55 protein-coding genes (2 of these 55 running past the window's edge) are annotated in these 56745 nt (G+C 72.0%); 36 read left to right on the forward strand and 19 right to left on the reverse strand.

The features are described 5' to 3' along the window. The 4 genes in view from AB0F56_RS15990 to AB0F56_RS16005 are tightly spaced (at most 1 nt apart) and all read right to left on the reverse strand, a layout consistent with a single transcriptional unit that may run on beyond the window. Nucleotides 1-14, reverse strand: partial view of an acetate--CoA ligase family protein gene (locus AB0F56_RS15990; RefSeq protein WP_362009206.1) — the 5' end (the start) only. Its footprint begins 2056 nt before the window's first position; the window shows 14 of its 2070 coding nt (coding positions 1-14); it begins with the start codon at nt 12-14; its stop codon lies off the left edge, out of view. Nucleotide 15: 1 nt separating this feature from the next. Further along, on the reverse strand, nt 16-207 hold the full coding sequence (locus tag AB0F56_RS15995) for a ferredoxin (RefSeq protein ID WP_362009209.1): 192 nt from the start codon (nt 205-207) through the stop codon (nt 16-18). Then, on the reverse strand, nt 204-1631 hold the full coding sequence (locus AB0F56_RS16000; RefSeq protein ID WP_362009212.1) for an NADH-ubiquinone oxidoreductase-F iron-sulfur binding region domain-containing protein: 1428 nt from the start codon (nt 1629-1631) through the stop codon (nt 204-206). Before AB0F56_RS16000 ends, AB0F56_RS15995 begins: the two co-directional genes overlap by 4 nt. Next, on the reverse strand, nt 1628-2137 hold the full coding sequence (locus tag AB0F56_RS16005) for a hypothetical protein (RefSeq protein ID WP_362009214.1): 510 nt from the start codon (nt 2135-2137) through the stop codon (nt 1628-1630). Before AB0F56_RS16005 ends, AB0F56_RS16000 begins: the two co-directional genes overlap by 4 nt. A gap of 470 nt (nt 2138-2607) precedes the next feature. Here AB0F56_RS16005 and AB0F56_RS16010 point away from each other — a divergent pair, with 470 nt between their 5' ends. The 7 genes from AB0F56_RS16010 (at nt 2608) to AB0F56_RS16040 (ending at nt 10820) form a co-directional block, all read left to right on the forward strand. Beyond that, the gene (locus AB0F56_RS16010; RefSeq protein WP_362009216.1) at nt 2608-3867 is read left to right on the forward strand and encodes an aromatic ring-hydroxylating dioxygenase subunit alpha; all 1260 of its coding nucleotides are present in this window, start codon (nt 2608-2610) and stop codon (nt 3865-3867) included. 196 nt (nt 3868-4063) lie between these two features. Next, entirely contained in the window at nt 4064-5194 is a 1131-nt protein-coding gene (locus AB0F56_RS16015) for a spermidine/putrescine ABC transporter substrate-binding protein (RefSeq protein ID WP_362009219.1), read from the forward strand. Between the two features lies 1 nt (nt 5195). Beyond that, nucleotides 5196-6086, forward strand: coding sequence for an ABC transporter permease (locus AB0F56_RS16020; protein WP_362009221.1), 891 nt, complete (start codon nt 5196-5198; stop codon nt 6084-6086). After that, nucleotides 6083-6919, forward strand: a complete 837-nt coding sequence (locus tag AB0F56_RS16025; protein ID WP_362009223.1) for an ABC transporter permease — start codon at nt 6083-6085, stop codon at nt 6917-6919. Before AB0F56_RS16020 ends, AB0F56_RS16025 begins: the two co-directional genes overlap by 4 nt. Nucleotides 6920-6924: 5 nt before the next feature. Then, the gene (locus tag AB0F56_RS16030) at nt 6925-8085 is read left to right on the forward strand and encodes an ABC transporter ATP-binding protein (RefSeq protein WP_362009226.1); all 1161 of its coding nucleotides are present in this window, start codon (nt 6925-6927) and stop codon (nt 8083-8085) included. 25 nt (nt 8086-8110) lie between these two features. After that, nucleotides 8111-9427 (forward strand): NAD(P)/FAD-dependent oxidoreductase, encoded by a 1317-nt coding sequence (locus AB0F56_RS16035; RefSeq protein WP_362009229.1) that lies wholly within the window; start codon nt 8111-8113, stop codon nt 9425-9427. Further along, nucleotides 9420-10820 carry an aminobutyraldehyde dehydrogenase gene (locus AB0F56_RS16040; protein WP_362009232.1) on the forward strand — a complete coding sequence of 467 codons (1401 nt, stop codon included), beginning with the start codon at nt 9420-9422 and terminating at the stop codon, nt 10818-10820. The genes AB0F56_RS16035 and AB0F56_RS16040 overlap by 8 nt, the downstream gene beginning before the upstream one ends. 364 nt (nt 10821-11184) lie before the next feature. On the opposite strand, the gene AB0F56_RS16045 is transcribed toward AB0F56_RS16040, so the two are convergent. Next, a complete protein-coding gene (locus AB0F56_RS16045; RefSeq protein WP_362009235.1) occupies nt 11185-13311 on the reverse strand; it encodes a SpoIIE family protein phosphatase in 2127 nt (708 codons plus the stop codon). 198 nt (nt 13312-13509) lie between these two features. On the opposite strand from AB0F56_RS16045, the gene AB0F56_RS16050 reads away from it, so the two are divergent. After that, the gene (locus AB0F56_RS16050) at nt 13510-14754 is read left to right on the forward strand and encodes a SpoIIE family protein phosphatase (RefSeq protein ID WP_362009238.1); all 1245 of its coding nucleotides are present in this window, start codon (nt 13510-13512) and stop codon (nt 14752-14754) included. Between the two features lie 47 nt (nt 14755-14801). On the opposite strand, the gene AB0F56_RS16055 is transcribed toward AB0F56_RS16050, so the two are convergent. After that, on the reverse strand, nt 14802-16049 hold the full coding sequence (locus AB0F56_RS16055) for a geranylgeranyl reductase family protein (RefSeq protein WP_362009528.1): 1248 nt from the start codon (nt 16047-16049) through the stop codon (nt 14802-14804). 156 nt (nt 16050-16205) lie between these two features. Next, nucleotides 16206-17342: a PQQ-dependent sugar dehydrogenase gene (locus tag AB0F56_RS16060; protein ID WP_362009241.1), complete on the reverse strand. Its 1137-nt coding sequence runs from the start codon at nt 17340-17342 to the stop codon at nt 16206-16208. A 228-nt stretch (nt 17343-17570) separates the two neighbouring features. Between AB0F56_RS16060 and AB0F56_RS16065 the strand changes: the two genes are divergently transcribed. Then, nucleotides 17571-18140, forward strand: a complete 570-nt coding sequence (locus AB0F56_RS16065) for a HutD family protein (RefSeq protein ID WP_362009244.1) — start codon at nt 17571-17573, stop codon at nt 18138-18140. Nucleotides 18141-18195: 55 nt separating this feature from the next. Here the strand turns inward: AB0F56_RS16065 and AB0F56_RS16070 are convergent, their stop codons facing one another. From AB0F56_RS16070 to AB0F56_RS16090, 5 genes are all read right to left on the reverse strand, one after another. Continuing rightward, nucleotides 18196-19434 carry a cytochrome P450 gene (locus tag AB0F56_RS16070; RefSeq protein WP_362009247.1) on the reverse strand — a complete coding sequence of 413 codons (1239 nt, stop codon included), beginning with the start codon at nt 19432-19434 and terminating at the stop codon, nt 18196-18198. A gap of 24 nt (nt 19435-19458) precedes the next feature. Further along, nucleotides 19459-20883, reverse strand: a complete 1425-nt coding sequence (locus tag AB0F56_RS16075; protein WP_362009249.1) for an FAD-dependent oxidoreductase — start codon at nt 20881-20883, stop codon at nt 19459-19461. After that, nucleotides 20840-21064, reverse strand: coding sequence for a ferredoxin (locus AB0F56_RS16080; RefSeq protein ID WP_362009530.1), 225 nt, complete (start codon nt 21062-21064; stop codon nt 20840-20842). Before AB0F56_RS16080 ends, AB0F56_RS16075 begins: the two co-directional genes overlap by 44 nt. 109 nt (nt 21065-21173) lie before the next feature. Then, entirely contained in the window at nt 21174-21812 is a 639-nt protein-coding gene (locus AB0F56_RS16085; RefSeq protein ID WP_362009251.1) for a hypothetical protein, read from the reverse strand. A 120-nt stretch (nt 21813-21932) separates the two neighbouring features. Continuing rightward, complete coding sequence (locus AB0F56_RS16090; RefSeq protein WP_362009254.1) at nt 21933-23036, reverse strand: PP2C family protein-serine/threonine phosphatase; 1104 nt, start codon at nt 23034-23036, stop codon at nt 21933-21935. Between the two features lie 225 nt (nt 23037-23261). Between AB0F56_RS16090 and AB0F56_RS16095 the strand changes: the two genes are divergently transcribed. Next, nucleotides 23262-23666, forward strand: a complete 405-nt coding sequence (locus AB0F56_RS16095) for an FKBP-type peptidyl-prolyl cis-trans isomerase (protein WP_362009256.1) — start codon at nt 23262-23264, stop codon at nt 23664-23666. 89 nt (nt 23667-23755) lie between these two features. On the opposite strand, the gene AB0F56_RS16100 is transcribed toward AB0F56_RS16095, so the two are convergent. The 3 genes from AB0F56_RS16100 to AB0F56_RS16110 form a co-directional block, all read right to left on the reverse strand. After that, nucleotides 23756-24559: a phosphatidate cytidylyltransferase gene (locus AB0F56_RS16100; RefSeq protein WP_362009258.1), complete on the reverse strand. Its 804-nt coding sequence runs from the start codon at nt 24557-24559 to the stop codon at nt 23756-23758. Continuing rightward, nucleotides 24556-26325 (reverse strand): histidinol-phosphate transaminase, encoded by a 1770-nt coding sequence (locus AB0F56_RS16105; RefSeq protein ID WP_362009261.1) that lies wholly within the window; start codon nt 26323-26325, stop codon nt 24556-24558. The genes AB0F56_RS16100 and AB0F56_RS16105 overlap by 4 nt, the downstream gene beginning before the upstream one ends. A 195-nt stretch (nt 26326-26520) precedes the next feature. Beyond that, nucleotides 26521-29586, reverse strand: a complete 3066-nt coding sequence (locus tag AB0F56_RS16110; RefSeq protein WP_362009263.1) for a BTAD domain-containing putative transcriptional regulator — start codon at nt 29584-29586, stop codon at nt 26521-26523. Between the two features lie 236 nt (nt 29587-29822). On the opposite strand from AB0F56_RS16110, the gene AB0F56_RS16115 reads away from it, so the two are divergent. Beyond that, entirely contained in the window at nt 29823-30194 is a 372-nt protein-coding gene (locus AB0F56_RS16115) for an SH3 domain-containing protein (RefSeq protein ID WP_362009266.1), read from the forward strand. Between the two features lie 269 nt (nt 30195-30463). After that, the gene (locus AB0F56_RS16120; RefSeq protein ID WP_362009269.1) at nt 30464-31099 is read left to right on the forward strand and encodes a lysophospholipid acyltransferase family protein; all 636 of its coding nucleotides are present in this window, start codon (nt 30464-30466) and stop codon (nt 31097-31099) included. Nucleotides 31100-31122: 23 nt separating this feature from the next. Here the strand turns inward: AB0F56_RS16120 and AB0F56_RS16125 are convergent, their stop codons facing one another. Continuing rightward, nucleotides 31123-31653 carry a MarR family transcriptional regulator gene (locus AB0F56_RS16125; protein WP_362009272.1) on the reverse strand — a complete coding sequence of 177 codons (531 nt, stop codon included), beginning with the start codon at nt 31651-31653 and terminating at the stop codon, nt 31123-31125. Between the two features lie 120 nt (nt 31654-31773). Then, nucleotides 31774-33141: an MFS transporter gene (locus AB0F56_RS16130; protein WP_362009274.1), complete on the reverse strand. Its 1368-nt coding sequence runs from the start codon at nt 33139-33141 to the stop codon at nt 31774-31776. Between the two features lie 271 nt (nt 33142-33412). On the opposite strand from AB0F56_RS16130, the gene AB0F56_RS16135 reads away from it, so the two are divergent. The 13 genes from AB0F56_RS16135 (at nt 33413) to AB0F56_RS16195 (ending at nt 45570) form a co-directional block, all read left to right on the forward strand. After that, entirely contained in the window at nt 33413-34897 is a 1485-nt protein-coding gene (locus AB0F56_RS16135) for an aldehyde dehydrogenase (protein ID WP_362009276.1), read from the forward strand. Nucleotides 34898-34951: 54 nt separating this feature from the next. Further along, entirely contained in the window at nt 34952-35908 is a 957-nt protein-coding gene (locus tag AB0F56_RS16140) for a VOC family protein (RefSeq protein ID WP_362009278.1), read from the forward strand. Continuing rightward, nucleotides 35905-36702, forward strand: coding sequence for an aspartate dehydrogenase domain-containing protein (locus tag AB0F56_RS16145; RefSeq protein ID WP_362009281.1), 798 nt, complete (start codon nt 35905-35907; stop codon nt 36700-36702). Before AB0F56_RS16140 ends, AB0F56_RS16145 begins: the two co-directional genes overlap by 4 nt. Further along, the gene (locus tag AB0F56_RS16150) at nt 36699-37517 is read left to right on the forward strand and encodes an alpha/beta fold hydrolase (protein ID WP_362009284.1); all 819 of its coding nucleotides are present in this window, start codon (nt 36699-36701) and stop codon (nt 37515-37517) included. Before AB0F56_RS16145 ends, AB0F56_RS16150 begins: the two co-directional genes overlap by 4 nt. Beyond that, nucleotides 37508-38029 carry a cupin domain-containing protein gene (locus tag AB0F56_RS16155; RefSeq protein ID WP_362009287.1) on the forward strand — a complete coding sequence of 174 codons (522 nt, stop codon included), beginning with the start codon at nt 37508-37510 and terminating at the stop codon, nt 38027-38029. Before AB0F56_RS16150 ends, AB0F56_RS16155 begins: the two co-directional genes overlap by 10 nt. Further along, complete coding sequence (locus AB0F56_RS16160) at nt 38022-38762, forward strand: SDR family oxidoreductase (protein ID WP_362009289.1); 741 nt, start codon at nt 38022-38024, stop codon at nt 38760-38762. Before AB0F56_RS16155 ends, AB0F56_RS16160 begins: the two co-directional genes overlap by 8 nt. 19 nt (nt 38763-38781) lie before the next feature. Next, nucleotides 38782-39570, forward strand: coding sequence for an SDR family oxidoreductase (locus tag AB0F56_RS16165; RefSeq protein ID WP_362009292.1), 789 nt, complete (start codon nt 38782-38784; stop codon nt 39568-39570). Between the two features lie 9 nt (nt 39571-39579). Further along, entirely contained in the window at nt 39580-41205 is a 1626-nt protein-coding gene (locus AB0F56_RS16170; protein ID WP_362009295.1) for a thiamine pyrophosphate-binding protein, read from the forward strand. 43 nt (nt 41206-41248) lie between these two features. Continuing rightward, nucleotides 41249-42199: a PDR/VanB family oxidoreductase gene (locus AB0F56_RS16175; RefSeq protein ID WP_362009298.1), complete on the forward strand. Its 951-nt coding sequence runs from the start codon at nt 41249-41251 to the stop codon at nt 42197-42199. Nucleotides 42200-42286: 87 nt separating this feature from the next. Then, nucleotides 42287-42526, forward strand: coding sequence for a recombinase-like helix-turn-helix domain-containing protein (locus tag AB0F56_RS16180; RefSeq protein WP_362009301.1), 240 nt, complete (start codon nt 42287-42289; stop codon nt 42524-42526). Between the two features lies 1 nt (nt 42527). Beyond that, nucleotides 42528-43556, forward strand: a complete 1029-nt coding sequence (locus tag AB0F56_RS16185; RefSeq protein WP_362009304.1) for an aromatic ring-hydroxylating dioxygenase subunit alpha — start codon at nt 42528-42530, stop codon at nt 43554-43556. 420 nt (nt 43557-43976) lie between these two features. Further along, complete coding sequence (locus AB0F56_RS16190) at nt 43977-44843, forward strand: DUF1684 domain-containing protein (protein WP_362009307.1); 867 nt, start codon at nt 43977-43979, stop codon at nt 44841-44843. 166 nt (nt 44844-45009) lie between these two features. Continuing rightward, nucleotides 45010-45570: a rhodanese-like domain-containing protein gene (locus tag AB0F56_RS16195; RefSeq protein WP_362009310.1), complete on the forward strand. Its 561-nt coding sequence runs from the start codon at nt 45010-45012 to the stop codon at nt 45568-45570. 11 nt (nt 45571-45581) lie between these two features. Here AB0F56_RS16195 and AB0F56_RS16200 read toward each other — a convergent pair whose 3' ends face one another. Next, entirely contained in the window at nt 45582-46109 is a 528-nt protein-coding gene (locus tag AB0F56_RS16200; protein ID WP_362009313.1) for a GNAT family N-acetyltransferase, read from the reverse strand. Between the two features lie 187 nt (nt 46110-46296). Between AB0F56_RS16200 and AB0F56_RS16205 the strand changes: the two genes are divergently transcribed. The 11 genes from AB0F56_RS16205 (at nt 46297) to AB0F56_RS16255 (ending at nt 56211) form a co-directional block, all read left to right on the forward strand. Then, the gene (locus AB0F56_RS16205; protein WP_361956324.1) at nt 46297-46380 is read left to right on the forward strand and encodes a putative leader peptide; all 84 of its coding nucleotides are present in this window, start codon (nt 46297-46299) and stop codon (nt 46378-46380) included. A gap of 162 nt (nt 46381-46542) precedes the next feature. Beyond that, entirely contained in the window at nt 46543-47595 is a 1053-nt protein-coding gene (locus tag AB0F56_RS16210; protein WP_362009316.1) for an ABC transporter substrate-binding protein, read from the forward strand. A 4-nt stretch (nt 47596-47599) separates the two neighbouring features. Further along, nucleotides 47600-48463 (forward strand): ABC transporter ATP-binding protein, encoded by an 864-nt coding sequence (locus tag AB0F56_RS16215; RefSeq protein WP_362009318.1) that lies wholly within the window; start codon nt 47600-47602, stop codon nt 48461-48463. Then, nucleotides 48460-49383, forward strand: a complete 924-nt coding sequence (locus AB0F56_RS16220) for an ABC transporter permease (RefSeq protein ID WP_362009321.1) — start codon at nt 48460-48462, stop codon at nt 49381-49383. Before AB0F56_RS16215 ends, AB0F56_RS16220 begins: the two co-directional genes overlap by 4 nt. Before the next feature lie 55 nt (nt 49384-49438). Further along, nucleotides 49439-50794, forward strand: coding sequence for an LLM class flavin-dependent oxidoreductase (locus AB0F56_RS16225; RefSeq protein WP_362009324.1), 1356 nt, complete (start codon nt 49439-49441; stop codon nt 50792-50794). Then, entirely contained in the window at nt 50791-52410 is a 1620-nt protein-coding gene (locus AB0F56_RS16230; RefSeq protein WP_362009327.1) for an FAD-binding protein, read from the forward strand. Before AB0F56_RS16225 ends, AB0F56_RS16230 begins: the two co-directional genes overlap by 4 nt. Continuing rightward, nucleotides 52407-52778, forward strand: coding sequence for a ferredoxin family protein (locus AB0F56_RS16235; protein WP_362009330.1), 372 nt, complete (start codon nt 52407-52409; stop codon nt 52776-52778). Before AB0F56_RS16230 ends, AB0F56_RS16235 begins: the two co-directional genes overlap by 4 nt. A 36-nt stretch (nt 52779-52814) precedes the next feature. Then, nucleotides 52815-53723, forward strand: coding sequence for a TauD/TfdA family dioxygenase (locus AB0F56_RS16240; protein ID WP_362009333.1), 909 nt, complete (start codon nt 52815-52817; stop codon nt 53721-53723). Between the two features lie 220 nt (nt 53724-53943). Then, nucleotides 53944-54501 (forward strand): SigE family RNA polymerase sigma factor, encoded by a 558-nt coding sequence (locus tag AB0F56_RS16245; RefSeq protein WP_362009336.1) that lies wholly within the window; start codon nt 53944-53946, stop codon nt 54499-54501. Continuing rightward, nucleotides 54494-54898, forward strand: a complete 405-nt coding sequence (locus tag AB0F56_RS16250; RefSeq protein ID WP_362009338.1) for a hypothetical protein — start codon at nt 54494-54496, stop codon at nt 54896-54898. Before AB0F56_RS16245 ends, AB0F56_RS16250 begins: the two co-directional genes overlap by 8 nt. Before the next feature lie 92 nt (nt 54899-54990). After that, a complete protein-coding gene (locus tag AB0F56_RS16255) occupies nt 54991-56211 on the forward strand; it encodes a mannosyltransferase family protein (RefSeq protein ID WP_362009341.1) in 1221 nt (406 codons plus the stop codon). 49 nt (nt 56212-56260) lie between these two features. Here the strand turns inward: AB0F56_RS16255 and AB0F56_RS16260 are convergent, their stop codons facing one another. Next, nucleotides 56261-56745, reverse strand: the 3' end of a protein-coding gene (locus AB0F56_RS16260; RefSeq protein WP_362009344.1) for a helix-turn-helix domain-containing protein. 547 nt of this gene lie beyond the right edge of the window; 485 of the gene's 1032 nt are visible here — the last part of the coding sequence; its start codon lies off the right edge, out of view — the gene reads right to left on this strand; it ends in the stop codon at nt 56261-56263.

Below are 56745 nucleotides of genomic sequence, written 5' to 3' on the forward strand. Positions count from 1 at the left end.
AGGTCACGCGTCATCTCATCCCTCCACGCGCAGGGCAGAGTTGGGGCAGCTCTCCGCGCAGGCGCGGGCGCGGTCCTCGGCAGCGGGCGGCACGTCGACGGCGACGACCTTCGCGTAGCCCCATTCGTCGAGCTCGACGAGTTCGGGGGTGTTCTCCTGGCAGAGGCCGTAGCCGTTGCACAGCGTGGCGTCCAGCAGCAGTTTCATGACGTTCCTTCCAGTACGGCGGCCATGGGCTCGGCGGAGGTGGGGCCGGATCCGGTCGGCGCGGGTGGTCCCACGGCCGGTACCGGCACCCTTAGGCGGGTCAGGCGGTGCGGGTCCCGCCCGGGGGCGTCGGCGCGGCATACCGGGCAGGGCCCGTCGAGATGGGCCCGGACCTGTGCCGGGAAGACGCGCAGCAGGCTTCCGGCGAGGCCGGCGGCGGCGTCAAGGAGCCCGCACGCACCCCGCCCGGGCAATCCTCGCGCCCATCGGTGCAGCCGCTCGGCAGTGTCGGGTTCGGCGGATCCGGAGGCGAGGCGGTCCAGAGCGTCACTGATCGCGGCCGAGCCCGACACGCAGACGCCACACTGGCGTGCGCTCTCGACCGCGAGGTAACCGACCGCGTCGGCGGCGGCGCCCACCGGGCAGACGTCGGTGGTGAGGAAGCGGATGGCTCCGCAGCCGAGCGCCGTGCCCGCGGCAGCGAGAGCGCCGGGTTCGAGGGGCAGGTCCAGGGCGCAGGCGTCGACGAGCCCGCCGAAGAGACCGCCCATCAGGGCGCCGGTCGAGGCCGGGGTGCCGTGGGCGGCGGCAAGGGTACTCAGGGGGACCCCGTACGGCGCCTCGGTGAGCACAGGTGCGACGCTGCCGCCCGAGAGGGTGACCAGGGTGGAGCGCGCGATCGGCTCGCGCAGGTCGGGCCGGGCGGCGACGAGCGCGATCCGGGCGAGTGTCTCGACGTTGGCGACCAGCGTCGGCGCGCCCCGGACTCCCCGCTCGAAGGGGCGGGGCGGTTTGGCGGTCGGCAGGGCCGGCCCGCCGTCGATCCGGCGGACGACCGCGGTCTCCTCGCCGGCGACATAGGCGGCGGCGGTCTCGACGACCTCGACGGGCAGCGACGGTACGCGTTCGGCGAGGGCCCGGCGGACGCTGCGGGCCGCCTCCGGGTCGGAGAGGTAGACGTAGCCGTGTTCGGCGCCGGTCACCGCGGCGGCGTGGACGAGGCCGTCGAGGAGCAGGTGCGGGCGGGCCCGCAGCAGCCAGCGGTCCTTGACCGAACCGGGCTCGCCCTCTTCCCCGTTGGCCACCACGACCGGGGTGCCGGCACCTGCCGCGCGCTCGCCGCGCGTCCCGCTCCCCCGGCCGCGTCGCCCGTGCTCGCGGACGGTACGGAGCTTGACGGCGGCCGGGAATCCGGCGCCGCCGCGGCCGCGCAGGTCGCAGGCGTCCAGGTGATGCAGCAGCTCGTCGGGGGTGACGGCGGCGGCGTAGCCACCGGTGGCCTCGTACGCCTCGGCGTTCTCCGTCGCGTGCGGCGTCGCGCCCAGCACAGAACCCGGCGCGGGGGCGGTCGGGTGACGGATGACGGTCGAGGGGCGGCTGATGGCCGGGGGGTGACTCGGGGGCGAGGGGAGGCTGTGGGTCATCTGCCGTCTCCTGTACGGGCGGTGGGGGCGGGTCCGGCGGTACGGGACCGGGTGCGCAGGAGTCGCAGCGCGCCTTCGAGCGCGGCGCGGTCCCCTGCGGTGCGGCCGTATCCCGCTCCTGGCAGGCCGATGAGCATGCGGTGGTGGTCGAGGATCACCTCGGCGGCCAGCAGCGCGGCCGCGGTCGAGGCGTCCGGGTCCGCGTCGGCTCTCGTGTCCGCGTTCATGCCCGCGTGGCTGTCTCCGCCGCCCTGCTCTTCGAGCCGGAGGGCCACGGCGGTCACGAGCGCGGTGGCTTCGGCGAGGTAGCGCAACCAGCTGTGCCGGCTGCCCCTCAGAACCAGGCGTTCCACCCGGCGCCGCTCGACGGCCGCGAGTTCGGCCCGGCCCGGCGGCGGGTGGTGCGCCGTGCCGAGGGAGGCGCGCAGCGTGGCGACGGCTGCGGGCAGCTCCCGCTCCGGTTCGGGGGTGAGCCCGAGCCAGTCCAGATGCCGACGACCACTCATACGTGCCTCCGGAAGGGAAGGGGTGCGGGTGCCGTGACCGTCGGCCGCCGGCCCGGCAGCCGAGTGGGGCGTTCGAGCCACAGGCTCGTCAGCGGTCTCGGCCGAGGGGGAATCGGAGGAGGAAAGCGAGGGAGGTGCGTGTCGGGGCAGGTGCCAGGGCACGCCGGGCTGCTTCCGGCGCGAGGCCGTGGGCCGCACCCACCAGATGACGAGAAATACGCAGGTCAGAGGCAGTGCGGCGGAAGTGCAGCAACAGGAACACGTTTGCTGACCGATCGGTCAGGCAATAACCAAGCTAGCTGACCGATCGGTCAGCGTACAAGTCTTGACCCAGCGGAATTCAGCCACCACGCTGGCTGTCCAATCGGTCAGCCCGGTCCCGGCACCCGCCCCGACCCGCTGCCCGCATCCGGTTCGCACGACATCGACGCCCGACACCGATCGCCGCCCCGCGGTACGAGGAGTCACCGATGCACCCCAGAGCCCCCGCACCCGGCGCACTCACCGCGCACGAGGCGCCCACCGCACCCGACACAGCCGCCAGGGACCTCCCCGCTCCCGCGCTGGCGGCCCGCCACTACACCGATCCCGCCGTCGCCGCCGCCGAGACCCGCCAGATCTTCGCCAGGTCCTGGCAGCTCGTGTGCCACGAGTCCGACCTGCCCGGCCCCGGGGCCCGGCTCGCCGCCACCGTCGCCGACCGGGAGGTCCTGGTCGTCCGCACCGAGGACGGCGGCATCGCCGCCCACCTCAACGTCTGCCGCCATCGCGGAACCCGCCTGGTCACCGCCCCCGAACCGGCCGGCAAGGCGATCCGCTGCCCGTACCACGGCTGGACCTACCGCCTCGACGGCAGCCTGGTCGGCGCCCCCGAGGCCCGGCAGATCCCCTGCCTCGACAAGCCCCGCCTCGGCCTGTTCCCGGCCCGGGTCGAATCCTTCCTCGGCTTCGTCTTCGTCAACCTCGACCCGAACGCCGTCCCGCTCGCCGAGAGCTGCGCGGGACTCGCCGAGGCCGTCGGCCACTACGCCGGGGCGGACCTGGTGCCGGTCGGCCGGGACCGGATCCACGACCTGGCCCGCGCCGAGGTCCAGGAGGCCAACTGGAAGGTCGCGGTCGACAACTACCTGGAGGGGTACCACGTACCCGTCGCCCACCCCGGCCTGATGCGCCTGCTCGACTACCAGGGCTACGGCTGCGAGATCCACGACTCCTACGTCCTGTTCACCTCGCCCCTGCGCGACAAGCCGTCCTCCAACTGGACCGAGCGGCTCTACCAGCGCGTCGCCGCGCCCATGCCCGGCCTCACCGAGGCCGACCGCAGGGTCTGGCGGTATGCCGTGATCTACCCCAACACCCTCATCGACTTCTACCCGGACCACGTGCTCGCGTGGACCGCCGTACCGGCCGCGGTCGACAAGGTGGCCGTCCCCGGCGCCTTCTACACCCGCCGCGGCACCGGGCTGCGCACCCGACTCGCCCGGCGCCTGAACATGCGCATCGGCTGGATCACCAACGACGAGGACACCGAGCTGGTCGCCCGTGTCCAACGCGGTCTGTCCACCCCGGGGTTCGAACCCGGACCGCTGTCCCGGCGCGAGCTCGCGGTCGGCTGGTTCGCCGACCGCATCCGTGCCGACCTGGCGGATCCCGCAGAGCTCTCGGACCCCGCCGACCCCACGGAGGCCGCACCGGACCCCGACCCCGGCTCCGGCCCGCCCGGCCGGTGAGCGGCACCGCCCCGTCGCCGTAGCGCCGTACCACCGCATCGCCTTACCGCCGCGGCCTCATCGCCGTACCTCCGTCCCCCGCCCCGTGCCCCGAACCCGTCCGCACACCCCCGTACGCGCCCAGCCGAACGCCTCACGCGTCGACGCACCGAACGTTCGCCCGCCGTCCCCCAGCGGCCCCTACGGAGAGGACCCCATGTCCCCCGAGGCACCTTCCCTGTCCCGCCGCTCGCTGCTCCGCGCCGGCGCCACCGCCACCCTCGGTCTGACGGCGGCCGGCTGCGGATTCTCCTCCCCCTCCGACGACGCCGGCCGGTCGGCCGCCGAGTCCCCCATCGACGTCAAGGTCGACGGCGACCTCGTCTACTTCAACTGGGCCGACTTCGTCGACCCGGCCGTCTTCGCCGGCTTCTCCAAGGAGTACGGGGTCAAGGTCGTCCAGTCGAACTACGACTCCATGGAAGGCATGGCCGCCAAACTCAACGCCGGCAACCGCTACGACATCATCTTCCCCACGGCGAAGTGGGCCGAGCGCCTCTCCCGAGGGGGCCGGCTGCGCCGCATCGACCACGGGCGTCTGAGCAACGCCGAGGCCGTGTTCGGCGCCTACGACTACTTCGCCGACCCGTGGTACGACCCCCGCTCCGCTCACACCGTCCCCTTCACCATGTACAAGACCGGCATCGGTTGGCGCCGGGACCGGCTCGGCGACCTCACCGGCTCCTGGGGCGATCTGTGGAACGACCGAGCCAAGGGCAAGGTCTTCGTCCTCGACGACCGCGACGAGGTACTGGCCGTCGGCGCGCTCAAACTCGGCCTGCCCCTCACCACCGACCGGCCGGGCGACCTCGACCGCGTCACCGACACCCTGCGCACCCTGCGCCCTCGACTGCGCGGCTTCTCCAGCGACAGCTACAACAACCTGCTCAACGGCAACGCCGACATGACCCAGGCGTGGAGCGGGGACATGGCCGCGATGCTCGCCCAGGCGAAGGACCCGTCCGTGTTCGGATTCGAGACCGCCCGCGAGGGGGCCCCGGTCAACTCCGACTGCTACGCCATCCCCGCCGACGCACCGCACCCCGGCACGGCCATGCTCTTCATCGACTACATGCTCCGGCCCGAGAACGTGAAGCGGAACATCGAGTACATCGGCTACCCGATGCCGGTGCGCGGCACGGAGGACACCTACGCCGCGCTCGTGGAGCCCTTCCCCCAGTGCCAAGTGACCGCGGCCGACCTCAGGGACGACATGTTCTTCCGCAACGGCACGGCAACGGGCGAGAAGGCACGCGACGCCGCCTGGACCGACGTGAAGGCGGGCTGACATGGCGGATACCGCCCGTACCCCACGTACCGTCAGAAAGCCGGTACAAGAACGTCTGTGGACCTGGCTGATGCTGCCCGGCACGCTCTGGATGACCGTCTTCCTCGTCGCCTCCCTGATCCTGGTGGCCACCCTCGCGTTCGGCACCACCGACCCGCTCGGCAACCCGCACTTCGGCTTCGTCCTCGACAACTTCACGGCCCTGGCCGACCCCGCCTACCGCACGGTCCTGCTCCGTTCGCTGGGCTACGCCCTGGTCACCTGCGCCGTCTGTCTGGTCATCGCCTACCCCGTCGCGTACGCCATCGCGACCAGGGGCGGCCGGTACAAGAACCTGCTGATCGCGGCGATCGTCGTCCCGTTCTTCGCCAACTACCTGGTGCGGATGTACGGCTGGTCCGTCGTCCTGTCCGACGACGGACCGCTGCTGAGGGCACTGCGGGCGATCGGGCTCGCCGACGGGGGGACCCGGATCCTGCAGACCGGCGCGGGCGTCGTCGCCGGTCTCGTCTACGGCTTCGTCGTCTTCATGATCATCCCGCTGTACGCGGCCATGGAGCGCATGGACACCTCGCTCATCGAGGCGGGCCGCGACTTGTACGCCGGTCCGCTGCGGACGTTCCTGTTCGTCACCGTCCCGGCCACCCGGCAGGGCGCGGCCGCCGGCTGTGTCCTCGTCCTGCTGCCCGCCATGGGCGACTTCGTCAGTGCCCAGCTCATGGGAGGCCCCGACCAGATCATGATCGGCAACCTGATCCAGGACAAGTTCTTCCAGGGGCAGAACTGGCCGCTCGGCTCCGCCCTCACCATGCTGCTGATGGCCGTCCTCCTCCTCGGCATGCTCGGCTACCTGCGGCGCACCCGCAAGGACGAGGCGGAGGCGGTCCGATGAGGGCCGCCCGCGGGCGCCGCCGCGGCGCCGAACGCCGTCCCCGGTTCGCCATCGCCGTCACCGCCGTCTTCTTCGCGCTGCTCTACGTCCCCATCGGCGTCGTCGTCCTGTTCTCCTTCAACTCGCAGAAGTCCCTGACCGTCTTCGACGACGTCAGCCTGCGCTGGTACGGAGCGTTCCTCCGCGACGACATGCTGCTGGACTCGCTCGACATGAGCCTGCGGGTCTCCCTCGTCGCCATGATCGGCTCGGTGGTGCTGGGCGTCGCCCTCGCGCTCGGCCTGGTCCGCGGCCGCAACCGACTCGGCTCCTTCGCCGGACTGGTGATGCTCGTCCCGCTCATCACCCCGGAGATCGTCACCGGCGTGGCCGCGATGCTCCTGTTCAAGGGCCTCGGCATCACCCTGTCCACGACGACGGTGATGCTCGCCGAGATCACCTTCTCCATCTCGTATGTGACGGTGATCCTGCGCTCCCGTGTCGCCGCCCTGAACCCGGAGATCGAGGAGGCGGCCATGGACCTGGGGGCCACGCGCCGGCAGGCCGTACGGCTGGTGACGCTGCCCGCGCTGCTCCCCGGCATCCTCGCCTCCGCCGTCCTCGTCTTCGCCCTGGTCTTCGACGACTTCGTCCTCGCCTACTTCACCACCGGCGTCGATCCGCAACCTCTGTCGGTCCGGATCTACTCGGCGATCCGGTTCGGGGTCCAGCCCACCATCAACGCCGTCGGCACGCTGATGCTGGCCGGCTCCGTCGCACTCATCACCCTCGCCCTCGCCATCCCGCGCCTGTTCGGCCGGCGCGGCGGCCTCGACCTGCTCTCCGGGAAGTAAACGCCATGACCTCGCAACCCACGCCCCCGCAGGCGCCGGACACGGCCCGACCTCCGCAACCGCAAGCCGTACTCCCGCACCCCGCTGTCCGGCTCGACCGGGTCGGCAAGAGCTACCCCGGGAGCTCCGGGAGCTCCGGCGGCTCCGCCTCGTACGCCGTCCACGACATCAGCCTCGACATCGCCCCCGGCGAGTTCTTCTCCCTGCTCGGTCCCTCCGGCTGCGGCAAGACCACCCTGCTGCGCATAATCGGCGGCTTCGCCGACCCCACCGAGGGCAGCGTCCTGCTCGACGGGGAGGACGTGACGGGCCTGCCGCCCCACCGGCGCAACGTCAACACCGTCTTCCAGAGCTACGCCCTCTTCGACCACCTGTCCCTCGCCGACAACGTGGCCTTCGGCCTCAAGCGCAAGGGCGTCGCCCGCCCCGAGATCCGCCGCCGGGTCGCCGAGATGCTCGACCTCGTACAGCTCGGGGACCTGGCGGGCCGCAGACCGACCACCCTCTCCGGCGGCCAGCGCCAGCGCGTCGCCCTCGCCCGCGCCCTGGTCAACCGTCCGCAGGTGCTGTTGCTCGACGAGCCGCTGGCGGCTCTCGACCTGAAGCTCCGGCGTCGGATGCAGGTCGAGCTCAAGCAGATCCAGCGCGAGGTGGGCATCACCTTCCTGTTCGTCACCCACGACCAGGACGAGGCCCTGACCATGTCGGACCGCCTCGCCGTCATGAACGAGGGCCGCCTCGAACAGTGCGGGACTCCGGAGGACGTGTACGAGCGCCCCACCAGCAGCTTCACCGCCTCGTTCCTCGGGACCTCCAACCTCGTCCCCGGCACCTACCGCGCCGGACGGGTGCTGCTCGACCAGGGCCCGGCGCTCCCCGTCGGCGACCGCCCCGGCATGACCGACGGCCGTCGGGTCAGTCTCTCGCTGCGCCCCGAGAAGATCTGGCTGTCCGACTTCGAGCCCGGCATGGCCCGGGTCACCGGTGTCGTCCGGGAGACCGTCTACTCCGGCCCCACCACCACGTACCTCATCGAACTGGCCCCCGGCGTCACCGTGCACGTCCTGGAGCAGAACACGGCCCGCTCCCGCATGGAGGACCGCTGGAGCGGCGGCGAGGAGGTCGAGCTCGGCTGGCGGCCCGAGCACTGCCTGGTGTTGGACTGACGACGGCCCCTCCGAAGGAGACACCATGTACCACGATGTCATCGTGCTCGGCGCCGGACTCGCCGGACTCGCCGCCGCCCGCGACCTGGCCGCGGGCGGAGTCGACGTCCTCGTCGTCGAGGCCCGCGACCGGGTCGGCGGCCGCGTCGAGCAGACCACGCTGCCCGACGGCCGCCTCGTCCAGCTCGGCGGGGAGGTGGTCGGCTCGGCGCACACCGCGTACACGGCGCTCGTCGCCGAACTCGGCCTCTCCCTCGTCCCCAGCTACGTCGCCGAACCCGGCGCGCTCGCCCGCGCCACGCCCGAAGGCGTCAGCGCCGGCGACCCGCCGCACTGGTTCGGCCCCGGCGACGACGCCTCCCACCGGAAGGTCACCGCCGGCTTCGCCGCACTCGCCGCGACCGTCGACCCCGACGACCCCTGGTCCCACCCCGAGGCCACCGCCCTGGACCGGATGTCCGTGGCCGGCTGGCTGCGCGACGAGGGGGCGAGCCCGGCCGTCGTACGGCTGTGGGAGATCGGCCAGCTCGCGCTCGCCGACGGCTCGTTCGAACGTACCTCGCTGCTCGCCGCCCTCCGCAAGCATGCCGCCGTCCCCGGCCTCGGCCACTACGAGTACGAGGCCTGGGAGGGCCTGCGGGTGGCCGAGGGCTCGGCGACCGTGGCCCTGCGGATGGCGGCCGGGCTCGACGGCAGAATCCGTACGGGCTCGCCCGTCGAGGCGCTCGTGGTCCGCCGCTCCGGCGACTGCTCGGTGCGCCTCGCGGGCGGCGAGACCCTCACCGCGGCCGCCGTCGTCAGCGCCCTGCCCGCCGGCCCGCTGCGCTCGCTCGCCGTCACCGGCGTCGGCGAGGAGCGCCTGGCCTCGCTGTACCACCAGCGGCACGCCCTCGCCGCGAAGTTCGTCGCCGCCTATGACCACCCGTTCTGGCGCGACCGGGGGCTCAGCGGTCTGTCCGAGTGTGAGGGGGTGCTGGGCAGCACCTGGCCGCAGAACGAAGGCATCCTGTCCGCCCTGATCCCGCCCGAGAGATACGGCGTCCTGCTCGGCACCCCCGCCCACCTGCGCACCCGCGAGCTCCTCGCCGAGATCGCCCGGCTGTACGGCGACCAGGCCCATCGGCCACGCGCCGCGCATCTGCGCCTGTGGGGCACCGACCCCTGGACCCAGGGGTACGTCACGCAATGGGCTCCTGGCGACGTCATGGCCGTCGGCCCCCGTCACGGCACCCATGAACCGCCCTTCTACGTCTGCGGATCCGACCAGTGGGTGGCCGGCTACATGGAGGGCGCCGTCCGCACCGGCCGCGCCGCCGCGAAGGAGGCCCTGCGCCGTGGCTGACAGTCTGCTGAACCACATCGGCGGCGAGGACCGAGCCGCCGCCACGGGCATGACCACCGAGCTGGTCGACCCCGCCACCGGGCGCGTGCACGGCCACGCCCCACGCTCCGGCCGCGCCGACACCGACGCCGCCTGCGCGGCCGCCGCGGCCGCGTACGGACCCTGGTCGGCCACCACCCCGGCCGACCGGCAACGGGCCCTGCTCGCCGTCGCCGACGCCGTCGAGGCGCACGCGGACGAGCTGACCGCCGCGGAGACCGCCGACACGGGGAAGCCCGCCGCACAGTTCCGCACGGAGGAACTCCCCGCGATCGCCGACGCCTTCCGCTACTTCGCCGGAGCCGCCCGCAACCTCCCAGGCGCCGCCGCGGCCGAGTACACCGAGGGCCGCACCTCCCTGCTGCGCCGCGAATCTGTCGGCGTCTGCGCCCAGATCACGCCGTGGAACTACCCCCTGATGATGGCCGCGTGGAAGATCGCACCGGCCCTCGCCGCCGGCAACACCACCGTCCTCAAACCCGCCGACACCACCCCCTCCTCGTCGGTGCTCCTCGCCCGGATCGCGGCCCCCCACCTGCCCCCGGGCGTGCTGAACGTCGTCTGCGGCGACCGCGACACGGGCCGCGCCCTCACCGCCCACCCCGCCGTCGCCCTGATCGCGCTCACCGGCAGCGTCCGCGCCGGCCAGGAGATCGCCGCCTCGGCTGCGGCCGGCCTGAAGCGGGTCCACCTCGAACTGGGCGGCAACGCGCCCGTGATCGTCCACGACGACGTCGACGTCCCGTCCACCGCCGCCGCCCTGGCCCAGGTCGCCTTCTACAACGCCGGCCAGGACTGCACCGCCCCCACCCGCTTCCTGGTCCACGCCCGCATCCACGACGCCTTCCTGGACGCCCTCGCCGACGTCGCCCGCGCACTGCGCCCCGGCACCGATCTCGGCCCGCTCAACAACGCCGCCCAGCTGGCCTCGGTCCGCGCCCTGCTCGACCGGCTGCCCGGCCACGCCCGGATCGTGGCCGGCGGCACACGGCCCGCGGGGCCCGGCTTCTTCCTCGCCCCCACCGTCGTCGCCGGGGTGCGCCAGGACGACGAGATCGTCCAGGAGGAGATCTTCGGGCCCGTCGTGACCGTGCAGTCCTTCAGCGACGAGTCCGAAGCGCTGCGGCTCGCCGACGACGTACGCTTCGGACTGGCCGCGAGCGTATGGACCAGAGACCACGACCGGGCGATGCGGGCGACGAGAGCCCTGCACACCGGGATCGTGTGGGTGAACACCCACGGCACCACGGTCTCCGAAATGCCGCACGGCGGAGTCAAACACTCCGGATACGGCAGCGACCTGTCTCTCTCCGGCCTCCTCGACTACACCCGGCCCAAGCACGTGATGATCTGAGCCGCGGTCCCCTCCCGGCCCCTTGCGGACGACGTCGAGGAATTGCCGCGCCGTCTCGCGGAACGCCTTCGCACTGCCGGCCATGAACAGGGTCTCGGCATGCAGGCGCTGGTGCAACAAGGCGCGGTGGGCCGCCGCTGCGTGGCGACCAGGATCCGGGCCATGCGCGGACCAGCCGCCTGCGGCTTGGCCGAATCGTGGCCGTTTCCGCTGGTCAGCGACCACGCGAGGCGTGTACCACCAGCACTCGAAGAACCTGCTGGTGTCGTACTCGCCGAAGAAGCTCGGCTTCTTCTAGGAACCAGAGAGAAGCGCCTGACCTGGGCCTTTTCCCGTCAGGCGCCTCTCGGCAGCCTCATCCACGTCACGCCTCGACAGCGGGGACGTGGCCGAGGGGCGGAGGTGTTGCGAGGGTGCGTGCCGCCCAGAGGGTCTTGCCTCGTCCTGTGGGCCTCACGCCCCAGCGCTGGGTGAGGTGGGCGGTGATGAACAGGCCCCGGCCGTTCTCGTCCGTGTTCAGGGCGCGGCGAAGGTGCGGACTGGCGCTGCTGTCGTCGGTGACCTCGCACACGAGCGTGCCGTCGTGGATGAGGCGCAACTGGATCGGCCCCTTCGCGTAGCGCACGGAGTTGGTGACCAGCTCACTGACGACGAGGGCGGTGTCGTCGATGACGTCCTGGGCCAGTCCCCATTCCGCGAGTTGGTCCACGGCTCTCCTGCGCGCCTGGCCGACGCTCTCCGGACTGTTGGGGAACGTCCACGCCTTCGTCCGGGAGTCGCCCAACGTGCGGGTGCGGGCCAGCAACAGATAGGCGTCGCGAAGCGGCTGCTCGGGCGCGAGGGCCTCGGCAGACCTGTCGCACGCGGCCTGAAGAGAGAGCTGCGGTTCGGCGAACAGGTCGGTCAACCGGCTCAGCAGCGACTCGCGGCCGCCGGCCGCGGTCAGCAGAGCGGTGTTGCAGATCAGCAGGGTGCTCCCTTCGGGCAGGACGCGTTCCGTGAGCGCGTACTCCGCCATGCCCTGCCCGAGAGGCGGTCCGGCCGCGACATCCAGCAGTTCGACGGCGCCGCCCGGATGCACCAGAACCGGTGACGGGTGACCCGCGCTCGCCGCGGTGCACAGGCGGGTGACCGGATCGTAGACGAGGCAGAGGCAGGTGGCGGGCGTTCCGTCGCCGCTGTCGGGTGCGGCCGTGTCCGGCGGGGTGCTCGGGCGACTGGCGAGGTCGTGAAGACGCTGGAGGATGTCGTCCGGCGGCAGGTCGAGGTCGGCCAGCGCCTCGATCGCCGCGCGAAGCTCGCTCATCGCCGCCGGACACGAAGTCCCGGACGTGGTGTCCCCGGCCACGAGGGCCACCCTGGCCCCGGAGAGGGAGATGGCGTCGGACCAGCCGCCGCCCGTGCCGACCGGCAGGTGGGTGCGGGCGAGCTCGACGGCCGTCACGACGGATGCCTGCGCCTGGGCGAAGCCACCGGACAGGATGCGGGCGGCCGAGCGCTCACGCCCGTAGAGGCGAGCGTTGTCCAGGCACTGGCCCGCGAGGGTGGTGAGCTGCTGCGCGAGCCTCAGGTGCCGGTCGTCGAACGGGGCCGGTTCGCGCCAACGGTAGAAACAGGCCAGGCCGAGCACCACACCCCGCGCGCGGATCGGAACCAGCAGCATGGAATGCGCGCCCGCGCTCAGGATCCGGGCATGCCGCGGACGTCGGGGATCGAGCCAGGGGGCGTCCGGGCGCAGTCGTCGGATCAGCTTGGGGGCCAGGGTGTCCAGGACGGTTCGGTACGGCGTGCCGGGTGGGTACACGTCCACCTCGCCGACGGCGGGGACGCCCTGCTGGTCCGGTCCGGCGACCGAGCGGTATCCCACGCGTCGCACGGTCTGGTCCCGGTCGAGAGCGTCCGCGAGGGGAGCCCGGCCGCCCATGACCACGTCGTAGACGTCGACGGTCACGGTGTCGGCCAGAGCCGGTGAGACGACCTCGCAGAACTCGGCCGCCGTACGGAAGATGTCGAGCGTGGTTCCGATCCGCGCGGCCGCCTCGTTCTGCAGGCGCACCTCCGCTTCGGCCCGCACCCGGGCGGTGATGTCGGTCAGCGCGGTGGCCAGCCCCAGCACGGTGCCGTCGGCCCGCTGCAGGCGGAACGCGGACACCGAGAGGACGGTTTCGACCGGAGGGACACGGCGGTCGCGGAACCGGATGGTCAGGTCGAGCTCGGGCGCCCCGGTCTCCAGCACCCGGTGAGCGGCCTGTTCCACGGCCGCGGGGTCGGTGATGTCGAAGGCCCGGACGATCTCCGGCAGCGTACGGCCGAGCAACCGGTCGACCGGGAACTCCGGTATCAACCGGGCCGCCGTGTTCACCCGTACCAGACGCAGCTCCTGGTCGTAGACGTGCAGGCCCAGGGGCGACTGGGAGAAGAGCGCGTCCAGTACGGCGCCCTCCAGCCCCTCGGGGACGGACCGGCTGTCCGGATGATCTTCACCAGCCACTGTGTGAACGCCCATTCGACGAGACGGGTGGAGCGCGCCGTCTCCCATGCAACGCCCACCCCACCCGCGCGGCCACCGCAGTGGAGTGGCCGGGTGATGGCGGCAGGTCCCGCCGGGCGGGCCTGCTGAGGCGCGGTCGGCCGGAGCGCTGCGTACGCTGGTCGGAGGGGGTTCCTCGGGACGAGGATCGGATGGACCGTGAGGCCGGAGATCGACCACGGTGCGTTGTTCGCCGCGACGCCCAGCCCGTATCTGGTGCTGGCACCGGATCTGGTGATCGTGGATGTCAACGAGGCGTACCTGCGGGCGACCGGCCGCACCCGGGACGATCTGCTCGGGCAGCACGTGTTCGACGCGTTCCCCGACAATCCCGCCGACCCGGGCGCGGACGGGGTGAAGAACCTCGGGGCGTCCCTGGGGCGGGTGCTGGCCACCGGTGAGGCCGACACCATGGCGGTGCAGAAGTACGACATCCCCGTCGCCTCGCAGCCCGGTGTGTTCGAGGAACGCTGGTGGTCCCCCGTGAACACGCCGGTCAAGAACGCGGACGGGCGGGTCGCGTGGATCATCCACCGCGTGGAGGACGTGACGGCGTTCATGCGGTCCCGCCGGTTCCGGGTCCGGAGCGAGGGGCGGCGAATCACGGAGCGTGAGGAGGGGATGGAGGCCGAGCTGTATGCCCGCGCGCGGGAGCTGCAGCGGCTGAACGAGCAGCTACGGGCGGCGCACGCCCGGGAGCGGGAGGTCGCCGTCACCCTGCAGGAAGCGATGCTGCACTCCCCGGACCTGGCGCGGCGCAGTGACGTGGCGGTGCGCTATCTACCGGCGGTCGGTTCGCTGAACGTGTGCGGCGACTGGTACGACGGCGTCGACCTGGCCGACGGGCGGTTCACCGTTGCCGTGGGCGACGTCGTCGGGCACGGCCTTGAGGCGGCCACTGTCATGGGCATGCTCCGCAGCGCGCTGTCGGCGGCCAGTCGGGCGGTGGCCGGGCCGGCCGGGGCCCTGGAAGTGCTGGGCATGTACGCCCGCTCCGTGGAGGGCGCGCTCGCCGCCACCGCGGTCAGCGTGCTCGTGGACACCCGCTCCAAACTGCTCGTCTACTCCAGCGCGGGGCACCCGCCGCCGGTGCTGCTGCACGCGGACGGCACGCGCGAGCTGTTGGACCAGGCCACCGACCCGCCGCTGGGAGCCAGACCCGAGCACGTTCCCCGGCCGCAGGCCGGCACCCCGTACGGCACGGGTGACACCCTCGTCCTCTACACCGACGGATTGATCGAGCGCCGCGACGAGGACATCGACGCCGGCCTGGACCGGCTCACCACCGCCCTGGGCGACCTCGTCGGCCTCGACCCGGATCAGCTGGCCGACGCGCTGCTCGCGCGCCTCGGCGTCGCGAGCGGAGCCCGCGACGACATCGCCCTCGTCATCGTCCGCGTCTGAGCCCGCGAAACGACTGGCACCGGACGCGTACCGCATGCACACGCCGTCTACCTCCGTGGAGTGGGGACGAGGCGGAGCAGCCCGTGGAGGACAGCGTCGATCGTGTCCTGGGCGGGCTCATCGGTCACGTGGGTGAGCAGGCGGGCCAGGGTGCGCAGCACGTGGGGCGAGGCCATCACACGGGGGTGCAGGACGGGCCGGAAGCCGTAGCGCGAGAAGACCAGATCCCCGGCGACGTTGCCCAGCCGGTAGTAGCGCGCCCACCGGCGCCGGATCTCGGCCGGGTACTGGTGCAACGCGTGTTCCCGGCGCGGTCCGGCCGGGCGGGCCAGTGCCAGGGCGATGATGTCCGCCGCCACCTCGGCGGCCTCCATGGCCTGGGCGATGCCCTCGCCGCTCCACGGACTGACCATGCCGGCGCTGTCGCCCACGAGCAGCACGCCCCGCCGGTACTGCGGGCGTCGGTTCAGTCCCATCGGCAGCGGCGCGCTGCGCAGAGGCGAGTCGGCGGTCTCCTCGTCCAGCCCCCAGTCCGCGGGCAGGCGGGGCAGCCAGTGGTCCAGGGTCGCTCGCAGGTCCACCGGCCTGCGCCGCCGTTGCTGCGGCAGGACACCGAGGCCCACGTTGACCCGGCCGTCGCCCAGGGGGAACACCCATCCGTATCCGGGCAGGTCCCGTCCGGTACGAGGACAGCGCAGGTCGGCCCAGAGCTCCAGGTAGGGGTCGTGCGTACGGGCCTCACTGCGGTAGTACCGTCGGGCAGCGGCTGCGACGGGCCTCCTGTCGTCCCGTTCGAACCCGAGGCCGAGAGTCGTGCGCGCCGAGGCGCCGTCGGCGGCGATCACCAACGGCGCCCGGTAGCGGACCGGCTCCTGCTCCGGTCCGCGGGAGGCGGACACGCCGATGACGTGTCCCGCCCGGTCGGTCAGCGGGCCCGTCACCTTCACGTGGGTACGGAGACGCGCTCCCGTGGCACGGGCGTGCGCGGCGAGCAGGTCGTCGAAGTCGTGCCGGCTGCGGGTGAGTCCGAAATCGGGGAGGGCACCCAGGCGCGGCCAGTCGATCTCCGCCTGGTGGCCGCCGCAGACCCAGCGCATGCCCTTGTTGCGCATCCACCCCGGTGCGTCGATGTCGATGCCCATCCGCACCAACTGGTACACGCTGCGCGGTGTCAGGCCGTCGCCGCACACCTTCTCCCGGGGGAAACCGGACTTCTCCAGGAGCAGCACGTCCACGCCGGCTCTCGCGAGGTGCACGGCGGCGGCGGAACCTGCCGGCCCCGCCCCCACCACGATGACCTGTGCCTCTTCGTCACCGGCGTCTTCAGGACCCGACCTGCCGGCGTCGCGGCCGTCGCCGGCCTCGCCACTTTTGGTGATCACCCCACCACTATGCCCAGGGTGGGCGTCGGTGGAACGCGTGGCACGGTCGAACCGGCACGGCGCGGGACGCTACGCCGGGTCGATGCGGGCGACGTTGCCGCCCTGCGCGAGCACGTACAGCTCGCCCTTGCGGCCCTGCACGAACGAGACGACCTCACCAGCGTTGACAACGAGGTCGTTCACCGCGGTCACCGTGCCGTTCTTCATCTGGAGCGAGCGGAGGGTGCCGTCGCAGTAGTCGCTGAAGACGTACTGGCCCTTCAGGGCCGGGATCGCGTCCCCGCGATAGACGAATCCGCCGGTCACCGCGCACCCTAGGCCGCCGCGGGCGTATTCGTGGATGGGGCGCACATGGTTCGCCGGCTCCGTGCCGCCCCGGAAGGGATGGTTGCCCTCCATCTGGGACCAGCCGTAGTTCTCGCCGCCCTTGTCGCGCGCCGGCGCCCAGTCGATCTCCTCCCAGTCGTTCTGGCCGACGTCGCCGATGAGCAGGTCGCCGGTGCTCGAGTCGAAGGAGAACCGCCAGGGGTTGCGCAGCCCGTAGGCCCAGATCTCGTCCTTCGCGTTCGGGTCGTTCACGAACGGGTTGTCCGCAGGAATCGCGTACGGCGTGCCGCCACGCGGGTCGATCCGCAGCATCTTGCCGAGCAGCGTGTCGAGGTTCTGCCCGTTCCCATGCGGGTCGCCGCCCGCGCCGCCGTCGCCGAACGCGATGTAGAGGTATCCGTCGGGCCCGAACGTGATGTCGCCGCCGTTGTGGTTCGAGTACGGCTGCGTCTGGGTGAGGACGGTGCGCCGGGTCTCCGGCCGCAGCTTGCCGTTCCGTACGGCGAACTCGTCGATGGTGCTGGTGCCTTCGAGATTCGTGTACGAGATGTAGAAGTGCGCGCGTGCGTTGTCGAACGCGATGCCGAGGAGGCCGCGTTCACCGTCGGTGGTGGTCTCGGCGGAGATGTCGAGCACGGGCTCGCCGAGCCCTTGGTCGCCCAACACCCGGACCGTGCCGGCCCGCTCGGCGATCCAGACCTTGCCGCCGGGGCCGGCGGCCCCTGCGATCGGGTTCTGTGCCGTGGCCACCTTGGTGAGCGCGATCTTGGCGACCTTGTGCCGGGGTGCGCGGTCTTCTGCGGACGCTGTGCTCAGGGCGAGGGAGGCGACGAGGCAGACGGCGCCGATGATCGCCGAGCTTGTCGTGCGAACTTTCACCGTGATCCTCCTGGAGGCGGCGAACGGGGGCACCCGGCTGCTCGAGACGGTAGTAAGTCGGCGTCGCCCGCGCCAGCGCACAACCGGGGTGGGGGAAGTCCGTACCACTGGCCACGGACGAGACTACTGGGACCCGGGCAATTGGTATAGGCCAAGGACTCGCGAGGGACGGAGTGGATGTGGCCCCATATGATCCACACGCGTACCGCACACCCAGGGAGCCCGCCCATGCACCGCTTCGATGTCGAGACACTGACCGCCGGCCGGTGGCGCAACGGCGGCGGCGCGACCAGGGAGATCGCGGCGTGGCCGGCGGGCACGGAGGAGTTCGGATGGCGCGCGAGCGTCGCCGACATCGACGGGGACGGACCGTTCTCGACGTTCCCGAGCGTCGACCGAACACTCACCCTGCTCGCAGGCGACGGCGTGCGGTTGATCTGTCCCGGGGTGTTCGACCGGCTGCTGTCGCGCGCGGGCGAGCCGTTCGCGTTCTCCGGCGACGACGCGCTGACCGCCGAACTGCCCGGCGGCGCCTGCCGGGTACTCAACATCATGGTGCGGCGCGGCCGCTGGACCATCCGCGTGGACCAGGTCACCGGTCCAGTCGTGCCACCCGCCGGGCACGCCGGGGTGCTCTATGTGCGGCACGGCCACTGGCGGATGAGCACGGACGGGTCCGTCCTGACAGCCGGCCAGGGTCTGTGGTGGGACCGAGACGACAACGCGCCGGGCGGAGCGGCCACACCGCTCTCACCCGACGCCGCCGCCCTGTGGGCCGACATCGCGCCAGTGGGATGACCACGCGGGCGCTGGGAGCACTCGGACTTCCCCGTCGCCGACTCTGCGGGGCGGCCTAGGGTCGGATCCCGTCGCAGGCGATCCGTAGGTGGCGCGGCCCGCGCAGTACGGCGTTCTGGCGGTACGGGGGCGGGTCGTCCAGCAGGCGCGGGTTCTCCAGTCTCCGGGCCAGCTCCGAAAGGGCGAGCTGGGCCTCCAAGCGGGCGAGTGGTGCGCCGAAGCAGCTGTGGATGCCGCTGCCCAGGCCGAGGTGCTGGATGTCCGGGCGATCCGGGTCGAAGCGGTCCGGGTTCTCGAAGCGCCGCGGGTCGCGGTTGCCGGACGCCACGACCAGCCAGAGGCCGGAGCCCTTCGGGATGGTGACGCCGCGGACCTCGATGTCGGCGAGGGTGGTGCGCCCAGGCAGCAGTTGCACCGGCGGCTCGAAGCGGAGCAGTTCCTCGACGATGGGCACGGCCAGTCGCGGTTCGGTGCGCAGCCGCTGAAGGACGTCGGGATGGCGCAGCAGGGTCAGCATGCCGTTGGTGATGAGGTTGACCGTGGTCTCGTGCCCCGCGATCAGGAGCAGCGCAGCCGTGCTCAGCAGTTCCATCGTGGCCATCGGGCCGTCCGGGCCCTTCGCCGTCGCCAACTGGGAGAGCATGTCGTCCCCGGGGTTCTTGCGGCGCTCCTCGATCAGGCCGGCGAGGTACATGCCCAGCTGCATCCGGGCCTCGTGCGCCGCACCCTTGTCGCGCTCGGCGGGATCGGCGTCCGGGTCGGGGTCCAGGCTGGCGGCGAGGGTGTCCGCCCAGGTGTGGAAGCGTGCCTCGTCCTCGCGCGGCACTCCGAGCAGCCTGCAGATCACCGTCACCGGGAACGGGTAGGAGAACTCCTCCACCAGGTCGATGTGCCCCGGGTCGCCGAGACGGTCGATGAGGCCGGCGACGATGTCGTGGAGCTCGGGACGCATGCCGTCGACCCGGTGGGGGGAGTGCGGCGGTCCGAAGTGGCGGTTCGTCATGCGTCGCATCCGGTCGTGCTCCGGCGGGTCGAGCCGTAGGAAGCTCGGCGGCAGGGCGCTCTCCTCGGGGGCCGGCTCCGCCAGCGGGTCGGCGCTGCCGGACGCCAGGTTGCGGGCGTCCGAGCTGATCCTCGGATCGTGGAGAAGGCTGCGGATCTCGTAGTACGTGCTGATCACGTACGGCCCGTCGGTCTCGTGATGGACCGGTGTCCTCCGCAGCTCCTCGTAGATCGGGTACGGGTCGGCCCGGTTGGCGTAGTCCAGGATCTGGTGCAGCAGGGTGGGCGTCATGTCAGGTCCTTGTGGCCGTGCGGGTCAGTGCGCGGGGGTGAACGTCATCCGGCGGTCGGCCGGCGAGTATCCGCTGAGGGTCACGGTCGGGCCGTGGCTGGGGATCGACGGGTCGGGGAAGTCCGCGTCCATCGGCCGTTGTCCGTCCGCGTGCCGGTCGACCGTCGGGAACTGCGGCGGAAACGGCGCGGTGCGCTCGATGAGTTCCCGGTAGAACGGCAGCCACCGGCCGTGGTCGAAGGAGACGGCACCGATGACGCGCCCCTGGTACCCGTAGACCCCGACGAACCGACGGCTGTCCAGTGAGCCCTGCGCGATCAGGATCTCCGTCGCCATCGACGGCACTCCGACCGACTTGATGTTGACGCCGAACTGGGAGGACCAGAAGGCCGGCACGTCCATGTGCGGTCGCCGGTCGATGCTCTCGCTGAGCATGTTGTGCGCCGCGATCCCGGCCTGGGCGACGGCGTTGCCCCAGTGCTCCAGCGACAGGAACTGGTACCCGAACAGGGGATGGGGGCAGCGGGCGACGTCGCCCGCGGCGTAGATGTCGTCGGTGACGATTCCGCGGATGTCGAAAGCCCGGCAGCCCGCGTCGCAGGCGATGCCGCGGGGCCCGGCGCCGAGCCCGGAACCGTTCAGCCATTCGGTGTTGCGGAGGGCACCGAGCGAGACGACCACCACGTCGGTCTCGACGGTGGAGCCGTCGGACAGATGCGCGGCGCGGACCCGTCCCGAGGCGTCGCCCTCCAGGGCGGTCACCATGACCCCGCACCGCAGGTCCACACCGTGCTCGCGCTGGAGATCGGCGGCGACCGTGGCGATCACCCCGCCGAGCGCGCCGACCAGGGGTGCGGCGCCGCGTTCGGCGACGGTGACGGGGATGCCGCGTTCGCGGCAGGCGGAGGCGACCTCCGAGCCGGCGAACCCTCCCCCGATGACGAGGACCCGCTTGGGTCCCGCGTCGAGCCGCCGGGCGAGCGCGGTGCCGTCGTCGCGGGTCCGCAGCACGAAGACGCCGTCGAGTTCCGCCTCTTCCTCGCGCGGCCACGGCCGCGCCCGGACACCGGTGGCGATCAGCAGCCGGTCGTACGGCACCTCGCCGCCGTCGGCCAGCCGCACCGTCCTCGCGGCCATGTCCAGGCCGGTGGCGGGAACGCCGAGCCGCCAGGTCGCGTCGAGGGATCGGAGCCGGGGCAGCGCGGTGCGGTCGGCGCGCGCCCTGCCCAGCAGCACGCCCTTGGACAGCGGGGGCCGGTCGTACGGTTCGCAGGGCTCGTCGCCGATCATCGTCAGAGACCCCGCGAAGCCCTTGGCGCGCATGGTCTCCGCGGCCCGTAGGCCTGCGAGCGAGGCGCCGACGACGACGATGCGGCCCTCGCGTCTGAGCTGCTCCAAGGCTCCGTCACCGAGCACCGGGCACCGCCTCGGCCGGCTCGTCCACGGCATCGACGAGGATGGCCTGCACGGGGCAGGCCGCGGCGGCCTGGGCCAGCTTGTCGCGCAGTGCGTCGTCGGCGTCCGGGTCGTACAACAGCGCCTCGTCGCCGTGCATGGTGAAGATCTCGGGTGCGAGGAACGCGCACTGCGCGTACCCCTGGCAGCGGTTCAGATCGACGGCAATGCTCACCACGGGATCGGTTCCTCTCCAGCCCGGTCGAGCCCCCTGCGCCCACTCTCGTCGGCCGGGAGAGCCACAGCCACGGGAGCGGGGCGACCGAGTGACCGGTGCGGCCCGATCAGGTCGAGGCGGCGGACCGTGACGCGGAGGGATGCCGGCCCCACAGGCTGTGCAGGCTGAGAACGAGCACCCAGGCCGGGAAGACCAGCTCCGACCAGGGCACGTTCGCTCCCACCACGAGCAGCGTCAGGCCCGCCAGGTAGCCGACGACGGTGAGCGGGCGAGGCAGGACGCGGAGCCGGTGGCCGATGGTCGAGGCCGTGATGACGAACACCGCCGCCATCCGCATGGCGTAGGTGGTCAGCAGGGCGTAGGCGACATCGCGGCCGAAGGAGGAGCCCTGTCCACCCTCGTCGAGCACGCTCCAGGCAGCCGCCGCGGCGCCGAACAGCGTGGCGACGAAGACCAGACCGCTGCCCAGGAACACCGTGGAGACGAACTTGTCCTCGCGCTCGCCCGCCTGCTCGCGCAACGCGCCCATGAACCAGAGGAACGCGATCCCGGCGAACGGGATCAGCTCCAGCGCCGTCCGCACGGCGCTCCGCCGGCCGGCGTCCAGGGTCACTTGCGCCCCGTCGACGCCGCTCGGCACGGCGATGCGTACCAGGACGATCGCGGTGGCCGTCAGGATCGCGAACACCGTCCCCGCCACCCCGGCGGCCCATGGCGTCGCGAGGCGGTCGTGCTTCCGCTCCATGGTCTCCCGCTTCCTGCCTGTGCCCCCTTCGTCCAGACACCCGTGATCGCGGACCGCGCGCCACCGGAATCACCCGACAGGAAGAGCTCGGTCCGCCATACAGGCCAGGGTCCCGCTCCGTCAGCCCGGCCCGGAGGTGTCCCACGTGAGGATCATGAGGGAGACGTCGTCCTGGATCTTGGGGGCGAAGCGGCTCAGGTCGGCCCAGATCTCGTCGGGCAACTCGTCCATGCCGACACCGGTCATACGGGCCAGACGCTCGACGAACGGGTAGAAGGCACCGGAGGCGTCCCGTGCCTCCAGGACACCGTCCGAGGCCAGGAGCAGCCGGTCCCCGGGCAGCAGCGACACCGTCCCGGCGGTTCCGGGCATGACATCGGCGAGGCCCAGTCCCAGGGGTGGTCCGGGGTCGAGTTCCAGGGTGCTCACGGCTCCGCCGCGCAGCAGGACCGGGGGCGGATGGCCGCAGGCCAGGACACGGACCTCCCGCCCGTACGGCGCGAAGTCCAGAAGGACGGCCGTGGCGAAGAGCTCCGCGTGCTCCGTCCGCGCCGCGTCGACCACGAGCCTGCGGTCAAGGCGCGCCGCGATCGACTCCGCGTCCACGTCGTCCAGCACGGCCTCGCGGAACGCCCCCAGGACGGAGGCGACCGTCGCGACGGCCGACAGACCGTGCCCCTGCACGTCGCCGAGGACCGCCCGCACCCCGTGGGGACCGGGCCGGACGTCGAAGAAGTCGCCTCCGACCAGCGTGCCGCGCTCGGCGGCGCGGTACAGGCTCGCGCAGCGCACGCGCCCGACCCGCGGCCGTACGTCCGGGACGATGGCCCGCTGGACCGTCTCGGCGACGGTACGTTCCAGGTCGAGCTGCTCGTCCCGGCGCCCGCGGACGAAGGAGACGAAGATGCTCAGGACCGCGACGAAGCCGAGGGTGAAGAGGTCGGTGTTGCCGGGCTGGTCCAGATGGAAGAGGGGAATGGTCAGCAGCCCGATCGTCGCGGCACCGAGGAAGGCCGTGGCCAAGGGGCCGTAGGCCAGGACGGCCAGCGGAGGCACCGCGCCCAGCAGGAAGCCGATGTCCAGCGGTACGGATTCGGTGAGGGAGGCCGCTCCGACCCCGCAGAGCAGCACCACGGGCAGGACGCGCACCCAGCGGGGCGGCGGGGCCCCGCGCAGCCAGCTCCGCCGGTGCGCGCCGGTCGCCACCTTCCTCGGCTTCACCACGCCACCAGGCTCCTACGCGGGAGTGCGCAGCGCACTCCGCGGCCGTCGGTGTCGCCGGCGGGCAGACGCGCGCGACAGGGGGTTCTCCCAGACACAACGCCTCGCCTCGCGCCCCCCGGGGATCGGCCTTCTCGGTAGCCTGACCAGGCTGCTGTACGCGGTGCCCATGCGTCGGGCCGGCTCGTGCGGGGGCTTTCGCCAGAGACGGAAAGTGATGAGGCTGCCATGGGAGAACCGACGAAGCCCGAGGTCGCCGTTCCGCACGGTGACGCTCCCACTGAGCTGACCGTCCGGGACCTGGTCGTCGGGGACGGGCCCGAGGTGAAGCCGGGCATGGTGGTCAGGGTCCACTACGTCGGGGTGACCTTCGCGTCGGGCAAGGAGTTCGACGCCTCCTGGGACCGGGGTGAGCCGTTCAAGTTCGCCCTCGGCGGTGGCAGGGTCATCAAGGGCTGGGACCGGGGGGTGAGGGGGATGAAGGTCGGCGGCCGGCGCGAGATCATCGTTCCCCCGCGTCTCGGCTACGGCAATCAGTCACCCTCGCCGTTGATCCCGGCCGGCTCGACCCTGGTCTTCGTGGTGGACCTGCTCGACTCGTACTCCGGCACGACCGGGTGGAGCAACACCTAGCGCCCGCGACGCGCGCCGCGTCGTCTCCCGGGCTCGGTGCCGCCGGGCCCTTCACCCTCTCTCCGGCTTCCGCCTCCGCAGCGTGGGACTCAGCTCAGCACCAGCAGCACCGCCAGGGCGACGAGGAGGGAGTCGATTCGGTCCAGGAGACCGCCCGACCCGGCCAGCCAACTACCGGCGTCCTTCGCGCGGGCACCCCGCTTGACCATCGACTCCAGCAGGTCGCCGAGCGGACCGCCGACCGCCACGGCCACCGCCGTCTGCCACGTCAGGGAGGACAGGACGGCGAGGGCGCAGAGTCCGGCCGCCGCCCCCGCCAGCGTGCCGCTCCACCGCTTGGCGGGTGACAGGGGGGAGAGCCGGGGGCCGCCGAGGCGGCGGCCCGCCGCGTACGCGACGATGTCGGCGATCGACACGGCCACGAACAGGACGAGGCCGAGGGCACCCAGGTGCACGAGACCGGCCAGGAGCCCCAGCCACACGAGCCCGAGCAGGCCCGCCTGCATGCGGCGGAGCCCGTGCTCCGCGTCCCCCGTCACCAGGGGCACCCCCGCGATCGCGAGCGCCCCGACCGCAGCTACCCGGAGCACCTCCCCCGGGGCCAGCCAGGCGGTCAGGACGAGCCCGACGACCGCCGCGCCGAGCACCACGCGGTCCACCTGGCCCAGCCGCAGCAGCCCGCCGAACTCCGCCACGGCGACCACCCCGACCACGGCCGCGAGGACCGCGATCCCCGGCGGACCGAGCCAGAACGCGGCGGTGACCAGCGGCACTCCGACCGCCCACACGCACCAGCGGAGCATCAGTTCACGCTGCCGGGTCGCCGCCACGGCGACCCCTCCGACGGCCAGTGCCCCGCCGAGGTACGGCACGAGACCGGCGACCGCCGTCACGAGGAGACCCGCGCCGGCGCGCCCGACAGCACGGCGGCCGGCGCGCGCAGCGCGTCCAGGGCGCTCCGGCACGCCGCCACGATCCGCGCGTTCTCCGCCGTGTCACGGACGGCGATACGCACGGTCCGCCCCTCGTACGCCGGGGACATCGGCGACAAGTCCCGCAGGTACACGTCGTGGCGGCGGCACTCGCGCACCAGCCGGGCCGCGCTCGGCCCGCCCGGCGGCAGGGTCACCGTGAGGAAGTTCGCCACCCCCTCGTCGACCGAGGAGAACCCGTCGAGCTCCGCGAGCCCGGCGGCGAGCGACCGGCGCAACACAGCGGTGCGCGCCCAGCGTTCCGCGTAGTACGCGGGGTCACGCAGCGCCGTCACGGCGGCCAGCTGCGCCGGCAGGCTCACTGGCCACGGCGGCGTCCAGCGGCGCAGCTCCCCTGCCGTGTCCGGGGCGGCCACCAGATACGCGGCCCGCATCCCCGACAGCGCGTACATCTTCGACAGCGAGGTGCAGACCACGACCCGGGGGTCGACCGTGGCGAGCCCGGCCAGTGAGTCCGCCGGATCGACATAGCCGAGATACGCCTCGTCGATCCACCACCGGGTCCGCGCGGGCGAGGCCTCGATCACCGCGCGCAGCGCGTCGGCGGGAGCGTGGCGGCCGGTCGGGTTGTTCGGATTGACCACCACCACGAGGTCGTACCGTCCATCGCGGGTCGCGGCGGCGAGCCTGGCCGGGTCGAGCAGCCAGCCGTCCTCACGGCTCAGCCGGAGCCGGTCGACCTGACAGCCGATCACCCGCTCGGTGACGTGGGCGTACTCGCCGTAGCTCGGATCCAGCAGGAGCACCCGGCTCCCCGGTGTGAGCCACCGCCCGAACGCCCGGAAGATCAGGTCGGACGAGCCCGCCCCGACGACCAGCGACTCCACTGGAAGCCCACGGACCCGGGCGATTTCCGCGAGCAGCCCTTCCGCACCGGTCGGCGGCGAGGTCCGCGCCGCCCACCCCGGATCCTCCGACAGGACCGCGCGGACATCGGGGGACGGCGGGAACCAGGCGTCCAGCACATCGGCGGCGACCACCTCGTGACGGCGGGCCAGGGTCCGGAAGTCCGTACCGATCGCCGAGAAGAACGCACCACCGTGCTCGCAGCCGTCCGCGCGCGGCGCGAACGGCACGTCCAACTGCCAGTCGAGCCCCGCCCGCAGCCGCTCCAGGGTCCGACCGTGCTGCCCCCCGACCATCTTCGTCAGCTCGGCCACGGAGCCGCTCAGCACCTCGAACGAGACGGCACCCGAGCGGACCGTGCGCCCCACCGGCCGCAGTCCGGTGGCGAGGTACATGTCGAGCAGCTCCGTGCGCCCCATCGCCACGACCTGGCGTCCGCCGTGCGCCGCGACCCAGCGCAGCGCCGCGTACATGAGGAGCGGCGCCGCCGCCGTGGAGCGCCAGCGCTCCTCGACGGTCAGGACGCGGATCTCGAACGGCGCTTCCTCCGTCAGGACCGGCAGTTCCTCGCGTGTCAGGTACTTGTCCAGCGAATAGCGGCCGACCCACGGCGGGGTGAGGCTGACGAAGCCGATCCGGGCCTCGCCGCGCGCGGCCACGAGATACACGTTCTCGCCGTCGAGGCCGTCGCTCAGCCGCCCGGACGGATCCACCGGATGCTGCCCCAACTCCTCCGCGTACACACGATGCCGCAGCTCGTGGATCCAGTCGCGATCGCGAGCCGTGGCAGCGCGCAGTTGAAGGGCTGGAGCCTGGTCCATACGTGTCCTCCTGAGACGGTCGGGTTTCGCGCACCAGCATCGTGGAGGCCGGCACATGACACCTGAGTATGCGTACTCACCGGATGACAGGGCTGGGCCGGGTCCGATCAGGTACCGGATGCTGTTCCGCAGGATCTGCTTGTCCGCCCCCTCGCAGGGTGGCCCGGCCTGCCGGCAGCCCCTGCCGGGCCGGGTTCACGCTCGGATCGCCCTTGCCTCCTCGCGAGCCCGTAGGGCTGAGGTGTTGTCGCCTGACAGGTCGTGGGTCTTCGCCAGGGTGTCCAGGGCGGTGGCGAGCCAGGTGGTGGAGCCGATGGATCGCCACAGTCGGATGGCGGCTTCGGCTCGGCGGCGGGCGTGGTGCGGGCGGCCGACCGCGAGGTGGGCCTCGGCCAGCGCGTACAGGGTCGCGGCCTCGCCCCAGAGGTTGCCGAACTCGCGGTAGGTCCACAGGCTCTTCGCAAGGAGGCGGCGGCCCTCGCCGTGTTCGCCGAGGCGGGTGAGGACGTCGCCCAGCCAGCAGGTGGCGTGGGTCGCGGTGAGGCGGTCGCCGAGTTCCTCGCTGATCGCGGCCGCCTGCCGGTAGGCGTCGGCTGCGTCCGCGTACGCTCCGCGCGCCCGGTGGCTCTGGCCAAGGCAGCGCAAGGCCTGGGCCTCCCCCGGCAGGTAGCCCGCGCGCCGGCTGACCAGCAGGCACTCCGTGAACCGGGCCACGGCGGCGTCCAGCCGGCCCTGCTCCAGGTCGATGACGCCGAGGCCGTTGGTCGCGTACACCAGACAGTTGACGTTCCCCGCCGACTCGGCCAGCCGGACGGCCGCTTCGAAGTGGTGGACGGCGGAGGCGTACTCGCCGAGCAGCCGGTGCACGTACGCGAGGCCGGCCGTCGCCCCGGCCCGATAGGCCGGTGCCTGCCCCTCGGCGAGCTGCAGGGCTCGCTCGAAGTGGTGCAGGGCTTCCGGGTACCGGTCCAGGATGGTGGTGAGTTCGCCGAGGCACCGGTGAAGTTTCGAGGCGCTGTGGTCGTCGCCGTTGCTCTCCGACACCTTGAGCGCCCGGCTCTGGAGCCGCCCCCAGTCGTCGAAGTGGCTGCCGACCTGGAAGAACGCCGTGAGCGCTGTGGCGAGTCCGGCGGCGGGTGCGGTCTCACCGCGGTCCAGGGCCTGTTCCACCACCCCGACGAGAAACTGACGTTCGTCGTCGAACCAGGCCGGCGGGTCGGCGAGCAGCGGACCGGCGTCGGCATCGGAGAGCCGCCAGGAAGCCAGGTCCTTCTGCGGAATGCCCTGGAAGTCGACGCTGAGGGCGTCCGCCGCGTGGTCGGTGAGGTGCAGACTCGCCCCGAGCAACCGGCCGAGCGCGGCCGTGCGGTCGAGGGGCGAGAGACCTCGTTCGGCCTGCTCCCGAGCGAACAGGCGTACCAGGTCGTGGAGTTGGTACCGGATCCCGGTCGCGCCGACCGTTCCGGTCTGGACGAGGTGCACCTCGACCAGGTCGTCGAGAACAGCCTCTGCCTCGTCGAGGTGGACGTCGAGGAGTGCGGCGAGCGCCCAGGCGGCGAAGGCCGGTCCCGGGAGCAGGGCCAAGGTCCGCAGCGCACGTTGGGCCGACGCGGACATCCCCTGGTACGTGAGTCCGAGGCTGGCCCGTACGGCGATGTGGCCGACCGCCAGCTCGTCCAGCTTGCGCTGCTCGTCGGCGAGGGCTCGCGCCACCTTGCTCAGGGGCCAGTGGGGTCGCGCGGCCAGGCGGGCACCGGCCACCCAGACGGCCAGGGGCAGCCCGCCGCAGGTCTCGACGATGGAGCGAGCCGCGTCGGGCTCCGCGTCGGTCCGCCCGGGTCCCAGCATCTCGCGCAACAGCGCGAGTGCCGTCGCGGAGCTCAGCACGCCGAGGGTGATGCGGCGGCCGCTCATCTCCGCCAGCGTCGTCCGGCTGGTGATGAGGGCGGCGCACTGCCCGCCGCTCGGCATGAGGTCCCGCAGCTGCTGCGCGTCGGCCGCGTTGTCCAGGACGACGAGTACCCGGCGCTGGGCCAGCAGGGTCCGGTAGAGGTGGACGCGGTCGGCCAGTTCACCGGGGACGCTCCCGCCACTCGCACCGAGGGCGCGCAGGAAGGTGCCGAGGACCGTGTACGGCTCGGTCGGCTCGTCGCCGAAGCCCCGCAGATCGGCGTGGAGTTGACCGTCGGGAAAGCGGGACGCGAGTCCGTGTGCCGCGCGGACGGCGAAGGCCGTCTTGCCGACTCCGGCGGGTCCGGTGACGAGCAGCGTCACCGGACCCGTCGTCGTCGCGTCACCGTCGAACGACCGGTACACATCTGCCAGTTCGCGTTTCCGACCGACGAAGAGCGACAGGTCCGGGGGCAGAAGACGGGGGACGAGCTGCCGTCCCGTTGCGTGCGGCGGGGAGACCGGCGCGGCGACGGCCGACGGTGCGGTGGAGAGGGGTGCGACCGGGCCGCCCCGTGCCAGTTCGGGGTCCGCCGCGAGGATGCGCGCGTGCAACCGTCGCAGTTCGGCACCCGGGTCGATCCCCAGCTCGTCGGCGAGTCGCCGGCGGGCGCGTTCGTAGCCGTCCAGTGCCTCCGCCTGCCGTCCGCATCGATACAGGGCCAGCATCAACTGCCCCACGACCCGCTCGTCGAGGGGGTACGCGGCCGCGCGGTCGAGCAGCTCGCTCACCAGGCGTCCGTGCTGTGCGAGGCGTAATCGGACGTCGACGAGTTCCAGTTGGGCGGTCAGCCGTTCACCGTCGAGGCGGTCGCGCTGCGCGTTGAACCAGGGGGTGTCGACGCCGGCGAACGCGCTGCCCCGCCACAGGCCGAGGGCCTCGCGCCACACCGCCTCGGCCTGTTCGTCGGTGCCCGCCTTCCGGGCCAGGCCGGACAGCTCCCGGAAGCGGTGGACGTCCACCGAGGCGGGTTCGACGGCCAGCCGGTAGCCGCCGCCCCTTTCCCGGGTGAGGGGCGTGGCCGCGTGGGTCGGGCCGCCGCCTTGGACCCCCGGGTCGCCCGCCAGTACGTGTCGCAGGCGGGAGACGTATCCGTACAGTTTCGTACGGCCATGAGGCCCGTCGGCCTCTCCCCAGACCCGGTCGACGAGCGCGTCCGACGACACCACCCGGTCCGCGTCGACCAGGAGCGCCGCGAGGACCCGCCGCTGCATCGCGTGCCCCACGTCGACGGGGACTCCGTTCCGCCGTACCTCGATCGGCCCGAGGACCCCGAAGCACGTGGCCATCAACTCCCCCTTGTGTTCCACCGATTGCCCCCTTGCCGCCACTTTGAGGGGCCGCTGATCGGTGGGCCAAGGCGGATTCCAGCATTTCCGAAGGTTTACCGACGGCCTCCCCCGCACGCTGGGTTCCGAGGTGAACGCCCGGAACGAGGGCGGCCTCGACGGATCGGCTCCGACGAGTGCAGCGTCGCGGTGACCGACCGCATCAACAGCCGAACCACACCCGGGAGTTCCGGGATCCTCCATCAGAAGGGAACCTCGTGAAGAAGCGCCTCGCGGGCGCGGCTCTCGCCGCCGCCCTGCTCGCCGCACCGCTGGCCGTCGCGGCCCCCACGACCGCCAGTGCCGCGCCCGCCGCCTGTACGTCGCCGAGCTGGGGCCCGTACGACCCCGGCTACTCGTTCACGGTCGGCGGCAAGACCTCGCCGCTGCGCTCGGGTCCGAACGCGGACTGCGGCACGCGACTGACCGTGCCCGCCAACACCGAGTTCTCCATCGACTGCCAGTACGAGAACAGCGCGGGGAACCTCTGGTACCACGGCGATGTGTACGTCTCCGGCCGTACCGTCACGGGCTGGATGTACTCCGGCAACCTCGGCAGCGTATACGAGTCCAACTACGCGTGGTGCTGACCGAGTTCACTGCGGCAGGACCATGCGCGTGCAGGTCGTCGTGACCGGCAACCCCAGCACCCGGGCCCCGGGACACGGGGCTCGGGGCCCGGGAAGGGGGCGGGTGCGCACGGGGCTTCCCGTGCGCGTCCGTCGGCGTACCTGAGGTGTGTTGAGTACGGCGTTGAGTACGGCGTGGAGCGGGACCTGGGTACGGAGGCTCAGGCCACCGCGCGGGGCGCCGGGGAGCATGGCGGCAGACGCAGCCGCCGACCTCGGGGAGAGAACACGTGCTCAGCCGCCTCGCCAGAACCCTGGTGCCCGCCGTGGGCCGACTCACCGTGACCACGGATCCACAGGCGGAGTTCGCCCCCGGCAGCATCGTCGTCGCGAACCACACCTCGCTCGCCGACCCGGCGATCGTTCTCGCCGCGCTGCACCGCCTCGGCATCGAGCCGGTCGTGGCCGCCACGGCCGGCCTGTGGCGTATCCCGTGGCTCGGCCGGGCGCTCGCCCGCGAGGGTCACATCCCGGTGTACCGCAACAGTGCCCGCGCCGCCGACGCTCTCGACCTCGCCTCCGAGGCCCTGTGCGCCGGGCGGCTCGTCCTCATCTACGGCGAGGGCGGCCTGCCCACGCGCAGGGACGCCGGCGAGGAGCCGCCGGAAGCCTTCCGCACCGGCATCGCCCGGCTGTCGCTCCGTACCGGCGCGCCCGTCGTGCCGGTCGGACAGGCAGGCGCGCGCCGGGTGGTCTCGGGCGGTACGGCCAAGCAGCTCGCCGGCCTCGCCACCGCGCCCGTGCGCCGGCCGGGGCTACGGGTTCACGTCGGGACGCCGATCGTCCTGACCGGCGACGCGGCGTCCCGGACGGAGCAGGCCCACACCGCCGTGACCACCGCGTGGCGCAAGTCCCTGACGGTCTGACCCGCCACCTGCCACCGCGGGAATCACTCGGCCCGGGGCTCGTCCGAGGCCAGGATGGACGTCTCCAGCTTGCCCAGGAGGCGGGCGATCTGGCGGCGCTCGGCCGGTGACAGGCCCGCGAGCATCCGGCGTTCGTTGTCGAGGTGCTCGGCGAAGACGGCGTCCACCGTCGCCAGGCCCTTGTCGGTGAGACGGGAGTATACGATCCTGCGGTCGTCGGCGTCGCGTTCGCGGACGATCAGGTCGTCCTTCTCCAGCCGGTCGATCCGCAGGGTCACACCGGCCGAGGAGACGAGGCCGGAGTCGGCGAGCTGTCCTGCGGTGAGCCGGTAGGGCTCGCCCGCCCGTCGCAGGGCGGTCAGCACGTCGAAGCCGGCCACGGACAGGCCGTGCCGCTCGATGGAGGTGGTGAGCCGGGTGCTGTAACGGAGGAAAGAACGGTGCAGCCGGGCCAGTACTTCGAGCGGGCTCGTGTCCAGGTCCGGGCGTTCGCGCGCCCAGTCCTCGATCACCTTCGCCACGGCGTCCTGGTCCGCCGACTTCGATGCAGCCATCCCCAGCCCCTCGTGCGGGTTCTCACGGTGCTGAGAATCTTACCCCTGAGGGGTTGGGCGGAAGGGGGTGGCGGCCCGAGCGGTGATCTCCGCTCGGACCGCCACCCCCTTCCGGGTACGTCAGGCGTTCATCTCCTCCAGCGTCCTGCCCTTCGTCTCCACCGCGAACCAGGCGATCACCGCACCGACCGCGGCGACCACGGCGAGCTGAGCGAAGACCACCGAGAGGCTGCCGCCCGCGGCGATGACCGCGCCGACGGTGACCGGGCCGATGATCACGCCGAGGCGGTTCCACAGGCCGCCGAAGGCCGCCCCCTTGGCCCGGTTGGCGGTGGGGTACAGCTCGGGCGAGTACAGGTAGAGCCCCGCGTTGATCGCGTAGAGGAAGAAGGTCGTGCAGGACGCGAAGACGGCGACCTGGCCGCCCGAGGTCGCGCCCGCCAGGGCGAGCGCCCCCAGGGAGAGCCCGCCGCCGGTGAGCGCGGCGATCAGTGCGGGCCTGCGGCCGATCCGGTCGACGAGCAGCGCGACGACCAGGGTGCCGAGCAGGCCGGTGACGTTGCTGAGCAGGGTGTAGACGAGTGCCGTGGTCAGGTCGAGGCCGAAGTGCTTCGTGTACAGGGACGGCAGCCAGGTCGAGATGCCGTGGTTGACGTAGTAGGCGACGAACCAGAGGCCGGACAGGACCGCCGTGCGCCGCAGATAGCGCCCGCGGAAGAGGTCGCCCCAGCGCCCCGGGGTGGTGCCCTCCTCGCGTACGTCCGCGTCCGGCGCGGGCAGCGGCTGCGCGGTGGCGCGGGCGACCTCCGCCTCGATGCGGGCGATGGTCTCCTCGGCCTCCTGCGTACGCCCTCGGGAGAGGAGCCAGCGCGGCGACTCGGCGACATGGCGGGGCAGCAGGGCGGCGATCAGTACGGGAAGGGTGCCGATGACGAACATGGCACGCCAGCCGAAGTTCGGTACCACCCACACCGCGACCAGCGTCGCCGCGGCGAGGCCTGCCGGGAAGATCATCTCGTACAGCAGGACGAAGCGTCCGCGCTTGTCGGAGCGGGCGATCTCGTTGATGTAGGTGGCGGCGACGGGCACGACTCCGCCGATGCCGAGGCCCTGGACGAACCGGAAGAGCGAGAACGTCTCGATGGTGCCGGAGAAGGCGACGGCGAGACTGGCGAGACCGGTGACGGCGACGCCGAGGGCGACGGTACGCACACGGCCGATCCGGTCGCCCATCCATCCGGCGGCCAGGGCGCCGATGAGCATGCCGAGGGAGGCGGAGGTCACCGCGAGGGTGGCCTGGCCCGTGGTCAGGTGCCATTCCTTCATCAGCACGGGCAGCGCGGAGGCGGCGAGGAGCTGGTCGAACGCCTCGAAGAAGGTGACGGCGCCGATGAGGAAGCGGACCTTGACGTGCCAGCGCGAGTGGGGCAGCCGTTCGAGTCGCGCGGCTATGGAGCCGAGGCCTGGCTTGCCGGCCACAGTCGTCATGGAGGGAGTCCTTCCGCGAACAGAGGAGTTGCCGAGACAGTAAGGGGCACTACCTAAGGGGTCAATGGTTAAGGTCTTAGGAATCTCCCCGTTACCTGATCGCCGTCGACGCGCTGCGCGATCGACACCCCGCTCAGGGCCACCACGGTAACGACTTTCCCTTCGGCTCTTGCGCGGAGATATTTAAGCCCTTAGATTTCAAGCGCTTCGGCAATCCGGGAATCCCTCTCTGCCGAAGCCCAACGTCCGCCGCCTCACCGGAGGTTCTGCCGTGCCTCAGTTCCCCACCGACATCCTCATAGCAGGCCAGTGGCGGCGCGGTGCCGGCGACCCGGTCGACACCGTCGACCCGGCGACCGGGCGGGTCGTCGCCACCGTCCACTCCGCATCGGCCGAGGAGGTCGCCGAAGCGGCCGAGGCCGCCGCGGAGGCGGTGGCGGACCCGGCCTGGCGGGACCTCCTCCCCCACGAGCGCGCCCGGCTGCTGCACCGGATCGCCTGGCTGACCGAGGAGGCCGCAGGCGAGCTCTCCGCCCTCCAGACCGCCGACACCGGCAAGACCCTCGCCGAGACCCGGGCGCTCGCCCTCAGCGCCGCGGGCACCTTCCGGTACATCGCGGCGGCCCTGGAGACGGCCGAGGACGCGCTCACCCCGCCGCGCGGGGCGTACCTGACGATGAGCGTGCACGAGCCGATCGGTGTCGTCGGGGCGATCAACCCGTGGAACTCGCCCATCGCCAGCGACGCGCAGAAGATCGCCCCGGCCCTGGCCGCCGGCAACGCGGTCCTCCTCAAACCGGCCGCCTGGACGCCCCTGGTCTCCCTGGCCCTCGGCCGGCTGATCACCCGGGCGCTCGCCGAGTTCGGCCTGCCCACCGCGCTCCTGTCCGTGCTGCCTGGCAGCGGCCGGGTGGTCGGTGACGCCCTCGTACGCCACCCCCTCGTCGCCCGCATCGGGTTCACCGGGGGCACCTCGACGGGCCGCTCGATCGCCGCGATCGCGGCGCAGAAGCTGATCCCCGCCTCCCTGGAGCTGGGCGGCAAGTCGCCGACCATCGTCCGGGCCGACGCCGACGTCGAACAGGCCCTGGCCGGTGTGCTGTTCGGGATCTTCTCGTCCAGCGGCCAGTCCTGCATCGCGGGCTCGCGGCTTTTCGTGGCCCGCGAGATCTACGACTCCTTCGTCGGCGAGCTCGTCGAGCGCGTCCGGAAACTGCGCGTGGGACCCGGCACCGACCCGTCCACCCAGGTCGGCCCCCTCGTGCACCACCGCCACCGCGACGCCGTCGCCGCCTACGTCGACCTCGCCCGGTCCGAGGGCGGGCGGGTGCTGTGCGGCGGATCCGCGCCGGACGGTGAGCGCTACCGGGACGGCGCGTACTACCTGCCGACCGTCCTCGAGGGCCTGCCGAACTCCTCCCGCACCTGCCAGGAGGAGATCTTCGGCCCGGTCCTCGTGGCGCTCCCCTTCGACGACGAGGACGACCTGGTCCGCCAGGCCAACGACTCCGTCTACGGGCTCGCCTGCGGCATCTGGACCCGCGACGCGCGAGCGGCCTGGCGGCTGGCCAGCCGGATCGACGCGGGCACGGTCTGGATCAACACGTACAAGCAGTTCAGCGCCGCCACCCCGTTCAGCGGCTGGAAGGAGAGCGGCCTCGGGACGGAGAAGGGCCGTGACGCGATCCGCGCCTACCAACGGCAGAAGTCCCTGTACTGGGGCACCTCCGACGCTCCCCTTCCCTGGGCCAACTGACCCGGCACGCCCCTGGGCCACCCGTCCCGGCACGCCCGCCCTCTGGAGAGACTCATGCACCGCACACCGCCCGGTCCGATCGCCCGGCTCCGTTCCCTGCGCTACGTCGAGCTGCACACGCCCGCCTTCACCGAGGCCGCCGACTTCTACGAGGAGGTCTGGGGGCTCGAGACCGTCGAGTCCGCCACCGGCGCGCGCTGGCTGCGCGGGACCGGCGACGAGCACCATGTCCTGCACCTCACCGAGAGCGAGCGCGTGGGCCTCGGCCGGATCGCGTTCTCCGTCGCCACCCCCGCCGAGGTGGACGAGGCCGCGCGGCGCCTCGAAGCCCGGGGCATCGTCCCCGTCCTCGGCCCCGGACCGCTGGACCAGGCGGGCGGCGGCTACGGGCTGCGGTTCACCGACCCCGAGCGGCGCCTGATCGAGATCAGCGCCCAGGTCGAGGCGGTGGCCCCGCGCGGCCGGGACGGCGCGGTACCGGTCGGCGTCACCCACGCGGTGCTCAACACCACCGACATCGACGCGGCCGTCGCCTTCTACTGCGACGTCCTCGGGCTGCGCGTCTCGGACTGGTCCGAGCACCAGATGGCGTTCCTGCGGTGCAACGCCGACCACCACTGCATCGCCTTCAACCAGGCCGAGTGGACCTCCCTCAATCACGTCGCGTACGAGATGAACTCGGTCGACCACTTCATGCGGGGTCTGGGGCGGCTGCGCCACCACGGCATCACCCCTCAGTGGGGCCCCGGCCGGCACGGCCCCGGCAACAACACGTTCTCCTACTTCACCGATCCGTCCGGCCTTGTCTGCGAGTACACCTCCGAGGTGGCGCAGATCGTCGAGGACGCCTGGATCGCCAGGGTGTGGCGCCGCGTGCCGGAGCTGTCCGACCTGTGGGGGACGGCCGGCCCGCCGTCGAAGGAGATCCGCTGCCACATGGCGGGCACGCCGGACCCCGGTCCGCTCGCCCCTGCCCCCACCGTCACCGACTCCCGGAAGGACTTCGCATGAGCACCGTACGCAAGGTGGGCATCGTCGGCTGGGGCGCGATCGGCCGCGTCGTCGGCACCGCGCTCACCCAAGGAGAGGTGGGCGGCGCCGAGTTGGTGTGCGTCGTCGACAACCGCCCGCTGGGCGAGGCCGCGCCCGCCCCTCAGGTCGCCTTCGAGGAGGCCCTGGAACAGTGCGACCTCATCGTGGAGGCCGCAGGGCAGGGCGTCGTACGGGAGTGGGGCGAGCGGGTCCTCGCCTCCGGCACCGATCTGCTGGTCGCCTCGACCGGGGCGCTCACCGACGAGGAGCTCGCGAAGCGGCTGCTCGCGGCGGGCCCCGGCCGGGTGTACTTCACGGGCGGCGCGGTGGGGGGCCTCGACCTGCTCCAGGCCGTACGGTCCCTCGGTCCCGTGGACGACGTCCGGTTGACCACCACCAAGCTGCCCGCGACGCTCGAACAGCCGTGGATGAGCGAGGAGTTGCTGCTCCGGATGCGGACGGCGACCGGTCCTGTCGAGGTCATGTCCGGCACCGCGCGCGAGGTCCCGGTGAAGTTTCCCCGGTCGACGAACGTCGCCGCCTCGGTCGCGCTTGCCGTCGGCGACCTGGACGCTGTGCGGGTCCAGGTCGTCGCCGACCCGGCGGCGCACCGCACGCGGCACGTGATCGAGGCGTCAGGACCGCACGGCACGTACCGCTTCGAGATGGAGCACGTGCCGGACGCGGACAACCCCGCGACCAGCCAGGTCGTGCCGTACGCGGTGCTGCGCAGCCTCGCCGCGATCGCCGGGCGCACGGGGCAGATCCTGTGAGCGGCCCCGTCGACGTGCATGTCGAGGAGGCGGGCGAGCACGGTCCGCTCCTGCTGTGCCTGCACGGCATCGGCTCGTCGTCGGCCGCGTTCGCGCCGCAGCTCGCCGAACTCTCGTCGTGCGCGCGGGTCGTGGCCTGGGACGCCCCCGGTTACGCCAAGTCGCCCGACCCCGAAGTCCCGCTCACCCTCGACGACTTCGCGGACACGGCGGCCGGCCTCATCCGGGAGCGCGGCGGACGCGGCCATGTGCTCGGCGTCTCCTGGGGCGGGGTCATCGCCCTGCGGCTCGCCGCCCGTCACCCGGAGCTCGTCGCCTCGGTGATCGTCGCCGACTCCAGCCCCGGCTCGGGTACGGACGAGGACAAGGCCGCGGGCATGCGGGCCCGCGCCACCGAGCTGGCCGAACTCGGCCCACGGGCGTTCGCCGAAGCACGTGGTCCGCGCCTGATGTCGCCCGGCGCCCCGGACGAGCTGGTCCGGCGGGTCGTCGACACCATGGCGGCCTCGGTGCGGCTGCCGGGTTACGCGTACGCCGCCGAGTCCATGGCCGCGGCCGACCTCCGCGCCGAACTGCCCTCGGTCGCCGCACCCTCGCTGGTGCTCTGCGGCGACCAGGACCGGGTCACCGGCATCGAAGCGAGTCAGGCCATCGCCGGAGCCCTCCGCAGGACCGCCTTCGTGATCGTCAAGGACGCCGGTCACCTGGCCAATCAGGAGCAGCCCGGGCGCTTCAACGCCTGGGTCCTCTCCCACCTCCGTATCACCGCACGCATCCCCGAATCCCCGAACAGGAGCCGTTTCCCATGCCTCTGACCACCACCGCGTACGACAACGGCGGCGACCTCGCCGCGTACACCGACTCGCTCATCGCCACCAAGGCCTCCCGCGTGGCGGACTTCGGCACCCTGTCCTTCCAGGAGAAGGCGGGCCCGCAGTACCGTCGGGGCCAGATCCGCTACGTCGGTTCGGGCGCCACCGGCAACCACGAGAGCGACAGCCGCATCCTCCCGTCCGGCGGCTTCACCTTCTCCAACATGCTGCTCCCGCCCGGCGCCGAGGGCCCGGCCCACACCCACCACGACGTCGAGGAGGCCTTCTTCGTCCTGGAGGGCGAGGTCAAGGTCGGCATCCACCGCGGCCCCGACGAGGTCGAGTACCGCACCCTCGGCTACCGCGACATGATCGTCGTCCCGGCCGGCGTGACCCGTTCGCTGAAGAACGAGGGCGACACCGACGCCCTGTTCTGCGTCGTCATCGGCACGCAGAAGCCGCAGGTGCCGACGTACCCCGAGTACTCGCCGATGCACGGTGTCACCCGTGACTGACCCGCGGGTCGTCGTCGTCACCGGGGCGGGCCGTGGCCTGGGCATGGCCATGGCCCGCCGGGCCGGCGAGGACGGCTTCCGGGTCGTCGTCGCCGAGCTGGAGCGGGAGCGGGGAGAGCGGGCCGCCGCACGGCTCCGCGCGGAGGGCGTCGACGCGCGCTTCGTACGCTGCGACGTCGCCGACCCCGCGTCGGTGGACGCGCTGGCGGCGGCCGTGCGCGAGACCGGACCGCTGTACGGCCTCGTCAACAACGCGGCGCTCGCCAACGGAGTGGGCGGAAGTGAGTTCCAGGACATCGACATCGAGGTGTGGGACCGGCTGATGGCGGTCAACGCCCGCGGCCCCTGGCTGGTGTCGAAGGCCCTGTACCCGCTCTTCGGCTCGCCGGGCCGGATCGTCAACATCGCGTCGGACGCCGCCCTTTACGGCTCGCCGCGCCTGGCCCACTACATCGCCTCCAAGGGCGCGGTCCTCGCGCTGACCCGGGCGATGGCCCGTGAGCTCGGCGACAAGGGGATCACCGTGAACGCGGTCGCCCCCGGGCTCACCGAGTGCGAGGCGACCGAGACCGTGCCCGCCGAGCGGCACGACCTCTACCGCGCGAACCGGGCGGTCTCCCGGCCGCAGCAGCCCGAGGACCTCATCGGGGTCGTCTCCTTCCTGCTCGGCGAGGAGTCCCGCTATCTGACCGGACAGGTGATCGCCGTCAACGGCGGATTCACCATGAACTGACTTGTAGGAGTGACGACTTATGGATCTGGGCCTCGCCGACCGCACGATCGTGGTCACCGGCGGCAGCTCGGGTGTCGGCCTGGCCACGGTCCGCGCCCTGCTCGACGAAGGAGCCCGCGTCGCGACCTGCGGGCGGGACGCCGACCGGATGGCCAAGGCCGCCGCCGGGCTCGCTGCCGGACGTGACCGGCTGATGACCGAGGTCTGCGACGTACGAGACCGTGACGCGGTCGACCGTTTCGTACGCCGTGCCGCCGAGGAGTTCGGGGGCGTCGACGGGCTCGTCAACAACGCCGGGCAGTCCCGGATGAAGCGGCTCGACGAGGCGACGCCCGAGGACTGGCGCGACGAGCTGGAGCTCAAGTTCGCCGGGGTCCTCAACCCGCTGCACGCCGCCCGCCCGTACCTCGCCGCCTCCGACGCGGCGAGCATCGTCAACATCAACGCGGTCCTCTCGAAGCAGCCCGAGACCCGTCTGATCACCACCAGCGCCGCACGCGCCGGCATCCTGAACCTCTCCAAGTCCCTGTCGATCGAGCTGGCCGGTGACGGCATCCGGGTCAACTCCGTGTGCCTGGGCCTCATCGACACCGGCCAGTGGTCCCGCCGCCACGCCGCGGCCGGCACCGGGGAGAGCTACGAGGACTGGCAGGCCGAACTGGCCGCCGACCGCGGGATCGCACTCGGCCGTCTCGGCCGGGCCGAGGAGGTCGCGTACGCGGTCGTGACCCTGCTCTCGCCCCGCGCCTCGTACATCACCGGCACCGGCATCGACGTCTGCGGCGGCGTCGGCCGCTCCATCCTCTGAGGAGACACCATGCGTCACGACAACGGAGGAGACCTCCTCGTCGCGGTCCTGCGCGAGCTCGGCGTCGACACCGTCTTCGGCATCGTCAGCGTGCACAACCTGCCGCTGGTGGAGGCCGTCGACCGCGAACTGCGGTTCGTGCCCGTGCGGCACGAGGCCTCGGCCGTCAACGCGGCGGACGCCTACGGAAGGGCCCGCGGCTCGATCGGCTGCGCGCTGACGTCGACCGGTACGGGGGCGGGCAACGCCGCCGGTTCGCTGATCGAGTCGCTGAGCGCGGGCAGCTCCGTGCTGCACATCACGGGCCAGGTGGAGAGCGAATTCCTGGGCAGCGGACGGGGGTTCATCCACGAGACCAAGGATCAGCTCGGCATGCTCACCGCCGTGTCGGCGTACGCGGCGAGCGTCCCGGACACCGAGCAGGCGGGCCGGATCCTACGCGAGGCGGCGCGGGCGGCGCTTGCCGCGCCGGGCGGTCCGGCCAGTGTCGAGTGGCCGATCGACCTCCAGTACGCGGCCCAGACGGACGCTCCCGCGGAGCTTCCCGCGCAGGTCCGTCCCGCGCCCACGGTGGGTGAGCTCGCGGCCGCCGGCGCCCTCCTGGCCTCGGCCCGCCGCCCGCTGATCTGGGCGGGAGGGGGTGCGGCAGGCGCCCGCGACCAGCTCGCCCCGCTGCTCGAGGCGACCGGGGCCGGGCTGCTCACCTCCAACTCCGGTCGGGGCACAGTGCCCGAGGACCATGAGCAGGTCATCGGCAACTTCGCCACCACCCCCGCCGTACGGGCCCTGCTCGCCGACGCGGACGTTCTGGTCACCATCGGCACGCACTTCCGCTCCAACGAGACCGCCGACTACACGCTCGATCTCCCCTCCGCACACATCCAGATCGACGTCGACGCGGCGGCGCTCGGCCGCGTGTACCCGGTCGCGCACCCGCTGCACGGGGACGCCGCGCCCACCCTCGCCGGTCTGGCCTCGTACGCCCGGCCCGCCGAGGCAGGCTGGCGCGAGCGCGTCGCCTCCGTCCGTACCGAGGTCCGGGAGGCGCTCCACACCTCCATCGGCCCCCAGGCCGCGATCTGCGACGCCATCCGCGCCGCTCTGCCCCGCGAGGCGGTCGTCGCGCGCGATGTCACGATCGCGTCCAGCAGCTGGGGCAACCGGCTCCTGGAGATGTACGGCACGCGGGACAACGTCTTTCCCCGGGGCGGCGGCATCGGGCAGGGCCTCGGCATGGGCATCGGTGCGGCGCTCGCCCGGCCCGACGCGCCGACGGTCGTCATGGCGGGCGACGGCGGGCTCGCCGTGCACCTCGGGGAGCTCCTCACCCTCGCCCAGGAACGGCCCCGGCTCACCCTGATCGTCTTCAACGACGGCGGTTACGGCGTGCTGCGCAACATGCAGGACCGCTACGGCGAGCGGCGTTCGGGTGTCGACCTCACGACCCCCGACTTCGAACTCCTGTCCCGTGCCTGCGAGTTGCCCTATCTGCGGATCGCAGCCGAGGAGCACGCCGGCCCCGTCATCCGCCAGGCCGTGGCCTCGGAGGGGCCGACGCTCGTCGAGGTCGACCTCGCGGCCCTGGGACCGATGAAGACCCCGTTCACCCCGCCGGTGCGCATCCCGGGCCAGTAGCCCGCGCCCCGTACCACTCCCTCACCGGAAGGAGGCACAGACCATGAGCGAGAACGCGCTCAACGAGAACGGGCTGCGGCTCATCGTCCGCCGTATGACGTGGGAAGCCGAGGGCGTCCTGTCCGTCGAACTCACCGACCCCGACGGCAAGCCCCTGCCCGCCTGGACGGCCGGCGCCCACCTCGATGTCCACGTCGGCGGGCAGGTCCGCCAGTACAGCCTGTGCGGTGACCCGCAGGACGTGGGCGCGTACCGCATCGGCGTGCTCAACGAGCCCTCCTCACGCGGAGGTTCGCGCTACGTGCACACGACGCTCCGTCCCGGCCAGACCGTCACGGTCTCCGAGCCGCGCAACCACTTCGCCCTGGAGGAGGCCGACGCCTACGTGTTCGTCGCGGGCGGCATCGGGATCACACCGCTCCTCGCGATGGCTCGGGAGGCCGCGCGACGAGCCGCCCCCTGGCGCATGGTCTACGGCGGGCGGAGCCGGGCGTCGATGGCGTTCGTCTCCGAACTCACCGTGCTCGGACCCGATGTGACGTTCGTACCGCAGGACGAGGCGGGCCACATCGACCTGGACGCGGCTCTGTCCGGGCTCTCGGACGGCACGCTCGTCTACTCCTGCGGCCCCGAACCACTGCTCACGGCCGTGGAGGCCCGGTGCCCGGAGGGCCGGTTGCGGCTGGAGCGGTTCGCCGCCCCGGCCGTCGAACGGACCGGGGGCGACGAGGCGTTCGAGGTCGAGTGCCGCAGGTCCGGCCTCACGCTCAGCGTCGGCGCGGACACCTCGATCCTCGACGCGGCGGAGAGCGCCGGAATCGCCGTCGACAACTCCTGCCGCGACGGGATCTGCGGCTCGTGCGAGACCCGCGTGCTCGACGGGACCCCCGACCACCGCGACTTCCTGCTCAGCGAGTCGGAGCAGGCCGCGGGCGCCACGATGATGATCTGCGTCTCGCGGTGCGCCTCGGGCCGGCTGGTCCTCGACCTGTGACCCCGCCTCCCTGATTCCCGATTCCCGATTCCTGATCCCTGATCCCTGATCCCTGATCCCTGATCCCCTGCATTCTCAGGAGACACCGTGACCGCCGACACCACGAGCGACGCGTGGCCGTACCTGGACGTCCACCAGTCCCGTACGCACGAACCCACCGCCTACGAGTACAAGCTCGCCGCGACCCTCGAAGAGGTCTTCACCCACGAGGGCCACGAGCCGGCCGACGTGGTGCGCGGGCTCAACGCCCGCAAGGTCCATGCCGCCGACGGCGCGCCGTGGACCGAGGAGTCCTTCCGCGCCGAGATCAACCGACTGGGAGCCTGACGTGACGCTGTCGTCCACCGCCACCGCCGACCACATCTACGCCACCGGTCTGCGCAACCAGTGGCACCCCGTCGTCCCTTCGCGCTTCGTCGCTCCGGGCGCGATGCGCAAGGTGACCGCGCTCGGTGAGCAGTGGCTGCTGTTCCGCCGCTCCGACGGCCGACTGTCCATGCTCGCCGACCGCTGCCCGCACCGGGGCGCCCCTCTTTCGCTCGGGAAGCACCTCGGTGACCGGGTGGCGTGCTGGTACCACGGCGTCGAGGTCGAGACCGACGGGACGGTCTCCTCCGTCCCCGGGCTGCCCGGCTGCAACCTGGAGGGCAAGAAGCTCGTCACCTCGCTGCCCGTGCGCGAGGTCGGCGGCGCGATCCTCGCCTACTTCGGCGACGGGAACCACCCCGAGCCGGTGGACCTGACGCTGCCGGAGCCGCTGACGGACCCGGAGGTGGACGCGTTCCTGTGTTACGCCGAATGGGACGTGCCCTGGCGGTACGCCGTGGAGAACCTCCTCGACCCGATGCACGGCGCCTTCCTCCACCACGAGTCGCACACGATGTTCGACGGCGACACGACGGCCAAGTTCCGCATCCGGGAGACCGACCGCGGCTACTTCTTCGAGAAGACCGACCAGCGGGGCGTCAACTTCGACTGGGTCGAGCTGTGCCGTACCGGTGTGGACTGGGTCGACCTGTCCATCCCGTACCCGCCGTCGGCCGGTCCCGGCGGACCGTTCGGCATCGTGGGCATGGTCTGCCCGGTGGACGCCGAGCGCAGCGGGGTCTTCTTCTGGCGCTACCGCCGTGTCGCCGACTGGCAGCGCGCGACCTGGCGCTTCCTGTATCGGACGCTGGTCGAGAAGCGGCACTGGGAGGTCCTGGAGCAGGACCGCGTGATGCTGGAGGCCATGCCCGCGGACGCCGACCAGCAGGAAAACCTCTACCAGCACGACCTTGGGGTCGTACGGCTCCGACGACTGTTCCGGGCAGCTGCGGAGGCCCAGTCCTCGGCATCTTCCTCGTCGGGCGCCTGACCGACGGACCGCCATCCCTGATACGGGTGTGCCCCCGCCAGCCCCGAGGCGGGACGAGGCACACCCGTAGGGAACGGCGCTGGGGCGAACCGGCGCTGCCGGCCGTTTCGAGTCGGTCGTGACGAGTGACACTGGTGCACCGCACCGGAGTTGTGGTTTGCTCGACTCATGAGCCTTCTCGTGATGCGTCGACACGTGGACTACGTGCGCGTCACGACCATGGCCTGTTCCGGCTGACATCGAGGCCTCGACCCGGCGTCCGGACAGCCACGCGCTCACCCCGAACAGCTTCTGGGTGCCCCCTGACGGCCTCGTCCTGCCCCGCGGCCCGTTCCTTCCGCCTTGCCTTCCGGACTTCCGGCCTTCTGGCAGTGGACGCGCGGCCGTGCACACACCATCCGCATCAGCAGGAGGAGACGCATGAGCGTCCGTGACATCCCCGACACCCGCGAGACCGTCGACACCGACACCACCGGTACCCCCGATCCGGCGCGCTTCGCCGTGGAATGGGAGGAGTGGCACCGGGACAAGGACGCCCGGCTCGCCGCCGAGCACGGTTTCCTCGCGGTGACCGGTCTGCACTGGCTCTCCGAGGAGCCGCAGAGCTTCCCCGGCACGCCCGGCATCTGGTCGACGGGGCCCGAGGGCGTCAGCGTCGAACTCGACGAGGAGACGGAATTCGTCGTCGACGGCACGGTGGTGCGGGGGAAGCACCTCTTCGGCGTCATTCCGGAGCGCGGCGGTATCAACGCCGTCTGGAACGACACCGTGATCGAGGTCGCCAAGCGCGGCGGCCACGACGTGGTCCGGCCGCGCCACCCCGACCACCCGCTGCGGACCGCCTTCACCGGGACGCCCGCGTACGCCCCGGATCCGCGCTGGGTAGTCACCGGCCGCTACGAGGCCTTCGACGAGCCGCGACCGACCACGGTCGGCGCCTCGGTCGAGGGGCTGCGGCACGTGTACGACGCTCCGGGCCGTATCGTCTTCCGGCTGGACGGACAGGAGTTGAGCCTGACCGCGTTCAACGGGTTCACACCCGGCAGCCTCACGGTGCTGTTCACCGACGAGACCTCGGGCGTCACCACGTACGCGGCCAACCGCCAGCTCGGTGTGGACGAGCCCGGACCCGACGGGGCGGTCGTGCTCGACTTCAACCGGGCCACCAATCTGCCCTGCGCCTACACCGACTTCGCGACCTGCCCGCTGCCCCCGGCCGAGAACCGGCTGCCCGTGGCGGTCGAGGCGGGGGAGCGCATCCCGCGGGAGCGCGGCTCGGTCGACTGACGGAACGCGCACGTGTTGCCGCGGTATGGCGACGGCATGACGAACTCGTGGCGGCATTGCACGTCGTCCCGTTGTCGCCGTACCGCGCGCCTAGCATCTCGGGAACGGCCCTGTCACCTGCTCGGTGCAGGGCCACTCCCCCGTCGCTGCCAAGGGCAGGATCGCCATGAGCATCTCCCCCACTCCCACCACCCCCCTCACCGTCGGCCAGGCTGAGCCGCAGCTCCCCGAGCTGTACGTGGTCGACGTCCGCACCCCGGGCGAGTTCGCGTCCGGCCACCTGCCCGGCGCCGTCAACGTCCCCCTCGACCGCCTCCAGGACAGCGTTTCCGATCTGCGGGCCGCCGCTGCCGACCAGACCCTCCTCCTGGTGTGTGCCTCCGGTGCCCGCTCCGAGAAGGCCGCCTCGGCGCTCGCCGCTCACGGGGTCGCCGCGGCGAGCCTGTCCGGCGGCACCGGGGCATGGGCCGCCGCCGGCCACGTGCTGGAGTTCCCGCCCGGCCCCGTACGGGCGGTCTGGGGGATGGAGCGTCAAGTCCGCTTCACCGCAGGCATCCTGGTCCTGCTCGGCCTGGCCCTCGGTCTGCTCGTCCACCCGGCGTTCCAGCTGTTGTCGGCCGGAATCGCCGGAGGCCTGGTCTTCTCCGCCCTCACCGACACCTGCGGCATGGCCGTGGTCCTCAGCCGGCTTCCCTTCAACCGAGGGGGAGCAACACCTCACGCGTGACCTGTTGGTCGTCACAGAGGTGCGTCGCGCAAGTCCCTGACGTACCAGTCGAACCGTGCGGCCTCGTCGCTGCGCGGCTGCCTTCCGGGCGTGAATCCCGCCCGCCGCGCGACTGCGGCGGATGCGGGATTGTCCGGATCGACCTGGATCACCGCCTCCTGCCCGCCCTCGGTGGCCGCGTACCGGGCCGCCAGGACGACTGCGCGGGTTGCCAGCCCACGCCCTCTCCACGACAGATAGAGGCCGTAGGCGACATTCACCTGGCCGGGAGCCAGGCCCTCTCCTGCGAACCGCAGGTCGATCGTCCCCGCGAGCGCCTCGCCGGCGGCCACCCGGATACCGAAAGCGCGCAGGGGGCCGGCCGTGCTCCACTGCTCCCTGCAGTGCCGGAAGTACGCTTCCACACCCTCGCGCGTGCCGGGACCGCCGTTGAGCCAGCGAGCCAGCAACTCATCCTCGCCCGCGAGATGCGCCTCCACATCGTCCAGGCTCAGCGGCGACAGAGTGATGATCCCGTCGAACAGTCTCACGTCATGCATCCGCCGATTCTTGACGCCGAAGCCGCGTCGCGCCATCGGATTCCGCGGGGCGTCCGCCCGGAGCCCCACCCACCTTTCGGGCCGGTTGTGAACGCCGTACTTCGCGCGTATGGCATGCGATTCAGTATGCGAGACGCGGTAGGACAAGACATTGACGTGTCCGGATTCCACTGCAAGTCTCTTGGCCGTGAGCAGTTCTGAGAACCTCGCCGCGCGGCTCCACGTCGATCTTCGACGTCAAGCCAGCGCCATCTGTGCTGTCGGTCGATAGACCCACCGGCAGGCCTCTTTCGCCTGCCCGCCGGATTTCCTCTCCGGCCAGTTTTCCTTTCCCGCCGTTCGGCGGTTCCCATTCCCTTGCCCGGAACCCTGGCACGCGCCTTTCCGTATAGGCGCCATCCAGCCGTTCCATCGAATGTGAACAGGATTCTCCATGACCACGATGGCGTCGACCCGACGACAGTTTCTCACTCTGCTCGGCCTTTCCGCGGTCGCGGTGAGCTGCGGCACGTCCGCCGCAGGGACCTCCGGCAAGGGCCAGACGCGGACCTTGCGCTACCAGGGCTGGGCAGGGCAGGTCACTTTGCCGGAGCTGGCCGAGGACCTCGGCTATCTGGGGGATGTGAACTTGGAGTGGGTCGGCAACACGATCAGTGGGCCGCAGGACATCCAGTCGGCGGCCACCGGCCAGACGGACTTCGGTGGCGCGTTCAACGGCGCGGTCGTCAAACTGGCCGCGAACAAGACCCCCATCAAGGCCGTCATCAGCTATTACGGCTCCGACCAGCACGCCTACAACGGCTATTACGTCCTCAAGGACAGCCCGATCCGCTCCGCCCGCGATCTCGCCGGCAAGAAGGTCGGGATGAACACCCTCGGAGCCCACGCGGAGGCGATGCTCGACATCTATCTCCAGCGCGGCGGGCTTTCCGGCGCGGAGATCGACAAGGTCGAGCCGCTGGTCGTGCCTCCGGTGAACACCGAGCAGTCGTTGCGCCAGAAGCAGATCGAGGTGGCCGTACTCGGCGGCATTCTGCGGGACAAGGCCCTCGCTACCGGTGGAATCCGGCCGCTCTTCACGGACTTCGAACTGCTCGGCGCCTTCAGCGCCGGCACGTACGTGATGACGGACCGCTTTCTCAAGCAGAACCCCGACACGGCCCGGACCTTCGTCACCGCTGTCGGACGGGCCATCGAGTGGTCGCGCACCACTCCGCGCGCCGAGGTCATCGCCCGGATGACGGACATCGTGAAGAAGCGCGGTCGCAACGAGGACACCTCACCCCTCAAGTACTGGCGGTCCTACGGCGTCGCCGAGACGGCGGGCCGGATCACCGGCAAGGAGCTCCAGCTCTGGATCGACTGGCTGGCCGAGCGCGGCGACATCCAGAAGGGCCAGGTGAAGGTGGACGACCTCTACACCAATGAGTTCAACGCCTCACCGGCCACCTCACCGACCACCTCCGCGTCGACGAGCGGGAGCTGATCCCATGCCGGCATCCACCACATCCACCACATCCGCCATATCCACTGCGTCCCCGACACCCAAGATCGTGTTCGAGGACATACGGAAGGTCTTCACGGTCAAGGACTCCCCGAAGTCCAGGGAGTTCACGGCCGTCGACGGTATCGACCTGGAGATAGCGGCAGGCGAGTTCGTCGTCCTCGTCGGGCCCAGCGGCTGCGGCAAGTCGACGCTGCTCGATCTGCTCGGCGGTCTCGCCCGGCCCACCGGCGGACGGATCCTGCTGGACGGCGAACCCGTCACCGGTCCCGGCCTGAACCGCGGCATCGTCTTCCAGCAGTACGCACTGCTTCCCTGGCGTACCGCGCAGGGCAATGTCGAGTTCGGCCTGGAGGCCACCGGTGTACCGCGCCGCCAACGCAGCGCACGGGCACGGGAGTTCCTGGATCTGGTCGGCCTGTCCGGGTTCGAGAACCGGCATCCGCATGAGCTGTCGGGCGGGATGCGGCAGCGGGTGGCGATCGCCCGCAGTCTGGCGTACGACCCTGACGTACTGCTCATGGACGAGCCGTTCGCCGCGCTGGACGCCCAGACCCGCGAGTTGTTGCAGGACGAACTGCTCCGCATCTGGCAGCGCACGGGGAAGACCGTCGTCTTCATCACGCACAGCATCGACGAGGCCGTCTATCTGGGGCAGCGCGTCGCCGTCATGACGTCCAGGCCGGGCCGCATCAAAGAGGTCGTGCCGGTCGCCCTCGGCTCCCGCGCCGGTACGGACGACATCCGCTCCACTCCCGAGTTCGCACGCCACCGTCACCAGATCTGGTCGCTGCTCCACGACGAGGTGGCCAGGGCCCAGCAGTTGGAGAAGCAGGAGGCATCCGTATGAGCCTCACGACCCGCACCACCACCACGCCCAGCACGCCCACCACCATCACACCCACCACCACCGACAAGACTCCCCCGCCCGTCCCTGCCCGCCTCGACGAAGGCGACCACTCCCCCGCCCGGCCGGTCCCCGTCCGCCAGGCGCTGCGACGGCTGACCTCCCTCCTCGCGACCGGGGTCACCAAGTCCGCGGCGATCGTGGCCCTGCTCCTGCTGTGGGAGACCGCTCCCCGGCTCGGCCTCGTCGACCGGACCTTTCTGCCCCCGTTCAGTGAGGTCGCCGTCGCCTGGTGGGCGCTGGCGGCCGACGGGCAGCTCGCCGACAACACCTTCGCCAGCCTGGTGCGCTCGTTCAGCGGATTCGGTCTGGCCGTGGCCCTCGCCGTACCTCTCGGTCTGCTGATCGGCTGGTACCGGCCCGTCGCCGATCTGCTCGGTCCGCTGCTCGAGGTGTTCCGCAACACCGCCGCGCTGGCCCTGCTGCCGGTCTTCGTCCTGCTCCTGGGCATCGGGGAGACCTCGAAGATCTCCATCGTGGTGTACGCGTGCACCTGGCCGATCCTGCTCAACACGATCAGCGCCGTACGCAGTGTCGACCCCACACTCCTCAAGCTCGCGAAGTCGATGGACCTGTCCGCACCCCGGCTCTTCCAGAAGGTCATCCTGCCGTCCGCCGTGCCCGTGATGTTCACCGGCATCCGGCTGGCGGGAGCCGGGTCGATCCTGGTCCTTGTCGCCGCCGAGATGATCGGGGCCAAGGCGGGGCTGGGCTATCTGATCAACGCCTCGCAGTACAACTTCGCGATCCCCCAGATGTACGCGGGCATCGTCACGATCTCCGCCATCGGCGTGACCTTCAACCAGCTCCTGGTGGTCCTGGAGCGGCGCCTCAGCTCCTGGCGCGTGTCCGCCGGCGACTGATCCGGCCCTCTTCCCCTCATCCGATCGCCCCACCACCCACGATCCGAGGAACCTCATGCCCGCGACCGGCCCCCGCCACCTCCATCTCAACGCCTTCCTGATGAACGCCGGCCACCACGACGCCGCCTGGCGCCACCCCCGTACCCAGCCCGAACGGGTCACCGATCTGCGCTACTTCCAACACCTCGCGCAGACCGCCGAGCGCGGGCTGCTCGACTCGGTCTTCCTCGCCGACGGTCTCGCGCTGTGGGGGAACGCCCGCTACAACGCGCTCGGCGGCTTCGAACCCCTCACGCTGCTGTCCGCGCTCGCGGCGGTCACCGAGCGCGTGGGACTGATCGCCACCGTCTCCACCACCTTCAACGAGCCCTTCCACACCGCCCGCAAGTTCGCCTCCCTCGACCACATCAGCGGCGGCCGCGCCGGCTGGAACATCGTCACCTCGGGCACCGTCAACGAGGCCCGCAACTTCGGCCAGGAGGAGCACCTGGAGCACCGGCTCCGCTACGAGCGGGCCCGGGAGTTCGTCGAGGTCACCACCAAGCTGTGGGACAGCTGGGAGGACGACGCGATCCTGCTCGACCGGGAGGGTGGCGTCTACGCGGACACCGACCGGGTGCGGCAGATCGATCACCGCGGTGAGTACTTCGGAGTACAGGGTCCGCTGAACGTTCCGCGCAGCCCTCAGGGCCACCCGCTGCTCGTACAGGCCGGTTCGTCGGAGGACGGGAAGGAGTTCGCCGCGCAGTACGCCGAGGCGGTCTTCACCGCCCAGCAGACCCTCGCCGACGGCCAGGCGTTCTCCAAGGACCTCAAGTCCCGGCTGGCCCGCCACGGCCGCGGCGAGGACCAACTCCTCGTGCTTCCGGGCATCGCCCCCGTCATCGGCTCGACGGAGGCCGAGGCACGCGCGCTCGAACAGGAGCTGACGGAGCTGCAGATCCCCGAGTACGGGCTCGCCCAGCTGTCCGGAATGCTCGGCACCGACCTGACGGGACTGCCCCTGGACGGGCCGCTGCCCGAGCTGCCCGAGGAACGGGACATCAACGGCAACAAGAGCCGGTTCACGCTCGTCGCCGAACTCGCCCGCCGCGACGGCCTGACCGTACGCGAACTCATCGCCCGCCTCGGCGCAGGACGCGGTCACCGCGTCTTCGCCGGCACTCCGGAGCAGATCGCCGACGAGCTCCAGGAGTGGTTCACGGAGGGCGCCGCCGACGGCTTCAACATCATGCCGCCCCTGCTGCCGGGCGGACTGGAGGACTTCGTCGACCACGTCGTACCGATCCTGCAGCAGCGCGGCCTGTTCCGTACGGAGTACAGCGGCCGCACGCTGCGCGAGCACTACGGCCTCGCCCGCCCCGCCAACCGGCTGGCCCTGGCGGCCGCGGCGCAGGAGCGACCCGCATGACCGGACTCGACCTCACCACGGACGTCCTGGTCGTCGGCGGCGGCCCCGCGGCGACCTGGGCGGCCCTCAAGGCGGCCCAGGCCGGTGCGGACGTGGTCCTCGCCGACAAGGGCTACTGCGGCACGAGCGGCGCCACGGCCTCGAGTGGCACCGGGGTCTGGTACGTCCCGCCGGAACCCGCGGCGCGCGAGGCGGCCATGGCGAGCCGGGAGGCGCTGGGCGGGTTCCTGGCCGACCGGCGCTGGATGGCGCGGGTCCTCGACCAGACGTACGCGGGCATGAACGAGCTCGCGGTGGCAGCTCGCTACCCCTTTCCCACCGGGCCGGACGGACAGCAGCTCAGGAACGGCCTGCAGGGTCCTGAGTACATGCGCAGGATGCGGATCCGCGTCCAGCGGGCCGGGGCGCGGATCCTCGACCACAGTCCGGTCACGGAACTGCTCACCGACCCCTCGGGAGCGGTCGCGGGCGCGCGGGGGCACCGGCGCCAGGCCGGACAGGCGTACCGGGTGCGCGCCGGGGCGGTCGTCCTGGCCACGGGCGGCTGCGCGTTCCTCAGCGGTGCGCTGGGCTGCAACGTCAACACCGGCGACGGTGCCCTGTTCGCCGCGGAGGTGGGCGCGGAGCTGTCCGGCATGGAGTTCTCCAACGCGTACGGCATCGCCCCTGAGGGCACCTCCGTCACGAAGACCGCGTTCTACTCCTTCGCCACGTTCTACCGCGAGGACGGGACGGTCCTGGAGGGTGCGGCCAGCCAGGGCGGCCGGTCGGTCATCGCGAGGACGCTGCTCAGCGAGAAGGTGTACTGCCGCCTGGACCGGGCGGACACGGCCGCACGGCAGGCGATGCGGCTGGCCCAGCCGAACTTCTTCCTCACCTTCGACCGGTTCGGCATCGATCCCTTCACCCAGCGCTTCGCCATCACTCTGCTCGCCGAGGGCACCGTGCGCGGCACCGGGGGCATCCGCATCACCGGGGACGACTGCTCGACCACCGTCCCCGGGCTCTACGCTGCCGGGGACGCCGCCACGCGCGAGGCGATCTGCGGCGGCTTCACGGGCGGTGGCAGCCACAACGCCGCGTGGGCCATCTCCTCCGGCACGTGGGCGGGCCAGGGCGCGGCGCGTCACGCCTTCTCGCTCGGCTTCCGCTCCGCGGCGCGCCCTACGGTCGCGGCGGGCGAGGCCGCGCTCCGGCCCACCGGAACACCGGGCCCGGCCGGCGGCTTCCGTGAGGTCGTCACGGCAGTGCAGGCGGAAGTACTGCCGTACGAGAAGAACTACCTGCGCCACGGCGAGCGGCTCACCGCCTCCCTCCGGGTCCTCGACGGCGTCTGGGAGGAGCTGCGGGCCACACTGCACGCCGAGGGCGGGGACGTGGTGCGGGCCCGGCAGGCGGCGGCGATGGCGGCGCATGCCCGCTGGATGTACGCGGCGGCGCTCGCCCGCACCGAGACCCGTGGCATGGCGAAGCGGCTCGACTTCCCGGCGCAGGACCCCGGGCAGCACCACCGCATCGTCACCGGCGGTCTCGACCGGGTGTGGACCCGGCCCGAGCCCCTGACCACCGCACCGGTGACCACCACACCGGACGTGCCCCTGGAGGTGGCCTCGTGATCGAACTGGTCTCGGCCGAACGCTGTATCACCTGCGACAAGTGCATCAAGGTCTGCCCCACCGACGTCTTCGACCGGGGCGAGGACGGCGTGCCGGTACTCGCCCGCCGCGACGACTGCCAGACCTGCTTCCAGTGCGAGGCGAACTGCCCCGCCGACGCGCTGTACGTCTCACCCCGGACCAGTCCCCTGTCCGCCGACGACCCCGCGCGCGACGAGGAACACCTGGCCCGTACCGAGCTCCTCGGCAGCTACCGCCGGCACATCGGCTGGGGACGCGGCCGCACACCCGGCGCGCTGCGCGCCGTCGGCCCTCCCCTCGGAACGCCCGGTTCCCAGGGCGGCCACTCACTGCCCATCACCTCCTGAACACCCCCTGCATCGCCTCCCGAAAGGACCCCTTCCATGACCACCAGCACCGGCTTCGACGTCCGCAGGATCGGAGGCCGTATCGGCGCGGAGATCCTCGGCGTGGACCTCGGCGCCGACCTCGCCCCCGCCGTCGTCTCCGAGATCAACTCCGCGCTCCTGGAACACAAGGCGCTCGTCTTCCGCGACCAGCGGCTCGACGAGGCGGGCCAGCTCCGCTTCGCGTCCCTCTTCGGCGAACTCACCACCGCGCACCCGACCGTGCCGTCCGTCGAAGGCCAGCCCCAGATCCTGCCGGTCGACGGCGACGAGGGCATCCGCGCCAATCAATGGCACACGGACGTCACCTTCGTCCGTACGCCGCCGAAGGCGTCCACCCTGCGCGGCATCGTGGTCCCGCCGTACGGCGGCAACACCCTGATCGCCAACTCGGGCGCCGCCTACCAGGACCTGCCCGAGCCCCTGCGGGAGCTGGCCGACAAGCTGTGGGCGGAGCACACCAACGCCTTCGACTACGCCGCCTACGCGGCCCCGAAGAGCGAGAAAGCGGCCGAGCACCGCAAGCAGTTCGTCTCCCGGAGGTACCGCACCGCCCACCCGGTCGTCCGGGTCCACCCCGAGACCGGGGAGCGGGGGCTGTTCATCGGCGGCTTCGCCCAGAGCATCGTCGGGCTCAGCCCCTCCGACTCCCGCGACCTGCTGCGCCTCTTCCAGTCGTACGTCACCCGCCCGGAGAACATCCTGCGCGTGGTCTGGCAGCCGGGCGACCTCGTCCTGTTCGACAACCGCATCACCCAGCACTACGCCCCCGACGACTACGGCGACCTGCCGCGACTGCTGCACCGCGTGACCGTCGCGGGCGACGTCCCGGCCGGTGTCGACGGCACGCTCAGCCATGTCATCGAGGGCGACGACGCCGCCCACTACACCCCCGCGGCGGCCTGAGCCCCGAAGAAGCACGGATCCCCCTGAACACACGTCGAGGCGCCTGACCTGGGTTTCCACCCGTCAGGCGCCTCTCGTGCGTCCATCTTCGGCTCCCCGGACGCGTGTCCTCCGGATTCGGTTGCGTGATCACGATCACTCTTGTTCCTGGGTTTCCGTGTCAACCGGGGGACCCTCGGCAGGCGTATGCGGGGTGTAGTCGGAGATCCGGGAGTGTTCGTTGACCGTCGAGGAGTTCGAAGAGTTCTACGCCCACGCGGTGGCGCGGCTCACGGGCCAGTTGTACGTGATGCTCGGCGACCTGCACGAGGCGCAGGACGTCGTCCAGGAGGCCTTCGTCAAGGCGTGGAACCGGCGGCGGCAGCTCGACCGGGACGGACAGCCCGAAGCGTGGATCCGTACGGTCGCGTGGCGGCTCGCGGTGAGCCGTTGGCGGTTCCGTCGGCGTACGACAGAGGCGTGGCGGCGCGGCGGCGCGCCGCCGTCGGTCGAGGGCCCCGAGCCGGACCACCTCGTGCTCGTCGACGCGCTGCGGGAACTCCCTCCGCAGCAGCGGCGCACCCTCGCCCTGCACTACCTGTGCGACCTGAGCGTCGACCAGGTCGCCGCCGAGACCGGTCTGTCGACCGGCACCGTCAAGACCCACCTGTCCCGCGGCCGGGCGGCACTCGCCCACCGGATCGAGGACCCGCGCGGCGAGCGTCCCCGCGCCGAAGACCAGCGGGGCGAGCGCCCTGGTACCGACCACCCGTCCGGCGAGGAGGCACACGGTGAATGAGTCCCGCGACCCGTCCCACGACGGCCCGTCCCACGACCCGCTGAGGTCGCTCTTCGAGGCAGCCGCCGACGCGGGCCGGGCCCGCGCCGCCTACCCGTCGGCCGCCGAGATCAGCGCCCGCGGGCAGCGCGTCCACCGGCGCCGTCTCGCGGCCCTGGCCGTGGGCGCGTGCCTCGTCCTGGGCGGCGGGGGCGCCGCGCTCGCCACCCTGCTGCCCGGCTCCTCGCAGCCGGTCGTGCCCGCGATCACCCCGTCGGTGAGCGGCCCGACTCCGTCCAGTACGAGCACGAGCGACACCCGCCCGCCCGCCATCGGCACCACCACCTCCCCTCCACCCACCCCTCCCGGCTCCGTCGCGCCGGGCGCCACGACCACCGCCCCGCCCGACAGGCCCTAGGCCCGTACCCCACCCCGCCCTTCCGGGACCGCCACCGCACCTCAGGCCGTCCCGCGCCCCGTCACGCCCTCAGAGAGAAGCAGACGCCCCCTATGACCCTCATAGAACGATATGCCCGGTCCCCCGTACCGGCGGCGCCGACAGCAGCCGTACGCGAGCCAGGCCGTGAGGGTGCTCGACGCCTCGGCCTCGACGCGGGCGACCGTGACGTCCTGACGCTCTATCTGTTCACGCGCGTCGCCCTCCTCCTCACGGCGTACTGCACGGCCTGGCTCTTCCCCCGCGATCCAGAGTCCCACCACCCGGAGCCGTTCGGGGCCGTCGTCGGACAGTGGGACTGGAACCACTACCTCAACATCGCCCGCGACGGCTACTTCCCGGACGACCCGGCGGCCAGGCCCGCCGAGTGGGACAACAGGGAGGCCTTCTTCCCCGGCTTCCCGCTCCTCCTGAGGGCGTTGCACCCCTTCGTACGCGACTGGACCGCCGCCGGACTCCTCATCTCCTTCGTCGCCGGAGCGGTCGCCGTCCTCGCGATGGGCCGCATCGCCCGGCTCCACCTGCCCCGGGTGGCCGACGCCCGCCGAACCGTCGTCCTCCTGCTCGTCTCGCCGTGCGCCGTCTTCCTCGCCGTCGGCTACACCGAGTCCCTCTTCCTCGCCTTCGCCCTGCCGGCCTGGCTCGCCGCACTGCGCCACGACTGGCGGCTCGCCGCGCTCCTCCTGGCCTGCGCGACCACCGTGCGCGTCAGCGGCCTCTTTCTCCTCGCCGCACTCCTCGTCCACTTCGCCGTGACGGCCCGTCGGCGCGGCGAGCTGCGCCAACTGCCGTGGCTGGCCCTGCCCGCGCTCCCTCCACTCCTCTACTTCTGGTACCTGTTCGGGCACACCGGCGACTGGATGGCCTGGAAGCACGCCCAAGAACGCGGCTGGTACCGCGAGTTCCACGCCCCGTGGGAGGCCTGGAGCACCACCTGGGAGGCCGCCTTCGACCACGGCTACACCGCCCCGTACGCCCTCCTGTGGCAAGCCGAGCTCATCGCCATGGGCGTCGGCCTGGTCGTCGCCGTCCTCCTCGCGCGCGCCCGCCGTTGGCCCGAGGCCGTCTACATCGCGCTCAGCCTCTGGGCGCTGGGCACCTCGTACTGGTACATGTCCATCCCCCGCGCCACCCTCCTGTGGTGGCCGCTCTGGATCGGCCTCGCCTGCTGGACGTCCCGCAGGCCCCGGCTCTTCGCTGCCTGGCTCTGCGTGTCGGTTCCGCTCTCCGTGGTCCTCGCCGTGGCCTTCTTCGCGGGACGCTGGGCGGGCTGACCTGCTGCCGCTGCCGCCGCCGCCGCCGCCGCCGCCGAAAACGTACCGCCTATCCGGTCCGGTCCGCCGTGCCGACGGGGTCGGACGCGCCGAAGGCGCGCCGGTAGGCGGCGGGCGAGACGCCGAAGGCCGTTCGCATGTGCGCGCGCAGGGAGTTGCCGGAGCCGATGCCCGCCCGGTGTGCCACAAGGTCGATGGGGAGGTCGGTGGTCTCCAGGAGCTGCTTGGCCAGTTCCAGGCGCTGCGCCGTGAGCCACTGCACGGGCGTCATCCCGACCTCGTCCCGGAACCGGCGGGTGAACGACCGCAGGCTCATCCGGGCGTGCTCGGCGAGTTGGCCGAGGGTGAGCGGCTCCCCGAGGTGTTCGAGGGCCCAGGCGCGTGTCGCGGTCGTGCTGGCGAGGGTCGGCTCGGGCACGGGCCGGTCGATGAACTGGGCCTGCCCGCCGTCCCGCCACGGCGGTACGACGCACATACGGGCCGCCCGGTTCGCCGCCGCGGCGCCGTGGTCCCGGCGGATCATGTGCAGGCACA

The organism is Streptomyces sp. NPDC026092, from assembly GCF_040638605.1.
Classification (GTDB): domain Bacteria; phylum Actinomycetota; class Actinomycetes; order Streptomycetales; family Streptomycetaceae; genus Streptomyces.

Bases quoted from the DNA above. Each gene is read 5' to 3' on its own strand.
- AB0F56_RS15995 (WP_362009209.1), bottom strand. From the start codon at position 207: ATGAAACTGCTGCTGGACGCCACGCTGTGCAACGGCTACGGCCTCTGC.
- AB0F56_RS16000 (WP_362009212.1), bottom strand. From the start codon at position 1,631: ATGACCCACAGCCTCCCCTCGCCCCCGAGTCACCCCCCGGCCATCAGC.
- AB0F56_RS16005 (WP_362009214.1), bottom strand. From the start codon at position 2,137: ATGAGTGGTCGTCGGCATCTGGACTGGCTCGGGCTCACCCCCGAACCG.
- AB0F56_RS16010 (WP_362009216.1), top strand. From the start codon at position 2,608: ATGCACCCCAGAGCCCCCGCACCCGGCGCACTCACCGCGCACGAGGCG.
- AB0F56_RS16015 (WP_362009219.1), top strand. From the start codon at position 4,064: ATGTCCCCCGAGGCACCTTCCCTGTCCCGCCGCTCGCTGCTCCGCGCC.
- AB0F56_RS16020 (WP_362009221.1), top strand. From the start codon at position 5,196: ATGGCGGATACCGCCCGTACCCCACGTACCGTCAGAAAGCCGGTACAA.
- AB0F56_RS16025 (WP_362009223.1), top strand. From the start codon at position 6,083: ATGAGGGCCGCCCGCGGGCGCCGCCGCGGCGCCGAACGCCGTCCCCGG.
- AB0F56_RS16030 (WP_362009226.1), top strand. From the start codon at position 6,925: ATGACCTCGCAACCCACGCCCCCGCAGGCGCCGGACACGGCCCGACCT.
- AB0F56_RS16035 (WP_362009229.1), top strand. From the start codon at position 8,111: ATGTACCACGATGTCATCGTGCTCGGCGCCGGACTCGCCGGACTCGCC.
- AB0F56_RS16065 (WP_362009244.1), top strand. From the start codon at position 17,571: ATGCACCGCTTCGATGTCGAGACACTGACCGCCGGCCGGTGGCGCAAC.
- AB0F56_RS16070 (WP_362009247.1), bottom strand. From the start codon at position 19,434: ATGACGCCCACCCTGCTGCACCAGATCCTGGACTACGCCAACCGGGCC.
- AB0F56_RS16075 (WP_362009249.1), bottom strand. From the start codon at position 20,883: ATGCCGTGGACGAGCCGGCCGAGGCGGTGCCCGGTGCTCGGTGACGGA.
- AB0F56_RS16085 (WP_362009251.1), bottom strand. From the start codon at position 21,812: ATGGAGCGGAAGCACGACCGCCTCGCGACGCCATGGGCCGCCGGGGTG.
- AB0F56_RS16095 (WP_362009256.1), top strand. From the start codon at position 23,262: ATGGGAGAACCGACGAAGCCCGAGGTCGCCGTTCCGCACGGTGACGCT.
- AB0F56_RS16105 (WP_362009261.1), bottom strand. From the start codon at position 26,325: ATGGACCAGGCTCCAGCCCTTCAACTGCGCGCTGCCACGGCTCGCGAT.
- AB0F56_RS16125 (WP_362009272.1), bottom strand. From the start codon at position 31,653: ATGGCTGCATCGAAGTCGGCGGACCAGGACGCCGTGGCGAAGGTGATC.
- AB0F56_RS16130 (WP_362009274.1), bottom strand. From the start codon at position 33,141: ATGACGACTGTGGCCGGCAAGCCAGGCCTCGGCTCCATAGCCGCGCGA.
- AB0F56_RS16140 (WP_362009278.1), top strand. From the start codon at position 34,952: ATGCACCGCACACCGCCCGGTCCGATCGCCCGGCTCCGTTCCCTGCGC.
- AB0F56_RS16145 (WP_362009281.1), top strand. From the start codon at position 35,905: ATGAGCACCGTACGCAAGGTGGGCATCGTCGGCTGGGGCGCGATCGGC.
- AB0F56_RS16155 (WP_362009287.1), top strand. From the start codon at position 37,508: ATGCCTCTGACCACCACCGCGTACGACAACGGCGGCGACCTCGCCGCG.
- AB0F56_RS16165 (WP_362009292.1), top strand. From the start codon at position 38,782: ATGGATCTGGGCCTCGCCGACCGCACGATCGTGGTCACCGGCGGCAGC.
- AB0F56_RS16170 (WP_362009295.1), top strand. From the start codon at position 39,580: ATGCGTCACGACAACGGAGGAGACCTCCTCGTCGCGGTCCTGCGCGAG.
- AB0F56_RS16175 (WP_362009298.1), top strand. From the start codon at position 41,249: ATGAGCGAGAACGCGCTCAACGAGAACGGGCTGCGGCTCATCGTCCGC.
- AB0F56_RS16190 (WP_362009307.1), top strand. From the start codon at position 43,977: ATGAGCGTCCGTGACATCCCCGACACCCGCGAGACCGTCGACACCGAC.
- AB0F56_RS16195 (WP_362009310.1), top strand. From the start codon at position 45,010: ATGAGCATCTCCCCCACTCCCACCACCCCCCTCACCGTCGGCCAGGCT.
- AB0F56_RS16200 (WP_362009313.1), bottom strand. From the start codon at position 46,109: ATGCATGACGTGAGACTGTTCGACGGGATCATCACTCTGTCGCCGCTG.
- AB0F56_RS16210 (WP_362009316.1), top strand. From the start codon at position 46,543: ATGACCACGATGGCGTCGACCCGACGACAGTTTCTCACTCTGCTCGGC.
- AB0F56_RS16215 (WP_362009318.1), top strand. From the start codon at position 47,600: ATGCCGGCATCCACCACATCCACCACATCCGCCATATCCACTGCGTCC.
- AB0F56_RS16220 (WP_362009321.1), top strand. From the start codon at position 48,460: ATGAGCCTCACGACCCGCACCACCACCACGCCCAGCACGCCCACCACC.
- AB0F56_RS16225 (WP_362009324.1), top strand. From the start codon at position 49,439: ATGCCCGCGACCGGCCCCCGCCACCTCCATCTCAACGCCTTCCTGATG.
- AB0F56_RS16230 (WP_362009327.1), top strand. From the start codon at position 50,791: ATGACCGGACTCGACCTCACCACGGACGTCCTGGTCGTCGGCGGCGGC.
- AB0F56_RS16240 (WP_362009333.1), top strand. From the start codon at position 52,815: ATGACCACCAGCACCGGCTTCGACGTCCGCAGGATCGGAGGCCGTATC.
- AB0F56_RS16255 (WP_362009341.1), top strand. From the start codon at position 54,991: ATGACCCTCATAGAACGATATGCCCGGTCCCCCGTACCGGCGGCGCCG.